The sequence below is a fragment of the Sulfurimonas sp. NW9 genome (assembly GCF_051132275.1).
GTDB lineage: Bacteria > Campylobacterota > Campylobacteria > Campylobacterales > Sulfurimonadaceae > Sulfurimonas > Sulfurimonas hydrogeniphila.
This window is the reverse complement of the sequence record NZ_CP093236.1, coordinates 623,932-681,602: the sequence shown is the minus strand read 5'-3', so window position 1 is coordinate 681,602 and position 57,671 is coordinate 623,932. Positions and strand designations below refer to the sequence as shown.

Sequence of the window (57,671 nt, the reverse complement as noted above, 5' to 3'; positions counted from 1 at the left end):
AAACTCTTCAAAACAGCTATCTTGATTACTCTATGAGTGTTATTGTCGGTCGTGCCTTGCCTGATGTAAGAGACGGGCTCAAACCTGTTCATAGAAGAATTCTTTATGCAATGGACAAACTCAATCTCTCATTTGGTGCAAAGTATAAAAAATCAGCACGTATCGTCGGTGATGTTATCGGTCAGTACCACCCTCACGGAGATACAGCTGTTTATGATGCACTCGTGCGAATGGCGCAGGATTTTTCCATGCGGATGGAACTTGTAGACGGACAGGGAAACTTTCGGTTCGGTTGACGGTGACTCAGCTGCTGCAATGCGTTATACGGAAGCCCGTATGACAAAATATGCAGGTGAACTTTTAAAAGATTTGGAAAAGAACACTGTCAATATGATAGACAACTATGACGGTACAACAAAAGAGCCGGATGTAATGCCGACACGTGTGCCGAACCTTTTAATAAACGGTTCTTCAGGGATTGCGGTCGGTATGGCAACAAACATTCCTCCCCACAACCCTACTGAAATTATGAACGGACTCAAAGCACTCCTGGAAAATCCCAATATTACACTTCCTGAAATCATGGAACATATCAAAGCGCCTGATTTTCCGACAGGCGGCATTATATTTGGGAAAAAAGGGATTATGGATGCCTATGAAACAGGGCGTGGCCGTATAAAAGTACGTGCAAAAACACATATTGAGAAAAAAGGAAACAAAGACGTCATTGTCATTGATGAACTTCCTTATCAGGTAAACAAAGCCCGTCTTATTGAAAACGTTGCCAATTTGGTTAAAGACAAGATGATAGACGGGGTAAGCGAAATCAGAGATGAGTCCGACCGGGACGGTATGCGCGTTGTCATTGAGCTCAAACGTGACACAATCAGTGAAATTGTTTTAAATAATTTATTTAAACAAACTGCAATGCAGACAACCTTCGGTATCATAATGCTCTCCATTTTAAATCAGGAACCAAGAATTTTTGGTCTTATTGACATACTCAAGCATTTTATCAACCACCGAAAAACTATTATTATCCGTCGTACAATTTTTGATTTGGAAAAAGCAAAAGCGCGTGCACATATTTTGGAAGGTTTGAAAAAAGCAATAGATATTATTGATAAAGTCATTCGCACTATCCGTGCTTCCACAAATGAAGAAGAAGCAAAAGAAAACCTGGTAACAGAGTTCGATTTTTCAGAAATCCAGGCTGCAAGCATTGTTGCAATGCGTCTTGGTCGTCTTACAGGACTTGAAATTGAAAAAATAGAAAATGAATTGGCAGAACTTATGAAACAAATTGAGTTTCTTGAGTCAATTCTACAAAGTGAAAAAGTGCTGCACGGTATAATAGGTGATGAATTTGATGAAATTTTACAAACATATACCACAAAACGAAGAACTGACATCGAAGATGACTATGATGATATAGACATAGAAGACCTGATTCCCAATGAACCGATGGTTGTTACAATTACACACAGAGGATACATCAAGCGTGTACCGCTTGCAAGCTATGAAAAGCAAAAACGCGGAGGCAAAGGAAAAACTGCTGTCACAACCTATGAAGATGACTTTATAGAAAACTTCTTTACATGTAATACGCACGATACGCTCCTTTTTGTGACAGACAGAGGACAACTCCACTGGCTGAAAGTCTATCGTATACCTGAAGGAAGTCGTACAGCCAAAGGAAAAGCTGTTGTCAATTTACTTAATTTAATGGCGGATGAGCAAATTCAGTCTATTATTCCGACAACTGATTTCAGCGAAGAGAAATCTTTGGTTTCTTTACAAAAAACGGAATTGTCAAACGAACAAATTTAAGCGAATTCAGCAATATCAGAAGCAACGGTGTCAGAGCAATTGTTCTTGATGATGATGATGCGCTCATTACAGCAAAAATTGCGGACAAAAGCATTAAATACCTCTTTATTGTGACAAAACTTGCACAGTGCATCAAATTTGAAATTGAAAAAACCCGGGAACAGGGACGCAGTACACGTGGAGTAAGAGGGATTAAGTTCAAGTACGAAGGTGATGAAGTCGTCGATGCAAACATTATAGCAAGTGATGATCAGGAGATTTTGATTGTCGCTGAAAAAGGGATAGGAAAACGTACGGATGCAGGAGAATACAGACTGACAAACCGTGGCGGTTCCGGTGTCATTGCCATGAAAATGACTGCAAAAACAGGCAAACATATTGTCGGCTGCCTAATGGTAGATGAGGGCATGGATATGATGGCGCTCACAAAAGCCGGTAAAATGATACGTGTTGATATGCAGACAATCTCCAAATCAAGCAGAAACACTTCCGGGGTCTATATAGTAAAAGGGGATGAAGTTGTCAGTATTTCACGCTGTCCGAAAGAAGAAAAAAGCGAAGAGGATGAGGAAGACACATCTCCTTCTTTAGACTTGGAATAGTAATTGCTGAAAGTCAAATACTACTTAATAAAGAGGAACTTAGCATGAAAAAAAATATCATTACAGGAAGTGTTATTGCTATCTTAGCATTAGGATTTTCAGCCTGTGCCTATAAACAACAGTGTGGCACTGACGAATGTGGTCATTCATATATAGATAGAACATACAGAAGTTACAACACTACTAAACAATGTAATGCACAAAAGCCGCCGATAGTGAAACAAAAAGTAAAAACTATTCAAACAGCAAAAAAAACATTACCGACACTACCTAAGAACACACAAGTTCTGCAGTGTAACAAACCGCTCAGAATCAGCGTTGTAGGGCAAGGTGTTGCACCATGCAATGGAGCATGTTCACCAGCACAAGCCTTAGCCTTAGCAAAAAGAGCTGCCATAGCAGATGCATATCGTCTTATTGCAGAAAAAGTAAAAGGTGTGTACGTAGAGGGAAATGATTATGTGAAGAATATGATGATTAAAAAATCAACAATTCGTACACATGTGGCAGCATGTTTAAGAAATACTAATATAGTAGAGACAAGCTTTAAAGATGGTCTATGTCAAGTAGAAATGGAAATAAAGCTTAAATATGCGGATATTATTCGTTAATTTTATTCTACTTTCTACTTTAGCATACGCTGACTTTTACTACATATCCTATAAATATGTGGTAAAAGATTTTCAACTTTATAATGAACAAATTCTTGTTTCAAAAGCAATGCAGTCCTGTTCTGGCAGCATCAGTCAATCTGTAATCTTTCAAAAAGAAAACAATAAAACATTTGAAAAGTTCATAAAAGAAAAAAAAGAAAAAATGATTGATTTTTTCCAGAAACTCGGACTACATGTAAAGAGTTATGACTCTTTTGATACAGTAAATTCACATACAAATACCACAATTACTTTTTTCACACAATGCTTCAAAGTCGATTTTAATGATAATTTTGTTAGAATATCAGCTTTAAAATAGCCGAATAAAAACAGGACTTTTTGTGAAAATAGCCATAGTCGAAGATGATATCAATATGCGTAAATCTCTTGAAATTGCTATGGGCGATTACAAAGAGTTTAGAGTAAAAACATTTAAAAATGCCAAAGATGCACTCAAAGTCCTTGATGACAGTTTTGATCTGGTCATTACCGATATCAATATGCCCGGAATGGACGGCATAGAATTTGTCAAAGAACTGGGCGGCAGATACGAAGTTATTATCATGACAGGGAATGCAACACTGAGTCGGGCTATCGAATCTATCCATCTAGGTGTCAAAGATTTTTTGCTCAAACCTTTTGATGTAGACACGCTTGTCGATGCGATTAAACGCGAGGCAGTTGTCCAAAAAGTAAAAAAATCGGCGCAAAAAAGCAAAAAAACGACGAATGATTTTTTAGGCTCGTCTGAAGCACTTACAAAAGTTTTAGGCATTGCCCAAAAGGCTTCCAAAACAGATGCAAGTATTTTGCTTTTGGGAGAAAGCGGTGTCGGCAAAGAAGTTTTTGCTTCTTATATACACAAAAACTCTCCAAGAGCAAAAAAACCCTTTATTGCTATCAATATGGCGGCAATTCCTGAGAACTTGATAGAGAGTGAGCTTTTTGGCTTTGAAAAGGGGGCATTTACCGATGCGACCGAAGCTAAAGCGGGACAGTTTGAACTGGCAAACGGAGGAACACTCTTTTTGGATGAGATAGGGGAAATGCCCTATGGTGTTCAGGCAAAGCTGCTTCGGGCCCTACAGGAAAAAGAGGTGCGCAGACTTGGCTCTGCAAAAGCCATTAAAATAGACATACGCGTCGTTTCGGCAACAAACGCAAATTTAAACGAGAAGATAAAAAAAGGAGAATTCAGAGAGGACCTGTATTACAGACTCAATACTATTCCTCTCCATATTCCACCTTTGAGAGAAAGAAAAGACGAAATATTGGAAATTGCACAAAAGATGATTGCACACAACTGTCAAAAGTATGGTTTTGATACAAAAAGCCTCTCTGCTGAGGCAGAAAGTGAGCTTTTATCATATACCTGGCCCGGAAATATTCGAGAGTTGCTTTCAGTAGTGGAGCGTTCTGTCATACTCAGTGAAACCAGTGAAATTCAAAAAGACGAACTTTTTTTAAATAACAGAAAATAGAACAGGAGAAAATTGAATGAAAAAATATAATGTAGCTGTTGTCGGTGCAAACGGTGCTGTCGGTGAAGAGATTTTAAGAGTATTGGAAGAAATTGATTTTCCTCTTAAAAAACTGGTACCGCTTGCAAGTGCAAGAAGCGTCGGCAAGCAGGTAGAGTTTAACAAGGAAAGCTTTGATATTATAGAACTGACACATGATGTCTTTGAAAAAGAAGAGGTGGATATTGCCCTCTTTAGTGCCGGAGGCAGTGTCAGCGCAGAATTTGCCCCTTCCGCAGTTGCAGCAGGTGCTGTTGTAATTGACAACACCTCTCACTTCAGAATGGATCCTAATGTTCCTCTTGTTGTCCCTGAGGTCAATCCTCAAGATATTGCGCAATGGAAAGAAACAGGTATTATTGCCAATCCAAACTGTTCCACTATCCAAATGGTACAGGCACTCAAACCTCTTGACGAAGCATATGATTTGGTTCGTGTTGATGTTGATACATACCAGGCAACCAGCGGTGCAGGAAAATCTGCCATGGAGGAACTTGTCAGTCAAATGCAGGCATTTTTTGCTTTTAAACTTGATGAAGCAGAGCACAAGGCATTCAACCATCAGATTGCACTCAATGTCATCCCTCAAATTGATGTATTTACAGACAACGGTTACACGAAAGAAGAGATGAAAATGGTGAACGAGACAACAAAAATCATGCACAAAGAAATTGCTCTGAGCGCTACCTGTGTTCGTGTACCTACTCTTCGCGGTCATGCAGAATCAATCACTATGACTTTTGATTCTAAAATAAATGCAAACGAAGCAAGAAAAATCCTAAAAAAAGCACCCAACATAGTGGTTTTGGACAATCCTGATGAAGCACTCTACCCTATGCCTGCTGCATGTATAGACAAAAATGAAACATTTGTCGGACGTATCAGAAATGACCTCTTTTCCAATAATATGCTGCATATGTTTGTCGTTGCAGACAATTTAAGAGTAGGCGCTGCTACAAATGCAGTAAGAATTGCCCAAAAATGGATAGAGATGGAAGAAGGATCGTAAATGATTGAAAAAATCTTTGAAAGCGGACTCTGGAGTTCGCGCTTTATGGTTTTAATGGCCGTTATTTTCGGTCTTATCGGAGCTGTAGCGCTTTTTATTGTTGCAAGTTTTGACATATATGATACAGCTAAACTTGTAATAAACACCTATGTGAACCATCATCATCCGGAGCACTTTCATGAACTGGTTGTCGGCGGAATTATAGGCGCCGTGGATTTATATCTTATCGGCGTTGTTATGCTGTTGTTTTCTTTCGGATTGTATGAATTGTTTATCTCGGATATTGATGCGGCAAGAGAAGATACTACAAGAGAAAATAAAATTTTGTCTATTCACTCGCTTGATCAACTCAAAGACAAAATATCCAAAGTAATTGTGATGGTTTTGGTTGTAGGCTTCTTTAAAAAAGTGGGACTTGCAAGCTACCAGACACCGTTAGAATTACTCTATTTGGCTTTATCTATTACTGCCGTTGCTGTCGGTTTGTATTTTTTAAGTAAAGTCGGACACAATCACTAAGGAAAAAAAATGGGAATAAAAAATAAAATATTTGTAGATGCATGTTTTGGGAAAGAGACACCATACACTCCTGTATGGATGATGAGACAGGCGGGGCGTTATCTGCCGGAGTATATGGCAGTACGTGCCAAAGCAGGAGATTTTTTAAATCTTTGTCACAATCCGGAAATGGCCTGTGAAGTCACTCTTCAGCCTGTAGATATAGTTGGTGTTGATGCGGCTATACTCTTTAGCGATATCCTTGTAATTCCTGATGAAATGGGTATGGATTTGTCATTTGTCAAAGGAGAAGGCCCGAAATTTTCTGACCCGATTAAAAACGAAGAAGATATAGACAGACTCACAGGCGGGGAAGAAGCTGCGAGCAAACTTACCTATGTGTATGACACCATCAAACTCATTAAAACAAAGCTTGCCCAAGACAAAGCACTTATTGGTTTTACAGGTTCACCGTGGACACTTGCAACATATATGATAGAAGGACAGGGAACAAAAACATACAATGTGTGCAAAAAAATGATGTATTCAAACCCTGAACTTCTGCACAAAATTCTTGCAAAAGTGACTGAGGTCGTAAAACTTTACATGCAAAAACAGATAGAAGCAGGCATAGATGTTGTACAGATTTTTGACTCATGGGCTGCTGCGATTGAGCCAAACAAATATGATGAGTTTTCCTGGAAATATATGGTAGAAATTGCCGAATATCTAAAAGAAAAATATCCCCATATTCCTGTAATTATGTTTCCCAAAGGCATTCCGGCATTTTTAGATAAAATATACGGCAATTTCGATGTTTTCGGTGTTGACTGGTCCACACCTATGGAACTGGCCAAAGAAAAACTCGGTGACAAATATGTTCTTCAGGGCAATATGGAACCATGCCGTCTGTACTCAAAAGAGGCAACGACTGAGGCGGTAGAAGAGATTCAAAAAACTATGCAGGGAAAACGCCATATATTCAACCTGGGTCACGGAATCCTTCCGGATGTTCCTGTTGAAAATGCAAAGCACTTCATACAAGAGTGCCACCGTGTCAGCAAAAAATAATATTATCTTCGGACCTGTCAACTCACGCCGTTTCGGTATGAGTTTGGGTGTGGATCTTTCACCATCAGCAAAACAGTGCAATTTTGACTGTCTTTACTGCGAACTGGCACCAAGCGCGACAGTAAAAGAACAGACACTTATCGTTTCAGTTGATGAAATTATCACTGAACTGCGTAAACACCTTCATGATAAAATAGATGTCATAACACTGACTGCCAACGGAGAACCTACACTCTACCCTCACCTTGACAGACTTATAGATGCCATAAATGAGATAAAAGAAGATACTCAAACATTGATACTGACAAACAGTGCTACACTTGTTCATGAAAAAGTTTTCAATTCCCTTTTAAAACTTGACCAGGTAAAACTTTCTCTTGATGCTGTAAGCCATGAAATATTTAAAAAGATAGACAGACCCCATCCTTCTATCAAGATAAAAAATGTTGTCCAAAAAGTTATAGATTTTTCTCAAGAATATAGAGGAAAACTTTTTATAGAGATTCTCTTTGTACATGGCTTGAATGATACAAAAGAGGAGATACAAAAACTAAATGAAGTTTTGCATAAAATAAAATGTCAGAGAGTAGATATCGGTACGATAGACAGACCTCCGGCCTACCCTGTGATAGGAATAAGCTACAAAGAGCTGCATACCATAGCCCTTATGTTTGATGCCGATTTACCCATCCATATAGCTTCACGACTCCATGCAGAGCCAAACAACTCCTATTATACAAAAGAAGATGTACTCAATACTTTAGACAAGCGTCCTTTGACTCCGGAGGATATTGCTCTGCTTTTTGATGAAAAAAGCAGAGAGAACCTGAACAATTTGCTTACATGTAATGCTGTCATGGTTAAAAAGGTCGGAAATTTAGAATTTTATGTTCCCGCCGACAATCTGAAAAGAAAGCGTCAACCTGGCAACGGACACTAGATGGAGCATTATAAGATTTGGATTGAAGCCTTTTCCGGTTTGGGACTTTTCCTCTTCGGAATGCTTTACCTTGAAGAACAAATCAAATCTTCCGCAGGGTATACTTTTAAGCGATTTGTCCAAAATGCAACAAAAACACATTTTAAAAGCCTGCTTACAGGAATCTTTTCCACAGCTGTATTTCAAAGCTCTTCCGTAGTGACACTTATGGCTCTTTCTCTTGTCGGAGCCCAGCTGATGAGTTTGCAAAGCAGTATAGCCATTATACTCGGAAGCAATATAGGAACAACTGTCACTGCATGGATTGTTGCTGTTATCGGCTTTAACATGGATATAAAACTGCTCTCCTATGCTGTTATAGGAATAGGAGGCATGGGACAGGTCTTAAGTTCTGACACATCCAAATGGAAAAACTATTTTGGTGTTTTGGTTGGTTTTGGTCTTATATTTTTAGGGCTTGAGGGAATGAAAGAGAGTTTTAGTGACAGTGCCCAAAACTTTGATATGACCGCATATCAGTTTTCGACACCCTACTGGTATGCTTTAATAGGACTCGTTTTAACCGCTGTCATACAATCAAGTTCAGCTTCCATAGCCATTGCACAAAGTGCGCTTTACACACATGTAATCGGTTTTGAAGCTGCAGCTGCTTTTGTAATTGGAACAAATATAGGAACAACCGTAACAGCTTTACTTGGCAGTATTGGCGGTATTGCGGATAAAAAAAGAGTGGCACTGGCCCATTTGCTTTTCAATGTCTCAACCGGAGTTATCAGTTTACTCTTTTTATATCAATTGATTAGTTTGGTAAATTTTGCATTTCCGCATACAGACGGCGTTATAAAAATTGCAATTTTTCATACCTTGTTTAACATACTGGGCGTTCTTATCTGGTATCCTTTTATATCATTTTTAACGGCATTTACACAAAAATACTTTCACCAGACACAGGACAAAGTTACAAAATTTATATGTAATGTATCTACAGAAGTTCCACAAATTGCTATAGAAGCACTCAAAAAAGAGATAGAGCATCTTTTGAAAAAAGTTCAGGAGTTTGCCCTGCTTGCCATCAATGTGCCTCCGTCAAAAGTTCTTGACGAGCATATGGCGATAGATAAAATTTTAGATAAATACACCCACAGTTTTAATGTAGAATTTGAAAAAGTATATGAAAAAATACGTCTTTTGGAAGGTGAAATATACCGTTATGCCTCTGAACTTTCTGCTGTCAATAATGATGAAGAGTACAATGACAAGCTAAACAGACTCATAAAAGAAGTCAATTATCTTGCCACTGCCGCTAAAGTCATAAAAGATATGCTCTATGATTTGGATTATTTTTATAATGCACATACAAAAGAAGAACAGCAGTTTTACAAAAACATACGCTATCAAATACTCAAAAATATTCAGGCTTTTAACAAAGCCATCCAGGGAGATGAAGATTCCATGAAAGAGATGGATGAAATTTACAAAAGAATTGCAGATGCTTACAGAAAAAGCACTCTTATAATAAAAGATATTGCAAGAAACCATAGTATCAAATCTGATGTGACGACTATGGCAATCAATGACATGCACTCAGTAAAGAGTTTTTCAAAGTCTATGTACAATATACTGAAATTAAACTAATTCTAAAATTTAAAAAAACAATCTAATTTTATTTCTTCAAATAAAAGCATACTTATAGATTCTTTTTTTTTATATACTGCGTGCAGGGGCATACTGACTGACTTTAGATCCTCTTTTTATATGAATGATTATCATAATTATTTAAATTCTTATAATATAATAAAATCTGATATATAATTATTTATAATCTCCGGTTTATTTTACTGTACTTAAATAATTAAATATTATTTAAGAAAAGATTTTCAGTCTTATTTGATAAGATTTTATACAAGCCATTTGAATCAGAAAGAATAACTTTTTATGATTATTATGTGCTCTTGACAATTAAGGAGAAGAGATGCCTAAATCAGCATTATCAATAGCTACAATTCAGTTGCCGAATTCAAGGTATGGAGAGATAAGTGTTGCTCATATTGAACAACCGTATGGTGACTTCAGCAGTCCCGTCGTTAGTATAGGAATTTCACTTGAAGGGGATGACGACCATGACTGGAAAGTACATTTGCCTTATGAAAAACTCGATGAAGTTATCAAAGCACTTGAAGAAGCCCGTGATATGAGTGATACTATGCCCCGAAATGACAAACATTATCTTGACCTGCATGCCGAAATTGGTGGTGGAGCGTAAGTACGCTTCACGGTTCAATACTCGCATATCCTGTTTCCGGTCTGATAGTTATAGTAACATTTTCATCACTGCCGTTTGCAAGTGTAAGATTACAATCAACTGTTAAAAGTGCACCATTATTACCCGGTACAGTATATGCAGCCGTTGTTGCGGCAAGACTTCCGACAAGCGGTCTGCCTAAATGATCGAAACTGATTATAGACTGATTGGCACAGCCGCCAGAAGTTGTAACTGAAGTTACCCCTTTTAAAACTACACTACTTATATTAGTGTCAGTTTGCGGATCTTTTGCAAATCTTGTGTTATTATCACTCACTATGGAAAACCTGTTGCCATTCAAAACAATTTGCCACCGGTCTTTGTACCAAGTATTATTTTGGGTAAACTTGTCATCTATGATTGCCAAATGCTGTGTATATCTGATTTGTGAAAGTAAATGAACAGCTGCTTCAGCAACCGGGTTTGTCTTTACTCTGGGGAGAATAACAGCAGCCAATATCCCAATCACAACTATTACAAATACCAGTTCCAGTAATGTAAATGCTTTTTTCATTAATACTCTCTCTTTTAGTCTGCCTGTAGATTCTATTTTTTTATTATATCAAAATAGTTGTGTTTAAGCACAACCACATCCACTGCCGCAGCTGCCGCCATTGGACTTCTGTGTTGATTCAAGAGACCAGTCATCGGTAGATTCACAGCCAACATCGCAACTCACACCTGTGCTGCAACCAGAAACCGCGGTAGTATTCAAAGCCACTCTTATTACAAACATATCGCCTTCGGCCAGTTGTGCATCAAAAGTGTGTTTCCCGCAGAACTCTTCATTCATAAGTTCAGCTACTATATTTGCATACTTATATGCTTCTTGCTGTGTTTGAAATGTAACATTGTTTTCGTATTCACTTTTTTTAAAACACTCACACTCTTTTTCCATTTGTACCGTATACATAAAATATTCCTTTGAATTATTAATTATCTCAGTATAGTATTTATTAGCAAAATAAGCATACTTTATAAAAAGTAATTTTTCTTTATAAATGTTTTTTTATTTTTTCGGATAATCAATAAATAGCAACTTGGCATTGTCACTATCTATATCTTTCCATTGTTTACATGTAAAAGCGATACTGACAATGCCGCAGGTTGGCAAATTTTCTGTATAACCGGCATAATGCTCTGCTAATTCATTCAGCCCCGGGTTGTGTCCTACCAAAAACACGGTATTGTATTTGTCGTCAATATCCATAAGAATATCTTCCAACGTACTCACGTCAGCTTCATAAATATTTTGGTCATAAACAATTTTCTTTTGATTATAGTGAACCTTCTTTGCAATACTCTCTGCCGTCATCTTCGCTCGTTTTGCAGGACTCGACAAAATAAGATCAGGCATAATCTTTTTTTTGCGAAGTCTTTCGCCCATCATTGGAGCATCATGCCTGCCTCTTTTGTTTAAAGGCCTGTCAAAATCATCCAAATCCATATTTTTCCAACTCGATTTAGCATGTCTTATTATATAAAGTGTTTTCATAATTATGATCCTTTGTTCTGTGTTATGCTAGCAGAAATTGATAAAAAACAGGCAAATACCGATGAGTCTTGAAAAAAATGCTGTGAGTAAACAAATTTGTTGGAAAGTTTGTATATAAGGGGTTATAATTGTTGTGGCTCCGGATACTGGATTCGAACCAGTGACCAAGTGATTAACAGTCACCTACTCTACCGCTGAGCTAATCCGGAATATGTAAAATTATCTTAAAAATGGTGTCAGAGGGGGGACTTGAACCCCCGACCCCCGGCTTATGAGACCAGTGCTCTAACCAGCTGAGCTACCCTGACATCGTTTAAGAGGGTGGAATTATACATATATTAAACTTTATTTTTACTAAAACAGGCTTTTAATTGAGTAATTTGGACACATACAGCAACTTGTCAAAGAACTTTACATGTAAGAATAAGGTAAGCTTAGTCAATATGACTAAAGGTATTGACATTTTTACTTTTTTCTTGTAATATTCTTCTCATAAATTAATCATATTTGTAAGGAGATATAATGAATTTTACACCTTTAGGAAAAAGAGTATTGGTTAAACGTGTTGAAGAGGCTAATACTACGAGTTCAGGTATTATTATCCCTGATAATGCAAAAGAGAAGCCTTCTCGCGGAAATTGTAGCAGTAAGTTCAGAGGTGAGTGAGCTAAAAAAAGGTGATGAAGTTATTTTTGGTAAATACTCCGGAAATGAGGTTACACTTGATGGTGATTTATATATAGTAATAGATGTTGATGATATTTTCGGAATCATTGGTTAAGTAAAAAAAATTAAAAAATATAAGGAGTTTAACAAATGGCAAAAGAGATAATATTTTCAGATAACGCAAGAAACAAACTGGCACGCGGAGTTGAAAAACTTACAGATGCGGTAAAAGTGACAATGGGACCTCGCGGTCGTAATGTTTTGATACAAAAAAGCTATGGTGCGCCTAGTATCACAAAAGACGGTGTATCTGTAGCCCGTGAAATTGAGCTACAGGACAACCTGGAAAACATGGGAGCACAACTTGTAAAAGAAGTTGCTTCAAACACTGCGGATGAAGCCGGAGACGGAACAACAACGGCAACAGTGCTTGCAAATGCGATTTTCAGCGAAGGGCTTAGAAACATCACGGCAGGTGCAAACCCTGTTGAAGTAAAACGCGGAATGGACAAAGCATGTGATTCAATTTTGGAGCACTTAAAAGCAGCTTCTAAATCTATTAAAGACAAAAATGAAATTGCACAGGTTGCAACTATTTCTGCAAACTCCGATGCAAAAATAGGAAACATGATAGCAGAAGCTATGGAAAAAGTCGGTCAGGACGGTGTAATTACTGTTGAAGAGGCAAAAGGTATCGTAGATGAGCTTGATGTTGTTGAAGGTATGCAGTTTGACCGTGGATATTTAAGCCCGTATTTCATTACAAATACTGAAAAAATGACAGCAGAAATCGAGAATCCGTATATCTTACTGGTTGACAGTAAAATTGCATCACTCAAAGATCTGCTGCCGGTTTTAGAACAGGTACAAAAGACAAACCGTCCTTTACTTATCATCGCTGAAGATGTAGAGGGTGAAGCACTTTCAACTCTTGTTGTGAACAAACTTCGCGGTGTACTCAACATTTCCGCTGTAAAAGCACCAGGCTTTGGAGACAGAAGAAAAGCAATGCTGCAAGATATTGCAACATTGACAGGCGGTACTGTAATTTCTGAAGAAACCGGTTATACTTTGGAGGGTGCAGAAATTTCTATGCTTGGCCAGGCATCACGTGTTGTCATAGACAAAGACAATACAGTCATCGTTGACGGTGCAGGAAGTGAAGAAGCTGTCAAAGCCCGTATATCTGAAATAAAAACACAGATTGAAGCAACTTCCAGCGAGTATGATAAAGAAAAACTGCAAGAACGCCTTGCAAAACTCAGCGGTGGTGTAGCCGTCATCAAAGTCGGTGCTGCAACTGAGACTGAAATGAAAGAGAAAAAAGACCGTGTTGATGATGCGCTTTCGGCTACAAAAGCAGCTGTTGAAGAAGGTATAGTCATCGGTGGTGGAGCGGCACTGGTTCATGCTGCTGCAAAAGTAAATATTGATAACCTTGAAGGCGATCAAAAAATCGGTGCTGAGATTATATTACGTGCCGTGAAAGCTCCTATAAAACAGATTGCACAAAATGCAGGATTTGACACAGGTGTTGTTGTCAATGCAATTCAAAATGCAGAAAATGAAAATATTGGTTTCAATGCGGCAACAGGTGAATATGTAGATATGTTTGAAGCGGGTATTATCGATCCGTTTAAAGTTGAACGTGTTGCGCTTACAAATGCGACTTCCGTTTCAAGCCTGCTCCTCACTACAGAAGCGGCAATTTTTGAAATTCCAAAAGAAGAAGCTCCTGCAGCAGATATGGGAGGAGGAATGCCTCCGCAAATGGGAATGCCGGGAATGATGTAAGAAGCAGTGAGTAAAAAAACTGTCTCCTTGGTTCTTGGAAGCGGTGGTGCCCGTGGTCTAGCCCACATTGGCATCATCAGATACCTCGAAGAAAACGATTACGAAATAAAATCTGTTTCAGGATGTTCTATCGGTGCACTTGTCGGTGGATTTTATGCAGCCGGAGTGCTGCATATTTATGAAGAGTGGCTCAAGCAGATAGATACTCTTGAAATGCTAAAACTGCTTGACTTTAAAGGTTCAGGAGGTCTTGTATCAGGAAGAAACTGATGCAAAAGCTTGAAAACCTTGTCGGCGACTGCCTCATCGAATCTTTAGATATAAAATTTACAGCTGTCTGTACAGATATAGAAGCTGAGAAAGAAGTATGGATTAATAGCGGTTCTTTATTAAGTGCCATTAGAGCGTCCATCTCTCTGCCTCTTTTTTTCACTCCTTTTATCACACCATCAGGAAAAAAACTTGTTGACGGCGGGGTACTCAATCCGGTACCTATTGCGCCTACATTCCATGATGATACAGACCTTACTATTTCGGTAAACCTGGGTGCTGAAGCTGTTCCTGATATGCCAATAAAAAAACGTAAAAAAACTGACACTCCAATACGGCAAAAACTGCAACACTATCTGAAGACTCTCTCATTACCCGATACATTTGTCAAAGAAGACAATATGTACAGCATTGCAAACAAATCTTTTGAAACACTCCAGGGAGCACTCGCCCGTATGAAACTTGCAGCTTATCCTTCTGATATAGAAATAGATATACCCAGAAACCTGTGCAACACTTTTGACTTTGACAAAGCAGAAGAATTGATTGCCTATGGTTACAATTTATGCAAAAAAAGAGCTGATTTATAATTTATTGTCTTATAATGACTACACTTATACATAACGAAAGGAAAACAGATGAGTAATAAAATTTTCATAATAACAGTCTTTATAGGAAATATTGCATTTGGTGGTGTTTTACCAAAAATAGATCTGCAGGGAACCATTCACACAAAAAGCACAAACAGTTTTAGAGCAAAAGTCAGCAAAAAACTTTTTGAACATGGTCTTGACAAAAAAATCGCAAAAGCCAACGTTGACAATGTACTTCTTCATGATGATGCTCTTAATGAGTTGATGACACAAAACATTCTCAAAAACATCCCTTTGCTCAAAGATGAAGATATATTAAACTTTATCACACACTCTGCCTTACGAAAAAAAACAGTCGATTTGAGTTCCTATGCCACACTGGTTTCTTTGGTGCAAAAACACGCAGCCACTTTCATAGATAAAGACTTAATCTCACAGATAGAACAGACAAGCATTGAAAATGAAAAATTAAAATCGATGAAGGTTTTTGTTTAGATGAAGATTGAAAACCCGTTTGAGTCTGGACATATAAAAAACTATATTTTACTTTATGCAAGTGTTGTCATAATAATGATTTTATTTTTCTTCGCTTCAACACTCTTTCAAGAAGATGCAAAAAAAATAGAAAAAAAGAGTTTTAATACAAAAGCACCTGAATTAAAAAAGCCACAGGCTGCAAACAAAAAAACATCTGTAAAAGAAAAAAAGTTTAAACTGCTGCAGACAAATTACTAAAGGGCACCTCTGAATGTAAAACTACTCTTTCGTAACTATATACAACTGTTCGTGTCCCAGTTTCTTTAAAATATCCATCACATTTACAAAGTCCTGAAACTTGGACTCTTTGTCACTTCGAAGCACTACCGTCTGGTCTTTGGAAACAGCAGAAAGTTTTTGTTGTAACTCTTTGAGGTTTACTTTCTCTTTGTCAAAAAATATCTCACTTTTTGCATTCACATAAACCGTCACCTCTTTTTTCGTATCTTCTTTTTCTGTTGCTTTTGCTTCTGGCAAATTCACGGGAATAACGCCCTGCTTTATAAAAGTAGCTGTTGTCAGCACCATGACAAGCAGAACAAGCATAATATCTATAAAAGGAATGACATTGATCTGGTCAAACTTTTTAAACTGTTTTTTACACTTCATGGGCCACATCAAACTTTGTTAAAATTCTTTCAACTTTACGAAGAAGAATTGTATAGGCTACAATAGCCGGCATAGCCACAACAAGTCCCATCGCCGTCGCTTTGAGTGCAAGAGCGAGTCCTATCATGATTTTTTTTGCATCTACTGCACCCAAATCACCCAAAGTATAAAAAGTGATCATAATACCGATGACTGTTCCAAGCAGACCCACATAGGGTGCATTTGTTCCTATTGCACTAATGACATTGATATTGTCCGTTAAGTCAAGTTCTAAATTGTCTCTGTGTTTATAATCTTCTATACGTACACTCTTGTAAAACATCATTCTCTCAATAAAAAGCCACAAAGTGACAATACTCATAAGAATCAAGGTTCCCATAACACCATAATCAAGGGCCTGTTCTGCATATGTCATTATATCATTTGTTATTTGCATTCATATTCCTGTTTAAATTTTAATTCTACTGTTGTTCCAATATTTTTTGATGACTGCAACAGTAATTCTATATTGTTTCTTTCGCAAAATCTTTTGACAAGATTTAATCCTATGCCAAAACCCTGCATATTTTTATTTGACTGGTAATAGTTGTCAAAAATACGAACAAGTTCAACCTCATCCATCCCTATTCCGTAATCTTTTATTTTTATACTGTTGTTTTTTACCTCAATATCTATATTTCTTGAAGTGCCTGAGTATTTTACCCCATTATCAATAATATTGTCAATTACTTTTCCCAAACCTTTTTGATCGCTCAATACAGGCATTTTTTCCAACACAAGATTAAATTTCATTTGAGGATATATTTTTTTTACAAAGCCAACTCTCTGTTTGACTAACTCATCAACAAAAAACTCCTCTTTTATCTTTTGATTTGTCTGCATCTTAATCAGATAATCCAATTCATTATAACGTTCTTTAAGCATCATACAGGCTGTATTTATACGTCCAATGCGTTTGAGTATTTTCTCATCATGGCAATTTTTACCTAAAAGCTGTGTCGTTGTTGTAATGGTGCTGATAGGCAGATTAAGCTCATGGAGGGTCTCTTTTGAAAGGTTTTGCAACTCTTGAACATACTCAGCCAAGGGATCAACTGCAAGTTTGGATATAAATACTCCTGAGAGTATAACAATACAAAGGACAATAAAAGCAAACATATAGAGATTCTCTACATGTAACACGTTGATAAAGTAGTATCCGAGCAGTAAAAAACCTGCTACAGTAAAAAAGTAATAAATAAAGATAATTATTCGAAGATTACGAAACAAGTTTGTATCCGATACCGCGAATATTTTCTATGCACATAGTAGGCAGTAATTGTTTGAGCCTGTTTATATAGACGCGTATAGCGCCATCACTTCCTCCTCCGTCAGCCGTTGTCCACAACTCTTCATATATCAGCTCTTTTGGTACAGGAGAGTTGACATGATTCATCAGCAATGCTAAAAGTTCATACTCTTTTTTTGAAAGTTCCAAAACCGTTTTATTATAATAAATACATTTATGCAGCTTGTCATGACACAGTTCACCGATACATTCCGCTTCTTTTATCCTGGTTCTTTTCATAAGCGCCTGTATGCGAAATAAAAGTTCTGCATTGTCAAAAGGTTTTGTTAAAAAGTCATCACAGCCGCTTATAAAACCACGATGAAGCATCTCTTTTTCTTTATGCGAAGTGAGAAAAATGGCAGGTGTTTCATCCTGGGCAGAGCGTAAATCACCGAGCAGAGAAACACCGTCTATAAGAGGCACATTGATATCCAAAAGATAAATATCAAACTTTGTATCATAGGTGGCATCAAGAGCATCCTGCCCGTTTGGATAATGAAGCACTTCATACCCCTCTTCCTCGAGTAAGTCCGCCAGGGTCTCCCCAAAAAGAAGGTCATCTTCAAGCAGCAGTATTTTAATCGACACTCTCTATAGCCCATCCTATCGTTTCACCCGCATACATAGGCACGACTCCTGCATAATTCTGGGGAACTACAAAGGGTCTTTTTTCAAGCGTCACTTCTTTAAACTCAGGACAGATTCCGTAAATATTTTGTGCATTGTCACTGACAAATGCCTGTAAATTATCCAACTTGTCAAACTGGTCAAATATTTCTGTCAGAAGCTGTAGTGAAATCGGTGCGGTAAAAATACCCGCCGCACAGCCACAGGACTCTTTTTTATGCTGAGGATGCGGCGCAGAATCTGATCCGAACATTACTTTTGGATGCGCTTCAAGCGCTACACTTAAAAGTGCATCCAAATCTTCCGGTCTTTTGGCAATCGGTTTGCAAAAAAGGTGCGGACGCATCAATCCGCCGATGACATCATCCAGCGTTAACAGCAGGTGATGTACAGTAATCGTCGCATACAAATTCGGATATTTGTCCAGCATAGCAACCGCTTCTTTGGTTGTAATATGCTCCATTATAATTTTCAAATCAGGAAAATTCTGTGCCAAAAGCTCATAAATACTCATAAACTCCGCTTCTCTGTCCATCACAAAACCATCCGTCTCACCGTGCACGCATAAAGGAATACCCAAACTGCTCATCGTCTCCAAAGTAGTACGCATCTCTTCTATATCAAAAGAGCTGACACCGCCCTCTGAATTTGTAGTAATTCCCGCAGGATAGAGTTTAATCGCTGTTATTTCATCTACTATGCTTTCTAAAAAAGCTTTATCATAATTTTTATAAAACAGTGTCATGTAGGGTTCAAAATAATCATTTGGCACAGCCGCCATAATCCGCTCTCTGTACGCCAAAAGATCTTCTCTTGTCTCAACAGGAGGCACAAGATTGGGCATCACTATGGCCCCGCTGTAACTGTATGCCGTCAAGGGCGCTACATTTTCAAGCATTACACCGTCACGAAGGTGCAGGTGCATATCCAGAGGCATCAAAAGTGTATGGGTTTTCATAAAAATTTCCTTAAGTTTATCAATGAAAACATTATAACAAATTCGTTGTTAAATGCCCCATAAATATATATCGGCAAACCAAAGAAGCATACCTATAGGTGCCAAAAACCTATATAAATGACTGAGCTTGACAAAAGGTTTTCCTTCTATAAAAACACCTACCTGGACAGCAGAAACCATGAGTGAAGCGAGAATAAGAAAAAGATAAGCGGCAAGTAAAACCGTGTACCATGTTTTATGGGTAAAACCGTACACAAGCAAAGCCACGATAGCAATAAAAACAAGAGTGTTTTGAATATTCATATTGAGATTGGATTTTTCTTCTTTTTTGTAAACGCGGGCAATTTTAAAGTAAAGAAAAGCAAGAAAAAGCATTGTATAGTAAAGCATTGGCAAAACTCCGTATTTTTTACAGGAATTCTACCTAATTAAGATTAACTAATCTTTATTATACATATAAATTATAAACTTTCTTTTGCCTGGGCTATTAAATCATTGATTGCATTTTCATAGCGTTTGGCTTCCTCTTTGTCTGTTGATTCAAATCGCGTCACTAAAACCGGTGTTGTGTTACTCGCCCGTACAAGCCCCCAGCCTTTTTCAAAGTTGATGCGTACACCGTCCACGTCTATCATATCTTTTATAACAGGAAAATCGGCAGGCGGATTTTTAAGCAGTTCTTTTACTTTTTCTATGATTTTAAATTTCTGTGCTTCTGTTGTTTCTACTTTAATTTCTTCGGTAGAATAGACTTGCGGGAGTTTGGCAAGTTCTGCATCTAAATCTATCCCCTCATGTACCAGTTCCAACATTCTGAGTGTTGCATAAATCGCATCATCATAGCCGAAATAACGGTTTTTAAAAAAGACATGCCCGCTCACCTCACATGCCAAATCAGCATTGATTTCTTTCATTTTCACTTTGAGGTTTGAATGTCCTGTTTTATACATCACAGCCTTGGCACCACGACGCTCCAACTCATCATACATCACCTGTGAGCATTTCACTTCTCCTACAACGGTCGGCTTGTCCATCTTCATGGCATATAAAAGTGCCATCATATCGCCTTTGATGTTGTTCTTATGTGTAAGCACCGCTATACGGTCTGCATCCCCGTCATACGCAAAAGCAATATCACCCTCTTTTTCAAGCAGGGCTTTGACATCTTTGAGATTTTCCTCTACCGAAGGATCAGGATGATGGTTTGGAAAAGTTCCGTCAGGCTCTACATATATTCCCTTTACATGTAATGCGAGTTTTTCAAAGATTTCAGGCAGCACAACACCTGCTACACCATTGCCGCAATCATAGACAATCTTTGTTTGCAACCCTTTAAGGTGTTGAAATTCATTGACCATAAAGTCTATATAACGCTCTTTCGCCTTGATTTTACTTACATCTCTTGGTACTTTTGGCGGCATTTGCATCGTCTCGCACTCACGCCCAAGCGCATAAATATCTTCCCCAAAAAAAGGCGCTTTGTCTACCGTAATCTTAAAACCGTTGTATTCACTCGGATTATGCGAACCTGTTATCATAACAGAAGCCGAAGGCACAATGCCATCCCACTCCTGATAATTTGTGAAGTAGTTTACCGGTGTCGGCACAAGCCCCATGTCAAGAACTTTTTTCCCACCTGCATTGAGCCCTGCCACCAGATACTCAAAAAGAATCGGCGAGTGGCTTCTGGCATCATAACCCACTGCCACATATTCGCCCTCTATTTTAGATGCAAGCCCATAGCCTATTTTTGTGACACTCTCTTTATTTAGCTCTTTTTCGTATATTCCTCGTATGTCGTACTCTCTGTAGATGCTCATATATAAACCTTGTAAAATAATTAGGTTAATTTTACACAAATCTTAATTAAATATTGCTTTTTTTTGTTTAAATCTTTAAATCAAGTTGTTTGTAACCCGTTTTTTCAAACATCTCCTTCAGCATTTTTTCACCACCCTCTTTTGACAACGCAGCTATTGATTTTTTACCGTCATAGCCCACACTTTGCAAAAAGCTTTGAAAATCCTGAAAATTGGAAATCAGTTTATTTATTGTCTCATCTGTACCGTTGGTCTGCTTGTTTGCTTCGTTTACATGTAAAGCAATTTGTTTCATATTTTGCGCTATCTCTTTTTTAATTGCTTTGACATCATCAGCAGAGAGTTTTTTTGTGTATAAATTTTTAATTGCACTGTTTGAAGATATGTCCATAAATATTGCCTTCTCAATGATTTTTTTCGGAATCGGTACTTTAGTGCCGACTGGTTGTTATAGAACTTTATGTATTATTATCGGTTTTATGCACAAAATCTTAACTTCTACAAAGAATTTATTTAAATTTACATATTTTCTTGGTAATTTAAAAAAAAGCTGATATACTGTTGCCAAGTGAAAGATGAGGCGTGAATTCATCTTTAGTGTGTTTTTTGATCTATGTGTTAAAACCTCCTAAAGACTCTCCCAATTTTTTGACAAAATAAATATACAAGGCTAGACAATGGCAGAATTACAAGACGGTAAAGTTAAATGGTTTAACGACGAAAAAGGTTATGGTTTCATAGAACAAGACAATGGTGGAAAAGATGTATTCGTACATTTCCGTCAAGTGAACAACAACGGTGGTGGACGTGTTTCACTTGAAGAAGGTCAAAGAGTAACTTTCGAAGTTGGTGAAGGTCAAAAAGGCCCACAGGCTGAGAACGTAACACCACTTTAACATCTCTTTAAACCCCTATTTTAAGGGGTTTGAACTCATTTAAAAACTCTTCATGTACAACATATATACAACAAACTTCTAAAACTTTCAACTATATTTACAAAATTACACACTCTTTTAAAGTAGCTATTAAATAATATAAAGAGCAGCACTCTTAATTATAATAATTGATTAATTTTATATATGTAAGTAAATTATGCAGCATCTTCAAAAGCTAAGAAATTTGCTACTTCTAAAATTGGGAAAATATATCTTGCTTTTTGGGAGTTTCCTATTCTTCTATATCTAATAGGTAAGGTATTATTTGTTATAAGTGTATCCAAAGAAGTCAGGGAAATTTCTAATACTTCAGCTACTTCTTTTCTTGTTAATTGCGTCTTATTATATTTTTTGTATAATAAATTCATATATTGTTCAGTATTAGTCATATGCCCTCCTTCTTTAAATTTTTTCTTTTCCGTTGTTTAGTTTTTTATGCATTTTCGATCGTGTTAATTATGTTGCTTGATAGTGCAAATTCATACAGTTCTTCTTCTTTCCAATCTTCCAAACAAAAATTTATATCTTTTAAATACTTTACGACATCTTCAATATGATCAAATCCATATTTATAAGGGATTTCTTCACCTTTACTATCAAACATTTCTGTATTGATTTGTGTTAAGTCTCCATTAATTCCATAACTATACCCTCCGTCTTCATAATTACTAAAAGTAATGAAAATAAATTTCTCTATATTTGAATCATATGCAACCTTTATAGAGCTATAAATTGAAGACTCTATTTCATATGCTTCTAATTCTTCAAACCATAATTGTTTTCTTTTTAATTTTTGGTCTATGCTGTAATCTGACTTTATAAGATCCTTAAAATCATTATAAGCTTTCAAGGCTTCCTTATATAATGTAGTTATTTTGATATCATAATCCTTATTACCTCTACCGTTATCAATCACAACATATACAGAGGCTCTTTTATTGTTTATATTTGTAATAGCACAAAGAGAAGCTCCATACAGTTCATCATCGTAAGCAAAATATTTTTTTTCACTTACTTTAAAAAACTTTTCTTCAAATTCAAATGAAGAATATTTATTTTTAATGCCTAAATAAGCTAACGTATTTAATTTTTCTTTACTATACATATCTATTTCCTTATATGAATTATTTCAAAATCTACTCCAAAAAAAGTAGATAGTTTTTCTTGAATGCTTTAACAACTTATTTGTTCAAGCTAAATCTCAACCACTGAATAACTATACAAACATTCTACGACTTATAAATCGTATATATTTCAATATTAAGATTATTCTAAATTTAAATCTAATTTAATTTGAGCTAAGTACTTTGCAATAGTTTTATGAGACATCCTCTTATCCAACACTTTTGATACTTGTACGATATGTCTGATAGAAAAATTAGGATTTGGTTCTCTCTCCACTATATGTTCAAGCACCTCTTTAAGTTTATTTTGTGCAGTTACAGATCTTTTTATATTAGCTTGTCCAGTCAGTTTTTTCCTTTCTTTTAATGGCATTGCTCTCTTTGTGACACCTGACTTATGACCACCATAAGCTTTCTTTTGTTTTATTATTTTTTCAAACATTGGAGAATCTTTATATGTATTTAGCATCTCCTGAAATACTCCAATCTCAAAAATATTTCCACTTAAATAGAAAATACCATCTAAAAAATTACTATATCTTTTTGTTTCATTGTACTTATCAACAGTTACATCCCAGTTTGCTTCCAAGCTATGAGTTAATGCTGTCCTGACATCTTTGAAGTAGTTATACTTTTTTAAACGTTTTATTTGTAATGTTGTTGGAGCATTTGGGAAAAAATAGCCTACAAGAACTTTATAATACTCTTCTATTGCTATGAGTGTAGGTTCTAAGCCTATCTCTGACTCAATATACTCTCTTGTATATCTTATGTTTTCATTTTCTGATAGATTGGTTTGTAAGTCAAACTCTAAAATTATCCAGCTTACTCTCTCTTTTGAGTTGAACTGAAAACTTGAAGCATCTACTCTGTAATTAGGTGTGCCTGCTTTTAAGAGAACTGCTAAGTACTCTTTTTGCATATCTGCACTGTTTTTAATTGATTCATCTATATGATTGAGTGTAAAAATATTTTTTACATTTTTGCTGTTAAAAACCTCTTTACCCATTTGAGATATATTAATAATTGAGTTATAAAAGTCTGTCACCCTTCTTTTGCTCATTTTCAAATTATTTATCTGCTGTTTAAGCGATATTTTTTCTTCTGTTGTATTCATACTATCCTCGTTAATCTAAATATATAGATTAGTTTTAAGGAAAACTTTTTGATTTTCATTTACTTTTGGTATTTGATGGAGATTTTTGACTTAAATCTTGTTGTATTTTTTAAGGATGACTTTTGATAGATGCAGTTATTATAGGGATATCTATATAAAATCTATCAAAATACATTTATGTATTTTTATCAAATATAATAATAACATTCATCTATCAAAAGTCATCCCTTGTAAAAGTAGATCTAATGAATAAAAAATAATAGATGAAAGAAATTTTATTTTCCATGTGTTCCACACATTGTTTACAATATGGTTTGCTTACTTCTTTTTTGTTCAAACTATCTTCTATATTTATCTTCATTTTTTGTATTTTTCATTTTATTTACATTTGTTGCTTAAAACTATAAAGGAACAAAGGATAATAAATATATGGAAAAGATAAGTTTATGTAAAAATGAAGAGAGTATATACTCAAAGGATTGGTTTACAAAAAGTATTGATAGTCAAGAAAAGTTGATTGAAATGGTAAAAAACTATGCATACTCAAATGCCTGTTTTAAAGATAATAGACGTTCACAAAAAAATATTCTTGGCTACCATCACCTGCTTATACTTGATATTGATAATGATGAAACTGATTTTACAATAGAAGATTGTCAAAAAGTATTAAACAGAAAAGGAATAAAGGCACTCATAGTTCCAAGTAAAAGTCATTTAAAAAATAAAAATGGATCAATCAAAGAGAGATACAGAGTGTTTTGCTATTTGGATCAGGTAATCCCAGCAGATATATCAAAAGAGATATATAAAGAGATGATGGCTCTGATTGTAAAAGATCTTGATATGAATGCATACATTGATACAAAGGCTCTCTTTGATCGGGCAAGATTTTACTACCCAACTCATAATTTAAAGGAAAAATATATCACCAGTATTTCAGGATCACTTGTTCCACTTGACAAATATCTTGATCAGGCAAAGAACAATATTCAAAACAATACACCAATAGTAAAAAAGAATAAAAAAACAAAAAAGAGCCACTCAGTGGATGCAAGTCTCAATCAAGAAAGTACTTATATAGCACCTTCTGTAAACTATACCATTGATAAAGGAATATATTCTTATGATATTGTTGCAATCTCCAAAGAATTGGACTATGAATCACTGATTTATGATTTGGAAGGTGTCTGCTTTACTGAATATGGCAATAAAGGTACTAAAATAAAAACAGATTTGAGCAATACTTATCAACATTTCAGTGAATCCGGAGTTATCTATGATTTCAAAAAGGATGTCAGTTATCATTTTGTCAGTTACATTCAGGAGATAAAAGGTTGCTCTCACACTGAGATACTTGAACTTCTAAAAGATTATGTTGATATTGAACAGTTTAAAAGTGTCTCTTCAAGGTGGCAGAATGCTTTACTTGAAGCATTAAAAGTTGCAAAAAACAGAGAAGAATTTTTACATGAGCTTATAAAAAATGTAAATTTTTCCTGTATTAACATTCACAGAGATAAAGAGGACTTAATCTATGTTGCCGGTAAGAAGTATCATATTTCAGATTTTTCACTGCAAAATTATAAAAGCAAGCAGGATATTGTCAAACAATTTCAACGAAACAGATCAAAAAATAAAAAAGAAGTAAGCAAACCATATTCTATACAACAGCGGTAGCCCTTTGTTATCTCTATTGTATTTTACAATAACACTAAAATAGAGTATAATATTAACAATGAAATTAGCTACTAAATACACAGGATAATAAAATGGTTAAATATGCACAAAATGAACTATTCTCCATTACAGACTTTACAAAACAGATAGGCAGTGCAGTTAGCAGCATTAAAGAACATTCTCTTGAAAAGATAGGAATCCTTAAAAACAACAAGCTTGAAGCTGTTGTTATCTCAACAGATGAATATGAAAGGCTCAAAGCTCTTGAAGAAGCAATGGAACTTGCCGAGCAGAGTGAAATCTATAATATGATTGAGCAAAGAAAAGAGACACCTCTCTCAGAGTATATATCTGAAGATGAAATGGCTGCCAAATTTGGTATCAGCAAAAGTCAGCTATAAAGATGTACAAGATTATCTACCACCCTCTTGTCGAAGAGGATCTCAAAAAACTCAATAACTCCATTCGTCTTGAAGTCTTTAAAAAATTAGAGAAGATAAAAGTCTCACCAGAACTTGGCCAACTTCTTGGCAACAAGAACAATATGAATCTCTCAGGTTTGAGGAAAGTCTATGTTGCCAAAAAGCAGGTTCGTATAGTTTATGAAATTGTTGATGATATTTTAGTTGTCAAGGTTATAGCTATTGGCAAAAGAGAGGGAATGAAAGTATACACTGAAGCTCAAAAAAGAAGAGAATAATATATAAATATGTGCCTATAACAAGGCACATAGTAAATATTTTATAACTTTTAAAATCCATTGAAATTTATCTGAAGATATACCAGATTTAGTTGGTATCTCTTTAGACATAAATTTCAATCACTAAAATTTTAAAAAGTTGTCGAATGGTATCAGGTACCAAGTCCCTACTATAAAAATATTTACCTTTACGGAGGCTTAAATCTCCTTTTTATGCTTGATAAAATAATAAGTACATTTGTTCTATAAAGCATACTATGCAACCAATGGAGTTTCAAACTGCTCACCAGAGGAGCTTTTATTACTTCTTTTTGGAAGTTTTGTCATGCAAACTTCAACAGCCTTGGTTCTATCTTTTAAAACACCATTGGCATATGTTCTGATATTTTTACTATATCTATAGGAGTATCTTGTTGCAAAATTTTCAATTAATGGATTATGATTGTTGTAATAGATAAAGTCTGCCTGTATATTTTTCATTTTATTCAGCAGCTCTTTATGGTTAAAGTCTATTCCATAGGTAAAAGAGGAGCTGTTATTTGATGCTTTTTCAGAATATTCAATATAGGGAGGATCTATAAGTAGTAAAGCATCTGAACTGTTTTTATATTTTTTCAATAGTGTTTGATACTGTACAGACTTAAATGTAATCTTTGTGCTTGTTAGTATCTTATGATAAAGAGCTACTTTGTTAATCAGTAGTTCTATATTGATAATTTTATAGGATGTCTCAAAAAAACAGGTTTTTGTTTTCATATCATAATCCAGCATGGCTCCGGTAGACTTGTGAATCAAAAAAAGGAATAAAGCTGCTCTTCTAGGTGACATTTTCTTTTGTATTTCAAGTTCTTTGAACTCTTTTTCTATACTTACATGTAATGCACGAGCCTCTGTTCTGCTTACAGGTGCAAATTTTCCATATTTTTTATAGTAGTCAAGAGGGATTGAAGCTAAATGACGTTGTACTTGTTTTGGTTTCCTCTGTATTTGTCTGTAAACATTGATAATGGACTTGTTGATATCATTGATTACAACTTCTTCAATACTGTTTTGCAGTAAAACAGGCAACACATTGTATGTAGCACCCATACCCCCTGCAAATACATCTATAAATTTTGTATATTTTTTCTCTTTGAATGCATTGATAGCTAATTGCTGCATATCTGTCTTATTTACACCTTGCTTGCCACCGGCATAAGGAAAAAGAACACATTTTTTTGTATTACTATTGTCAGAAAAACTATCATAGTTCACAATATCAAGATCTCTTTTTTTGAGAAATGTATGCAATTCTCTTTGATTCATTCTCTCCAGGGAATCAAACAGATCTTTGTTCTTTGAGTAGTTAAGAAGTGCCTGGTTAACATACATATTTTGTGAAACAAAAGGTTTATGAATACTTTTTACAATAATTTTGGAAGTTCTTTCTACTACCTGCTTACGTCTTTTCCTAATTCCTGTTGTCATCAGATTAATTGAGGTATTGCCAGTACTTTTTAAAGCTTGTAGAAGACTTTTAGTTTTTTGCTCTGTTTTTCTTGATGAACTTTTGGGAGATGTCGGCTTTATGTGCAAAAGCAGATTTTCGATTATTGCTTCAAGTACAGAAATTGTAATAGAGTTACCAATTTGTTTTTTCTTCTGAGCATTTGAGACAGGAAATACAAAATCAGATGGAAATCCCTGGATTGCTGCCATCTCTTCGAGTGTCAGATATCGGAACAGTTTGTTTTTTGTATCATAGAACTTTGTCTTTGCAGATGAAGCAACTATACAAGGAGCTATTCCATTAGTAGAGCATATACGCTTATCTGCAGAGTATTTAATATGAGGTAGTTCCCAGAGTTTTATTATGTCAGTATCTCTTTTAGTGGGAAATGGAACTTTTTTTGAAGCATCAAAAGTATGAGCTGAATAATCTACACCAGTTTTTATGTAAGAATTAACGGATTTAATAGTCTCATTAATTTCTGGAAAATCATATCCGTGCTTTATATCCTTTCTAATGCCTATAAGAAAAAGACGTTCTCTATTTTGAGCAGAACCAAAATACTTTGAGTTTAATACTTTGTGATAGATTTTGTAATCAAGTTCTTCAAATGCAGCCTTAATCACTTCAAAAGTATTACCCTTATCATGATTGATTATGCCTTTGACATTTTCAAAGATAATATATTTAGGCTTGGTCTCTTTAACAACTTTTAAGGCATCAAATGTTAATGTGCCTCTTGTATCATCAAAACCCGCTCTTTTGCCCTGCATACTGAATGATTGGCATGGTAATGAGAGCACCAGCAAATCAACATAAGGCATTTTTGTAGAATCTAACTGCGTTAAATCCTTATAAGTGTGTTCAACAGTATGATTTGCCTCAAAAGTCTTGCGAGCAAATTTGTCTATCTCTACCATATATTTATTTATATGTGTAATACCTATATTTTTTAATGCCTGTTCAAATGCACCAATACCACTGCATATAGAGCCACAAGTGAGTATATTAGACTCATTAAGACTATTCTTGTATGAAGATAATCCTTTTATTGGATTTGGGTTAGTTTTTTTGATAAGATTTTTCATCTGATCTCCTTTTGTTATTGATAAAAAGGGTTATGACATTCATATACGACTCATAAGTCGTATATGAAAAAATAGACTAGGAAATAATTTAAAAAAGAAGCTCTATATGAAGAAAAAAAAGTTTGATAAATTAGCAAAGAAAAATATTGAACAGAATCTGGAACTATGTGGAAGTGATGAAGTCTATTATCAGGAGTTAGAAAGGATATGTACAGAATATTCTGAGGCTGATGAACAAAAAATTGAACAATATGTACAAACACTAATAAAAGAATCTGATGAAAATAAAGCACCATATAGAGCAGGTATTCAAAATGTAAATTTTGCAATAGTTGCTGTATTAGATAGGCTTATTAACGAAACTAACTACCCAATTAAAACAACAGATATCTATAAAATCAATACAGAGGAAATACATAAAATTGTTGAGACTCACATACAGCTACTTCAAACAATAAATGCTAAAAAAAGGAAAAATCTACAAGAAGAACTGCAAGCTTTACAAAGAGAAGATCCTCTAAAACACAAAGAAAAAATAAACTCATTGTCTAAGCATATTGAAAGGCTAAAAGACAGTAAAAAAAAGATAAAAATTTCAGTTTTTGCAAATGATGATTCAACATACAAACCAAAAAGGGATGCTATAGAAAAAGCATTGAAATTTTTATCTGTATACAACGTTATCACATATGTTTCTCCTAATGCTTATAAACTAAATATGCAACATTGGTTCAACTACCAGAGATTTTCACTTAATAATACATATCTTTTGGTAGATCTCTTACCGCTGCTTGCTGCCTTTTTAAAATATAATGCACCTAATCGAGTTGACAATTTTTTAAGCCATATAGACAAGATAGTAGGTTTCACCCTGCAAGCTCCTAAAAATCATGCTGCTTTTGCCAATATAGAAAACTATATTATTAGAATACTTAGCGATGATACCTCCACTCTGAGTTTTAAACTTAATAAAACGAACAGTTCACTTAATAACAAGGTAGAATTTGAAAATGTTGACACCTTACAAATTCTATTTGAACAAGATAGAAAAAAGTATCTAAAATTTGAAGAGCATAACAAAAAATATCAAGTACGAATTGAAGATATTTTATATTTAAAAGTTCCAGATAAGACAGAAACTTCGGTATATTGGAAAGATACAAAGTGTTTCGTGATATTTAATGATATGTATGAACATAATCATAAGATATATCAAGACAGGAAAAAAGAGAAAATAAATGAAGGAAGTACTCATTACTACAAAGAAGATATTGAGGTTATTTTTGAAGCCAATACAAACATGAAAGATTTGTTTGATTTACATGTTTTAAAAAATACAGTGATGTATATAGAAGAAGCAGAAAAAGAGAGCTTTACAGCTGAAATCAAAGACAAAATTGATCTATCTAAAGATATAGACTTTCGAAATAAAATTTATATTACTGGAAAAGGATGTAAAGATGATATCTTAAGCTATGCTCAACGAAGTGGAACAGATATCAAGTTGTTATATCCCAAATATTTGGTTGCAGAGTTAAAAAAAATAATAAGAGAATGTGAATTGATGTATGAATGAGAATAAAATTGTAATGCTTTTACACAGATGAAGAAATTGTTGGCTGTTGTTCCTTAAAATAGAGTCTAAAAAGGAACATTTATGAAAACAATTATTAAAAGCGAATTTATACATGACAATATGTATGACAAAGCATATGTAGCAAAACTTTCTATAGAAAAAAGTACAGGTAAACTCTCAAGAGTTTTTATACACAAAAAGAATATCCAAAGTAAACCGTACAGTTTTTATTTTCAATGGGCCTTAACACAAGGTGGAATCTATGAAAAAAAAGAACAACATCATTATCAAGGTCAAATAACAAGTTATTTTGCTGTTAATTATAATGGTGACATTATTAAACTGCGCAATAGAAAAATTGCACAGATTCTTTTAAAAAAAGGGATTAGAAGTTGGGGAAGAAAATCCTCACTAAGAATACAAATGTATAATTTGATGGCTAGAAAATCTTAAGATGCCATATCTAAAACTTTTATACCATAATCTCTAAGTTCACCCGTAGGTCCAACATATCGATATAGTGTTGGCCTGGTAATTCCAAGTTCTTTGCAAAGTTCAGAAACTGAAGTATCTCTATTTTTCATAGCCACCTGAGCAAGTCTCACTTGTGACTTGGTAAGTTGAAATTTTCGACCACCTGTACGACCACGGGCACGGGCAGATTTGATTCCTGCAACAGTGCGTTCACGGATAATTGATCTTTCATACTCTGCCAAAGCTCCAAAAATTGAAAAAATCATTTTTCCTGCAGGATTAGTAGTATCAATATTTACACCTGTACCTGATATGACCTTAAAGCCAATTCCTCTTGAAGTCAGATTATCGATTGTTTCGATTAAATGTTTTAAATTTCTACCAAGGCGATCAAGCTTCCATACAACCAGTACATCATCTTTGCGTAATGCTTTTAAACATGCTTCAAGCCCAGGTCTCTCATTTTTTGATCCTGAGATTTTATCAGTATAGATATTTTCTTTGTTAACTCCGGATTCAACTAAAGCATCAATCTGTAAATCCAAGACCTGACTTCCATCTGATTTTGAAACTCTTGCATAACCTATCAACATTAAAATCCTTTAAAATCAAGGTGTAAATTAAACCTTCGTTTGTGAAACACATCTCCCAGAGATCGTATTACAGGCCTTTTTTGTCAATTAACCCGTTTCACAATCTAAGTTTAGCGAACCCCTATTAGATCTAGATTAATTTACACATTTTTCATCAAATTTAACAGATATAAATATTTTAGAAAAACTATTGCTTAAAATAGATTTAAAACAACAAGGATGAAAAATGAGAAAAGAACAGACAGAAATAGAAAATGAAACAATAGAGTTGATAGTATCAGATATGAATAAACTTTCCAGTCACCAAAAATTCAGTATTGCACAGGTATTTGACGGTAAAAGCGAAATACTTTTACAAACACTTATAGATGATAATTGTACACTCAATATTCCTAATGCTAATGGAAAATTACAACAAGTCAGTATTTTGGCAGTGCTGCTGGAGAACAAAAGTATCGTCGGTATTTTAAGAGACAAACTGATTCAAGCCTGTGAACATAGTCAGGATGAAGAGGTAAAAATCAGATTGGCAAAAGACCCAAAGACACCTCTCTCTATTCAAGAAAAATTAGCACTCGATCCAAATGGTGATATACGTGTTGAGTTGGTTTGGAGAGACAAACCGGAAGCATCTATTTTAAAAAATCTTGCACAAGATGAAAACTGGGCAGTCAGAAGAGAAGTAGCCAAATCAAAATATGCAACACCTGAAATCTTAGAACTTTTTATCAACGAAAAAGATGATGATGTTGTTTTGGAAGTTTTGCAAAATCCCAACTCAACAACTGATATAATCAACAAGTTTGCAGAAAAGTTTATTGAGCAGGATGGTTGGATTGGAGAGGATGGAGATAAATTTGATACAGTTTGGAATCATAAATTTCTTACTTTAGCCGTTGAGAAAATACTTGATAGTGATGAATTTATAAGCGACCATCCACTTTTACACTATATTGCTGATCATGATGAAGAGATGTACAGAGTTATATTGGCAAAAAGAGAAGATGTTCCTGTACCAATTTACAATAAACTTTACAGGGAAAGTGATGAAATAATATTTCCCTATTTGGCATTATCAAATTTATCCAATGAAGAGATGCTTCTTACAATGGCAGACAGTAAGAGTGCTCAACCTATGCTTCTTATGAGTCTTACTGACAGTTGGTATGATAAAGTAAAACTCCATGTCATAAAACATCCAAATACACCGGAAATAGCCCTGAAAAAGCTCTCTTTCGATAAATCAAAAGAGGTGAGGAAATCTTCAAAAAATGCCCTTTCTGAACGGAAACAGCAAGCAAAAGCTCAAAATAATAACACTGATATTGAAAGTAGATAAAAGCCAATCTAAGCACTAACTTCAAACTGCTCTATAAGATTATTTACTCTATTTTTACCTAGATACGGATAGTTTTTTAGAGCAGTCAAAGAGTGATAGTGTTAAAAATTCCGTGTCAACAGAACCTGTAAAATAAAACTTTTTGTGCCACAAGTTCTACTTTTATATTCTCAGAAAGCATCTATCACTCTATCAACCTTGCAACACTGCCGGAACACTTTTCACATTTACCAGTTAGAATCAACTCCTCTCCATCCATCTTTGCTTCAAACAATAGCTTTGCAGTGAGAGCAATATACATTTGAGAGTATTTTAGGTTTAACTTCATCAGGTATTTCATTGAATTTTTGCATCGCTTTTTTATCGAACTTTATCATGTAACATCCTAAGTATTTAATCTGTTGTTTATACCATATCTTCTATGTAATTTTCAATTTTCTCATTCCAGTATCGAACATAAGATTCATATTGTTCTTTGTTTAAAAGATAGTTTGCTAACTGCTCACCTGAAATCTGATAAGAGTTTATATATGTTCGTCCATCATCAAGTGCTTTTTTCATACGATGATTGCCATCAATTATCTCATACCTATTGATTCTCATCTCTGCTTGAATAACTGGTGTACTTAAATCTACTGACTTTAAATGTTTTTTATTGATTACACTAAAATCAGCTGAATGCTCTTCAAACCACTGTTTTAGATAAATTCTTTTCTGTTGAGCAATGAGTTTTTTAGATGAAATATCACTAATAATAGCAGAAATATTGAACTGTAAGAAACCTCCATAAACTTCTTCTGCTGGAATTGGTGAAGGTTCAAAATTTTTATTGAGTTTCAAGATTCTACTTTTTACCACCATTAAACTTTCAACATCTTTTTACGAAGTTGATGAAGAAATACTTTGAGCCTAATATAGTAGATATCTAAAAATTTCAAACTCTTCTCCTGATAGTAATTATGCATAATTATACTCCGTAAAGATTAAATACCTGATTTTATTTTACGAACAATAAAAGCCTTAACTTCAAAAATTTCAGCTATTGTAGTTATTGGTCCACTGGAATTATATATGTTCATATAGAGTGTTTCAGCATTGAGACCAAAAGGATCTTCCTTAACTGTTTTTTCAAGCTCTTTCTTTAAAGCATCATCCAAATCTTCAAACTTTTTCATATCTTCAAGTCCCCAAATTTAGTTGGTGTAAAATATAAATCTCTTTCAACATGCAGCCCCATATGTCCTCTGACCTGTTCAAGTTCATCTAAACTCACATATCCAAGTTCCTGATCCAAACCATCAACAAGAGCAAAAAAACTATTACTCTCTTGATCATACTCTAAAATGTACCAAGTCCAGTTTGCATCAGCTAAAAAAAACTTGGCATATACCATTTTCTCTTCTAATTCAACATCCTCACTACTGTAAAAAGGTGGAATAATTTCTCTTAGTTTATCTGTTAATAACTGCATATTTATTCTCCGTTTAGATTAAGTCCATATCTGTTATCTCATTTGAGACTGACTCTTGTGAAAGTTTTATGTTGGTGTATAAAGCTTTAAATTTGGCAAAGCTGAAATATCTACTGCTTCTTTCACCATCAATTCCCAGCACTTTTAAAATTCTACGATGCACATTCTCCAAATCATTTGCATCTATCAAGTGAGCATTTCTTCTAACTGCTGCTTCTATTTTTTGATTATTAAAAATATATATCGGTGTACAGGCTTCATCAAGTCTCCTGTCAATACTGTCATTCATTTTGCACATCCAAAAATTCACTGATCTCTCGTTCTCTTTTTTCTATGTAACTCATAAGTGAAGGTCTTGAAGTAACATTTTGTTTTCTGAGTTTTACAGAGTAGTTCTTAATTATTGTATCTATCATCTGTTTTGCATTCAGCTCTATATCTGCATCTCTTAGTTTCATAACAGTTATATCTCCCTCTTTTGATTTAAGTTCAATAAGATTTTGCTGATAGAGATAGGGATTAAAGTGCACTATCTTGTGTTGATCTTCTTTTGGAATACCAAGGTAATCGTAAAGTTTATTGATTTTGCAGTATTTTAAAACCGCTTCAAATACTGCATCATGATCAAGGAAGAATGGTTTTGCAATATATTTTCTATCACTCTTTTTATGATAGTACTCAAATGTTTCCAGGTTGGATGTCTCAAAATCCTGGAAGTCCAGAGAATTTGCAAACACATATGCAGAAGAGAGATTTTGAATAAGGGCATAAAACTGATCTGAACCAAGTTTGTTAATCATTAATTGATGGTTTTGAAAAGCCAGAAAAAGTTCAACTTTGGACTCACGCAGTACATCTGAATGCAGCGATCCAAAATCTTTATTTAAAACCCTCTGCGCTTCATCTATAAATATACTGACACCTCTAATCTCTTTTTGCTGAACTCTTTTTGAGAGTTCCTGAAGTATTGAAGAAGTCAATGTGGCAAGAGCAATATCCGGAAATTCTTGAGCATTGAGTATGACCACTTTACCTTGACTCAGACTATTTGCAATTTCAATACCGTTATAATCATTTATACTTTTATTGTTGGCAACAGATGCAAACGTTGTACTCATTGACAAAAGAATTGTCTGAATTGTTGTTGTCTGATTGGAAGCATTTTTGGAGTCTGTAAATATCTGCAAAGATTTCTTCTGCTCGTTCAGAATATTTTTAAAAGCTATGTTTTTTGAGACCACTCCAAGATAACTCTCTTGTATACTCAAAGAGTCAACTTTCATAACAAGTTCGTGAATATTAGCTTCTATTATCGTACTAAAACGTTCATAAATTTTTTTTGTATTGCTTATAAAACGAACAATATTTTCATGAGAAGAGAGAACTTCTGCAATATCTGCAAAAGTCACCCTTGCAGGAAGTCTAAATCTTGCAACTGCACTGTACAAGTTCCCCTGAATATTATAATCTTCAGTTGCACTGATAACATCAATATATGCTTTTATAATCTTCCATACAGAAATAACAAGATTCGAAGCTGTGGTTGACCAGTAAGCATCTTTTTCATTCAGATTCATAATTCCTGTAACAAAATTGCCAAGCTCTTTTTCATTAAAATATTGAATGAGATTGCAACTCTTACCCCATGGAATACCAAGTTCAATAATATCCTCTAATCTATTATGCTTTTCTGCTAAATATTTAACACTTGCATGCTCTTTGCCTTTATAGTCAAAGATTAAAACTCCATGACCTTTTGATAGTCTATCATCAAGATTTGGATAGATAAAAGAGGATGTTTTTCCACAGCCTGTTTGACCGACACAATAAGAATGTCTAAATGTATCATCAACAATCAGTGTGTCATTTTCTCTTTGTTTAGTGGATGTTTTGTTCTGTAAAAAGCCCATTGTTGCCATGAAAATACCTTTGAATAAAGTTACTGTGACAACAAAAACATTGTTTTATCACAGAATTTTTTGAAGTCTTGTAAGAGAAAACACCGCCTTATTTTATATGAAGATTGTAGAAAAAAGACTGCTCTTAGTGAAGATAAACTGTTGCTTTTTTTGGATGCAATATTGTAGCGGAAGCATCCTCTACAGGGGCTTAGATCATCTTTTTTTTCAAAAGAATTTTATGGTTTAAAGAGCAAAAACATCTTTGGATTTTAGATGTAAAATGTTCCAATTTGTGTAAAAATCACCATAAAAAAAGATGAAGAGTCTCAGAAAAAATCTTATCCTTTTTTACATTTTTCAAGCATTTTTTGAGTTGCTTATTCCGGTAAAAAACAAGAGAGATTTTCTGATTCTCAACTTAAAAAATGATGTAAAAAACAGAGAACAGGAGTCATTTTTTGAATGAAAAACAGTCAATAATGGCTCATTTTTTGATGCAAATAAACTGCTAAAGAACTCATTTTTCATCTAAAAGTTCCTATATTTTTTGCTCAATAAACTCAAACAACAGTAAAAAAAATAGAGATAAATTACAATAGAAAAAAGTAAAAAAAGAAGTAAGCAAACCCTATTTTACAGAGTTTCGGAGAAAGAAGTACAAAATATTCTCTTTTTAAGTTGCAAAAAAACCATCTCATTTCATCTAAAAAAACAATTGTTTTACACTCAAATAAGATCAAAAAATGAATCCTGTTTACAGATGATTTTTGGATGAAAGTTCAAAATTTTTTTTGATGTAATGTTAGATCTTTTTTTGATACAGATTACAGATGAAAACTGATGCTTATTTAGTCCTTTTTACTCTAAAAAATGATCTTGAGTCCAGATATAAAAATGGAGTTATTTAAAAAGTTGAAAATTTCCTATAGATAATATAGTAATATATGACTATTTTTAGAGTTCCTGTTTTTAAGATGAGAGCTTTTAAACAAAAAAAATGTTTGACAACCTTTATTATGAAGCAAAAGCATCTGTACATTTACTAATATTTTTTACAGAGAGTACAAATAACACTTTCAATATTTTCCGTCTTTAAGAGAGAAGAAAATATAACACTCTTTTGAAACTATTGAAGATATTTAAAAAGATGTCGATGAAAGTTTTAATATAGGTGTGGGAGATGAAAAAACATAAAACACATCGACTGTGCTTTATGTATATGCTTGGACTAAGACTCTAAAAAATCTAACAGATCTGCCCGAATATTTTTTTTAGAAAGCAAACTGATCTCTTTTGAGATTTTTGCCGTCAGTTTTTTAAAAGGTAGAAGTGCACCTGTTTTATCAAGAGGGTTGATTTCATTTATAAAACACTCTCCCTTAATTGCATACTCCAATTTTTTTCTTGTAGCACTGTCAACTTTTGTAAGAGGCTTTTTACCTTCAAGTAAAGCCAGAATCTGATTTCTAACCGGTGAGAAAATTTTTGGGTACTCTTCACCTTCACTCAAAAGCTTTAATAGTTTTTCATCATCTTGATAACCGATAATCTTTACCTCTGCATCGAGAACTTGATCTTTTAGTTCTTTTAGCTGTTTGATTTTTGTTTGTATTTCTTTGTAACTCATGTAAATATCCTTTTTATTTACATGATGATTTTAAGTTAAAATTGATATAATTTATGGATTGAAGAAATAGTCTTTAACAAGAATGCTTAAGCAACAAAATTATACTAAAAAATGACTATCTATAGGCTTTACCTTTCGACTTAAATTTGTGGATTTGATGAAATTTATGTGCGAAAATTGAGTATTCTCTTTTACTATCATCATAATATAAGCTATTTTTGTGGTCTAAAAGCTCCAGTTTACTAATGCTTTAATAAGTCTTTATTAATGTTTCAAGGATAAACGACATAAATTTTTATGCAACAGTTCTTCTGTTAAATTTTATCATAGAAGCTTTTTATAATACTTTTTTATGGTTACTTTTGTTAGTTTTAGAGATTGAAGCTCTTATTACATCTTCATTTAGTGCCAAATGCTTTTCAACAATTTTGCTATCTTTATTAACTGAAAGTGCCATCATCAACTCCTCTGTTATTTAAAACCATAACATAATATTAGTTTCTAGTATTTTGGCTTGTATACTCTTTATCCGACTAATATTTTTTGTAAAATGCATTCTAATAAATGTATAATTTCCTGTATATAAGAAAGAATTTCCTGCATATAAGGGAGAATTGCATTCCAACAACATATAAATAATAAAGGTATTATACTCATTATAAGAATGCTAAAACTTATTGCTTTTTGTGATTTTGATTTATATTTGTACCACATGACTGAACTATATATAAAAACTACTACTACTGGTATTATGCTGATAATTTTAATATAGTTGAAAGATTGATATTTACAAATAAATAAATATAGTTTTACTGCTGTAAACATCATTAACATAAAAAGAGGTAATATTATTATATTAGATGCTGTTCCAATGGCTGTAGGCTGATTATTATCAAATTTTTCTCGTTCAACAGAAAAATTAGAATAAGCAATACAATTAGAGTTGTAAATATAATAAAAAATCCATTAGCTACATAAGAAATATTTATTAGTTTAAGATTATTTACAATACAAGCTTCAAAGTTATTTTCAATAAATGTTAGTAATAGAAAAACTGTCCATAGAAAGGTAATAAACTTTGTATTCAAGTATAGACCTAATCCTATTTTATAAATTTTTGAATTTTCTTTAGGTAATTTATTTTCTATTGAATACAATATGCTCTGTAGAATAGACATTTCTTTTTTCTAGGAAAATCTTGTAGTATTTTGGGTTGCACCGATGCTTCGGTTAAGTTTTTTGGACTCATCTTCAATTTTTGTATAAACTTGTTGGACGATTTTTTGTGTTGTTTCATGATAAGAGATTAAATCATAAGTCTTTTGTGCTACTAATTCCATTGTATGAGCAGCACCTCGATCCAGACTGGAATGATATTGCTGCATTTGTTCGAGAATGACTTCTGTCGCTTTGTTCGAGTTTTCTCCTAGTTGTACAAATACATTTGAAGTTGCATTATATCCTTTTATATACTCTTGCATAAACTCTGTGACATTAATATCAATAATTTTAATGACATCTAACATATCTTCTGATTTTTGATTCATTTCTATTTTATACTCATGTAGTTCTTCTCTTAATGCAACTGTTTCTTTTTGTATTGATTGAATTGATTCAAGCAATACCTTTTGCATAGCAATAATTTCTTCTAATTTTTTTTCCATTATTTTCTTCCTCCAATATTTACTTCCTAAGCATGGACTAAGCTGTAAAATTATCATATTTTACTGTTTTAAAAACAATAAACTCAAAGTAGTGCCCTAGCTTTTAAGAAAAGCCCTATATTCTAGGCTTTTGGCTTAAAAAAAGAGGTAGGGATTAACAAATATTGCTATGATTAATACAATAAATAATATCTTTAATATTGTAATAAATCTACTCCTATTCAGCGCTGATTTTTCTTTTAATTCGTTACATTGTGGAGCTGGAGAAGGTATACACTCCTCTAATTTTGCTAATCTTTTACAAGATTGTGAAGAAAGAGAAATAGGATTGTCCTCTATTCTTAATTTGCGGAGACTATTAGGTAGATTTGTTATGTTCGGTATTTGATTACGACTTAGATATACAATCTCAAGACTTTTAGACAAATTCTGCATGTATTTTATTTGATTATCACTTAAATCTACACTTCTAAGTCTCTTAGGTAAATTCTGTATTTTTTTTATTTGATTATCACTTAAATTTAGACTATTAAGACTATTGGGTAAATTCTCTATTTGTGTTATTTGATTGCCACTTAAATTTAGGCTATTAAGACTATTGGGTAAATTTTCTATTTGTGTTATTTGATTGCTACTTAAATATACATTCCTAAGACTATTGGGTAAATTTTCTATTTGTGCTATTTGATTGCCGCTTAAATTTAGGCTCTCAAGACTATTTGGTAAATTTTCTATTTGTGTTATTTGATTACTACTTAAATATACACTCCTAAGACTATTGGGTAAATTCTCTATTTTTGTTATTTGATTATCACTTAAATATACACTCTCTAGACTATTTGGCAAATTCTCTATTTTTGTTATTTGATTACCGCTTAAATCTACATTCCTAAGACTATTAGGTAAATTCTCTATAATTTTTATTCCGCAATTGTTGAAATTACAAGAATGTAAAGAGTCAGAAGATATATTGAGTATTTTTATCTGTTGATGTTTTAAATTCAATTCTTTTAATTCTAATTTTAATTTCATATAGTCTATTTTTGTACTGACAAAATTAATATTACTAAGCTCAACACAATCTACATCCACAGTCATACTAGTAAATTTGCGTAAGGTACAATTTTGAAGTTTTTTTGCATTTATAAATAAGTTACTAATCTTTGTTTCATCTAAATTGATATCTTCAATGTTTAGACATTTAATATCTATATTTTGAATTTCACATTCTTCTACAATTAAGCTTTGAAGTTTTTCTGCACTCACAAGAAAGTTGTTAATCTTTGTTCTATTTAAATAAATATCATTAATATTTGGAGATTTAATATCTATACTTTGAATGTCACATTCTTTTACAATTAAGCTTTGAAATTGATCTATAGTACTAAAAAGTTTCTTTATTTTTATATTAGTCAAAGATAATTTTTTTATCGCTCCACTAATAGTAATTTCTTTAATATCACTGTTTGTTATAATTATTTCTTCTATATCTTTAGGGATAAACTCAAGATTTTGCAATGAAGCATTTGTGATTGTTATTTTTTTAGTTTTTTTAGAATAAAATGTATTGCAAAAGCATGAATGATTCTCATTCTTTAATTCTCTAAAAATCTCATATAAATCTTCATTAAGAAACTTAATATTAGCATGCTGTAGCAATATTGTTTTTAAAGAGGAGGGAAGATTATCTAAATATGTTAGTTTGATATAACTTAAATCTAACTCTATAAGTTTATTTGGAAAATGTATCTCTGTTAATTGGTTATGACTCAAATTTAAAATTTCAACACTGTTTGGTATATTTTCAATGACTTGAAAACTATTGTGTTCTAAATTCAATTCTCTCAGGTCCTCCGGAAGAGCCGGCACAGTTGATATTTGGTTATGACCTAAATTTAAAATTTCAACACTGTTTGGTATATTTTCAATAGATTGAAAACTATTATGTTCTAAATTTAATTCTCTCAGTTCCTCCGGAAGAGCTGATATTGTTAATAATTGGTTGTAACCCAAATTCAGAGTCTTTATAGTTTTTGGTAAATTTTCAATAGTCTTAAGGGAACAATTATACAAAGTTAATTCATTCAAATTTTCTAATTGTAAGTTAGCCTTAGTTATTTTTTCATCAAGTATTTTACTATTTCTTAACTCGAGTACTCTTAGGTTGATAGATTTAATTTTTATATTTTTAATTTCACAATCACATAAGCTTAAACCAGCTAAATAATCTGCTTTTATATCGATATTTTCAATTTTATTGTTTTCTAAATTTAAATCTTTCAATGTATCAGATATAATCTTTAAGGCTGTTATCTGATTATTTTGAAGATACAGCTCTTTTAACCTGTTTAACGATATATCAACTTCTGTAAGTTGATTATTGTCCATATGTATGATTTCAATATTTTCTGGTAAATTTTCAATGGTTGTAAGTTGATTACTGTCAATGTATATCTTTTTTAAACTACTGGGTAAATTTTCAATGGTTGTAATTTTATTGTTACTAAGGTTTAGTACCTGTAGTTTGCCAGGTAAATTTTCAATAGTTGTGATTTCGTTGTTGCTAAGATCCAGTACCTCCAAGTTGGCAGGTAAATTTTCAATAGTTCTAATTTGGTTATTACTAAGATTAAGTATTTTAAGTTTCTTTGATGTTATTGGAATATCTACTATTTTGTTATGACTTAAGTCCAATTCACTTAAAGTAGTCGGACAATTTCTTATAGTTGTTATTCTGTTGTTGCTGAGATCTATTTTTTCCAATTTATCTGATTCAAGATCAGCTATAACAATCTCATTATGGTTTAATGTCAACTCTTTGAGTTTAGGTGGTAAATTTTCAATAAGAAATATTTTATTATTGCTAAGATCTATATCTCGCAAATTATCAGGTAGGTTCTCAATGGTAACAATTTCATTGTGACTCAAATCCAAACTTCTAATGTTGTCAGGAATATTTTCTATAGAAGTTAATTGTTGATGTGAAAAGTCGGCTACATTCTCTTCCCCAAAACCTACATCCAAATCTAGATCTAAATTTAAGTCTACTGTTCCTGTTTCTTCTGTATCACTACTTTCAGTAGAAAAATCATAAGCACCAACAGAAGAAATTGGTTCTACACTATCAATTTCTTCTGTATCTTTTAAAGTAGTATTATATTTTGATGTCTTAATTTTCATGCAGCCAACTATCCTTTTTGAAAATTATACAATTTTTTTTTAATTTAGGACTTAATGAGACTTCTTGCATAACCAAAAAAGGTCTAAAAATTGCTTTTCATGATTTATGAAGAATTATAAAAAATTAAAGCAACTAAAACCAGAACTATTTAAAAGATTAACAGGTGTAAAACCTGATACTTTTGAAGCTATGTTAAAGGTATGTCAAGAGTATCATAAAGAAAAAAAATCTAAAGGTGGAAAGCCAAATAAACTTAGTGTATCAACTCAAATATTACTAATGCTTGAATATTATAGAGAATATCGTTCAATGGCTCATATGGCATTTGATTACGAAGTGAGTGAATCAACAGTGTCAAGAACCATCAAGGAAATAGAGAGTGTGCTGCTGCAATCTGGTAAATTTTCTCTACCAAGTAAAAAAGCTCTGTATGAAGATGATGGTATTGAATTGGAGTATATTTTGATAGATGCTACGGAATGCCCAGTTGAGCGACCAAAAAAAAGCAAAGAAAATGCTACAGTGGAAAAAAGAAACAACATACTGTAAAAGGTCAAGTGGTTTTAGATTCCAATTTAAGGATTGTTTGTATAGCAGTTGCTATGACAAATACACATGATTTTAAACTCTTTAAAGAATCTAAACTTCCTGTCAAAAAAAAGACTATATTTTGTGTAGATACTGGGTATTTAGGTTTGTCAAAATTACATACAAATACTGAGATGCCAAAGAAAAAAAGAAAACTCAATCCTCTTTCAAAAGAGGATAAAATAGAGAACAAAAATAAGTCATCTAAACGAATTCCTATTGAGCATATAAATATATTATACTCAATTGGTACTTTTGAATGGCTTTAAAATACCTGTAAATAGGGGTTTGTTGGCAGTTTAAAAGAATACTTTTAAAGTGTGTTTTTAAAAAAACGAATCAATTTCTTTAGCTCTTTTTATTGCTTAACTTAATGGTGTTGCCCCCCGTTTTTTTAATTAAGTCAATTTTGCTAAAAATTGAAGAAAATGTGTGCAAGCATCCCTATTTTAAGCTATTTTATTGAAAAATACGAGTTATTAAGTAATCGTAATAGATACAAACTTTATCTTAGCCACCTAATCTTCCAAAAAATCATTTACAAAACTGGACACATCATCTTTTGCGGTGGATGGAGCTAACTGAGAATATATTTCAGTTGTCCTTGTGGATGCATGATCTAAAACTTGAGCGATATGAGCGATAGATGTGCCATTCATTGCTAAATGAGATGCAACAGTATTTCTAAATTCTTTAATTGTCAAATAATTTAAATATGATCTATTGCAATTGACCGTATAATCTAAAACTTCCTTCATCTTTGGAGGAAATGCAGTTATTGCTACACCTGAAGAACCTTCAAACAAAAATCTACTAGACTCTCTATTATTTATCACCCTAATCAATTCAGCTTTAATCACTGGACTTGCTATTGAACTTGTAAAATTATGTTCAGTTTTAAAATTCCGTAATTGTATATTATTGTTCTCTAAGTCTATATCTTCTATCTTAATATTTAAAATAGTATCTCTTCTGGCAGCTGTCGATAATGCAAGAAGTGATATTAAATAGAGATAATTATGTACTTCAGGATTATCATACGTAACCTTTTTGACTTCTTTCAAATAGCTTTTGATCTCTTCTTTAGTTAAATATCTAGGTTTTACATTATTAACACTAATGTAGTTTTTATTACCTCTAAGTATATGAAACTGATTAAATATATTTAAATGTTTATGAGTATTTGCATATGTAATTATCGTACTGGCCATAAGCAATAACTCTTTAATGGACTTCCTTGATAAAATTCCGAGTAGAGCATTTAATTCATCAATTCCTAAAGTCTTGTCTTTTAAAAGCTTTTTTCTTGCTTCTGGAGAAAATCTATATTCAAGAACTCTATTTCTTTCTTTCAATACTTTAATCTTATTCTCTTCTCTCCAGCCACCATTTTTAGATTCAAGTTCTTTGATTTTAACAAGATTATTTTCATATTCCTCTTTTTCTCTCTCTTCAAGAGATAAATCGAGAGCTTTAAATTTTCTTTTTCTTTTTGGAAGAAAACCTTGCTCATGCAACTTAGTCACATTACTTGAGTTTGATCGACGGTTATCTGCTCTTTGTTTGCTTTTTCTTAGTATAAAATCTTCTATATCATTCTCTGTAACTAAGTGTATATTTTTATTTGCAAAAGCTTCGTCTGAAAAATGATAATTGTATTTATTCTGCATAGCTCGTTTAGTTTTGCTCTTGTTTTCATTAAAATAATATTCAGCAAGATCATTGAGTGTATAAACCTGTTTATCAATTTTTTTTCTAAGAATCTTAGGAATTGGCAAGTTTGGATTTTTAGTTAATTCTTTTTGTGCTCTAATTTCTTTTTTTCTTTCGAATAAAATTTGAAGAGCCTTTACTTTAGTCATTTCAGGAGAATTGCCTATCTTTTTTCTTATTACTTTTGAATCTATATCTCTATAAGATATATAAAATGTTATAGATCCATTTTTAGATTTTCTTGTTACAATTCCAGAGTATTTACCACCTAAAGAAACATACCCCATCTTACCACCCCTATTTTTAGACTAAAACAAATAAATATATCTATATTTTTATACAACAATTATACAACAACAGCTTAATATATACAACAAATAGATATCTTATACAACATTTTTCTATTTTATTTTAAGTTATTTTTGTTTACTTGGGTGTTCTTCAAACCCCTAAAAATAGGTATTTAAATAGAGAAACCCCTAAAAATAGACATTCTGAAAAATAGTCTAAGAAAGAGAACGTAACTCCTCTTTAGTAGTTAACCTCACACCCCTTTTATGCAGGCTTTTATGCCTGTATGATTTTTCTATCTTTTTAAAACTTCCAAACACTCGTTTACTATTTGCAACTCTTCATCTGTTTTTATCACTAATGATTTTATATTTTTAAGTATTTTATTATTCATAACCGCTTCTCGAACATATGCAGAATTTTCGCCTATACCGCCGCTGAATATTATGGCATCCACATCCTCAAGCAACACCATATATGCACCTATATACTTTTGAATCCGTCGCACCATAATGTCGAGTGCCAGTTTTGCCGCATCATCTTTGCGGTTTTGTATCTTTCGTACATCATTTTCGCCGCACAAACCAAGCAGTCCTGACTTTTTATTGAGCATTTCATCTATTTCATTCGGCTTTACATGTAAAGACTCTTGCAGATATAAAACAATAGCCGGGTCAATGTCACCGCTCCTTGTTCCCATCACAAGCCCTTCAAGCGGAGTAAATCCCATAGAAGTATCGCAGCTTTTCCCGTTTTTAACAGCACAGGCACTTGCTCCGTTTCCAAGATGCAAGCTTATAATGTTTGTATCTTCTGCTTTTTTTCCAAGCAATAATGCCGCTTGTTGCAGTAAATAGGCATGAGACGTCCCGTGAAAACCATAACGGCGGATTTGATGTTTTTCATACAGCTCATGGGGAAGTGCATATAAAAATGCCTCTTTTTTCAGTGTTGCATGAAAAGCCGTATCAAAAACAGCTATTTGAGGGATGTTTGGCGCATAGTGACGAACGACTTTTATACCTTCAAGATTTGCCGGATTATGCAAAGGTGCCAAAGGAATTAAATCATTTATAGCCTGCATAACCTCATCATCTATAAGAACAGAAGCTCTAAACTGCTCACCGCCGTGAACTACTCTGTGCCCTACTGCATCAATCTCTGCAAAGTTTACATGTAAAGACTCTATCGCCTCAAAATGGTTTGCTACAGGCGAATTTGGCTCACCTATATGTTCTACAAGCTCGCTTTGCAAAACTTTTGCACCCGGCATTGCAAAAAGTTTGAATTTTAAGGAAGAACTTCCGGCATTGATTACTGCAACTCTCATTGGTTTTCCCTTGCTTGAATAGCCGTAATAGCTACCGTATTGACAATATCCTCCACCAGACAGCCTCGGCTCAAATCATTTACCGGCTTGTTGAGTCCCTGCAAAACCGGTCCTATGGCAATCGCTCCGCTTGAGCGTTGTACGGCTTTATAGGTATTGTTGCCTGTGTTTAAATCAGGAAATACAAATACCGTCGCCTTCCCTGCCACTTTTGAGTTCGGCAGTTTGATTTTTGCCACCTCTTTGTCAATTGCCGCATCATACTGAATAGGCCCTTCTACAAGTAAATCCGGTCGCTTTTGGCGTACAATTTTTGTGGCAGTTCTTACTTTGTCAACATCAGAGCCGTGCCCGCTCTCTCCCGTCGAGTATGAAAGCATGGCAATTTTTGGCTCAATACCGAACATTTTTGCACTTTGCGCCGATGCAATGGCGATTTCTGCGAGCGTTTGCGCGTCCGGGTCCTGATTGATTGCACAGTCACCGTACACAAGCACCTTTGTTTTAAGACACATAAAAAAGACACTTGAAACAACAGAAAACTCCGGTTTTGTTTTTATAATCTGCAAAGCGGGACGAATGGTATCTGCCGTTGCATGAATAGCACCACTGACCATACCGTCGGCATAACCGAGTTGTACCATCATTGTGGCAAAATAGTTCACATGCAACATTGCATCTTTGGCTGCCTCTTTTGTGATGCCCTTGTGTTTTCTCAGCTCGTAAAAAACATCCGTAAACTTTTCTATCAATGGGGATGAGAGATGATTGACTACAGTTGTCGCGGATAAATCAAGCCCCAAACGCAGATAACGCCCTTTGAGTTCTTCTTCATCACCTATAAAAATAATCTCTGCGACCCCTCTTCTTAAAATTATTTCTGCTGCCCTTAAAATGCGTTCATCACTTGATTCGGGCAACACGATTCTTTTTTTATTTTGCGACGCCATGTAAAAAAGTTTGTATTCAAACATCTGCGGTGTCATAATATCACTGTAGGCTGTTGCTATCTTTTCTTCTATGCTTTTTATATCCACACTGCTGTTAAAAAGTCCCAAAGCAAGTGCGATTTTTCTCTCAGAATGAGCACGCAGTCTTGAGTGCACTTTCATGACATCTCTTGCTGTTTCAAAAGTATCGGTATCGACACAGAGTATAGGCACTTTGAAGCTGTTTAGCCCTTCTATGAGCTTTTGAATATTTTTATTAAGCTTCATACTGAAAGGAAAAATAATCGCAGCAATATTCGGATAACCTGAAGAGTGCAAGGCCCCAAAAAGCCCTAAAATAATGTCAGATCTGTCAGCCGGAACAATGACCAAATCTTCTTCTTCGATATGTTCTAAAAAATTATCGAGTGTCAATGCTGCAACTTTGACATTTCTTATCACTCTGGTATGGTCATAGCTCTCAAGCAGTATCTTTTTTGCGCCAAGCGTCTCTATCACATCTTCAATAGTAGGCAAGTTCAATTCCTCTACCTCTTTTAAAAGATAAATTGTATAAGGCACTTTTTCAAACATTTTTTGCAGCTGCTTGTACTTTTCATCATTGACACGGTTCACAAAAGTGGCAAAATGGGTACATCCCTCAGAAGTCAGATACTCATTTTCAATCAAAACATTTTCATATATCTCTTTTGTTGTGGCACTGTCGGCTTTAATGACGCTTATCACGGGTGCAGCAAAATTTTGGGCGATTTTGACATTTAAATCATAACTGATGGTCGAGGTTAAAAAAGAACGCCGAATCCCTTCACACAGTACAAAATCATACTCACGTTCAAGCTTTTTGAATTTGTCTATAAGACGGGTTATCAGAAGATTGTCCTCTTTTTTAGAAATCATCTCTTCGACTTCTTTAATGTCAAAACCATAACATGCTGCATAGTCCATATCGAGATTATAACGCTGTAAAATGAAGTCTATATCACCGTCACGTATGTTTTTGTCAAAGATTATCGGGCGAAAAAAAGCGACACGATGCAGTTTACGCTTGAGTATTTCCATCATGCCCATAGAGACAAAAAGTGTCCCTGCATTTTTTTCCTGTGCGGCAATATAGAGTGATTTTATTTTCATGTTTTTACCTTTTTGCTTACGAACAAGTTTATAAGCTTTCAATCCATGCCAGCCCAGACTGAAGTCTGGGTTCCTTTGTATTTCGGAATCGGTACTTTCTATGCTAAAGCATGACTTGTGAAAAAAACTAAATTTTTTTCTGCAGTGCCGACTGCTGTTACTTCCCTGTCACTCTCGCCCGCACTTAAGTACGGGTTCCGAACAAGATTATAAGCTTGCAGTCTGGGTCCCGTTGTATCTCGGAATCGGTACTTTAGTGCCGACTCTCAAGGCTATAAAAGTCTGAGTTCTGAAATGGTTCAATATACAGTATAATTCTATCTAAAAAACGGAACCTTATGACACCAAAAGAGTTAATGATAAGCAGATATGAGGCATTTGTAAAAAAAGACTGGGAATATTTGGCACACACTTCTGTTTCACAGACAGTTGAAGATTTGCGACATACGCCTGCATTAGAGTGGCTGAGGCTTGATGTGTTACAGGTAACGGCAGATACGGTCGAGTTTAAAGCCTATTACAAAGAAAACGATACCTTACATGTACTGCATGAAAAAAGTTTTTTTGTGCAGGAAGATGGCCAATGGAAATATAAAGACGGAACACTTTACAACTCCAAAATAGAGCGAAATATCAGCTGTCCCTGCGGAAGCGGCAAAAAATACAAAAAGTGCTGTGGCTGAATATTTGTTTGTTATGCAGGTTTTACACAGTTAAGACACAAAGTCGGCACTGCAGAAAAAATTTAGTTTTTTTCACAAGTCATGCTTTAGCATAGAAAGTACCGATTCCGAGACACAACGGAACCCATCCTTCAGGGTGGGCTGAGAGTGGCAGGAAAGCAACAAACAGTCGGCACTGCAGAAAAAAACCAAATTTTTACACTTGAATAACATTTTTTCCTTGCCATTTGAAGGAGAGTACAAGTTTTTCGCAGGCGGCAGTTTTGGCATAATCCTGCAGATACTCCAGCATCATTTTAGCATAACCTTTTTCACGATATTTTTCATCCGTGACCAAATCAAAAACATAGAGATGTCTTTTATGGCAGAGGCTTGTCTGCACCGCTGCACCTCCGTAGCATACCAGTTCACCGCGTTCCAGAATACCGAACATCTTATATTCCATGTGTCGCATATCGTATATAAGGTCTTCAAATTCATCGTAGCTCAGCTCTGTGTAAAGCTGTTTTACCAGGTCATACACGGGATAAAGTTCTTTGAATGTCATTTCTCTTATTTGCATAATGTTATTGTAGCACATAATAAGAAGCTAAAGAAACCCGTACTTTTAATGCTCAAATGTGTATTTAAGAAAGTACAAAAGTTTTCTGTTCTATAATGAAAAGAAAACGGGAAGAATATGAAATTTATACAGCTTTTTTTACTCTTTGGGATATTTTTATACGCTTCGGTAAAAACACCTTCTGATGTCTATTCTCAGTCTATTGTGCTCAAACAGATGGTTGAAGAACTGCGCAAAGAAAACGGCATCACAAAACCACTTAAAGAGGTTGAACAGCAACATAACAAACTGCCGCGGCATGTTATTCAAAAAACACTTGAGGTGTTGACAAAAGTAAACAAATACAGAGAAATACACAACTTTGGTCCTATTGCCATTCCGCCTGTTCCTCCAAGAAAAATTACCCCGCAGGATGTATATAACAATGTCATACGACTCAAAGAAGAGATTCACTACCTGCTCAAAAACCAAAAAAAGTACTTTGCTTACAAACAGTACAAAGACAAAACACCGAGTGATGTTTACCAGGTACTCTGGACAGTTTCTCTTGGTTTTGATGAGTTGCTGGGACAGGGATTTACCCCAAGTGATGTCTATATCCAGTCACAGCAGATTCTTGAGCGTATTGAATTTTTACGCTCTTCACAAAGAGAGTACAGTGATGTAAAAATGCCGCCAAAACGACCAAACCTTCATCCGAATCATGCACTCTATGCCTCAATAGATTTGATAAAAAAGATAAGTGAAGTTGAAAAAAAACTCTGGATGACGCCCGTACCTGTACCAAAAGCCAAGCACAAAGTCATCTCTCCCACAGAAGTATATGACTCTCTGCAAACCGTCAAAGCAGAGCTTAACAGACTCTCTCGCCGTTTGGGAATAGAAAGAAGCTTTCCACCAAAAAAACTCCAAACAAAAAAGACACCTTCGGATGTCGTCCAAAATCTTGAGTATGCAAAAGCACTTCTGCCTGCTTTTGATTTTTCTCATCCGCTCAATCAGTATCCACAAAAATCACTTACCAAAACACCTAATGAAGTATATGCACTCAGCGAATATATTTTGCATAAAATTATGCGAATCAAAGAGAGAAGAGGCATCCAACTCAAAGCGAAAAAAGTACCGTATGTCTATGGACTTGAGCCTATTTATGTCTATGTTAAAGGACTTGAAGATTTGGAAAAAACAGCGAAACTAAAATCACTCGAAGGATTTTACCCCTCACAAATCCCTGATGCACCAAATACAAAAATAACACCAAGCGAGGTATATGAACTCATTTTACGACTTGATGATGAAATCAACCTTGTTTACAATACAAAAAAATATAATTATAATTTTATCTCCTACAGAAACTACCTCGAGAAAAAAATATACCAGGACAAAACACCTTCTGATGTTTATAATCTCTTATGGAAAATATCGTATGAGCTTGATACAATTTTAAACCAGGAATATACTCCGAATGAGACCTATATTCTTGCTGTCAAACTCTACAAAAACATCCAGACTGTCAGTTATCATTTGACGCAAAAACAGATACTTGTTCCTTTGCTAAAGTATGAATCAAAAGCTCCCTCTGATGTCTTTATGCAAAGTCTGCAACTCATGCAGACACTTACAAAAATCAAAAAAAGAGGCAATCTCAACTCAGCAACACTTACTATTCCGCGTGACAAAATCATCACACCAAACTCTGTATATAATGCCTTGCGCCTCATCAGCGGGACTGTTTCAGAACTGCGCGTTTACTATAATATACAAGAGCATACAACTGCGCTCTCACAAAAAACACCAAAGAACAAAACACCTTCAGATGTTTTTAGTGTCTTAGAGGCAACAAACAAACTCGCACAACAAATTCTCAAAGACAGTACCTATGCGCATTAGTCTCTCAACAAAGGTTGCCATCGGCACTTTTATTATTGCCACGGTCGGAATACTTGTGATTGTCTTTTTATCTTTTTCTCTTATGATGCAGTATTCAAAAGAGAATTCCCTTGAACATCTCAACTTTGAGCTCAAACAAAACAAAGAAAGTATTCACAATGACATCCAACAGGTTATTTATGATGCAAAAGTTCTCTCAAAAAATGAAGATGTTGCAGCATATTCGCGGGCATTTTACAATCCTTACAATTATGATAAAAAAACAAACAGAACTTTAGAAGGAATAGAGTCTTCTCTTGAAAAAAACTTTATCGCTCTTTTATCGCACAACGATGCCTATTTCAACATCCGTCTTTTATATAAAACCGGTTGGGAACTCCTTGTCACATATAAAGACAAACAGGGAGTACATATTCAGAAAAAGCGTCTTTTGCAAGACAAAGCAGCAAAAAAATACTTTCAAGAAACAATAAAACTCCATCCGGAAGAGGTTTCTGTCTCAGATATAACACTCAATGAAGAGTATGGACAGCTTTCCTATCCGCTTACGCCGACTATTCGCATCTCTTTACCAATATATATTGACAAAAAACTCTTTGGTATGCTCATCATCAATGCAAATATCAATAAACTTTTTCGGGTGATTAAACAATATGATGACAAAAACAGCCCTAAAAACATCTATCTTGCAGACAAAAACAAATACTATATTTACAATAAGGACCAAAGCAAAACATTCGGATATGTGTTTGGGCACAAAGACTACAGGCTTGATTATGATTTTGATCTGAGTAAACAGAGTTATTATAAAGACGATATATTGTTTACCTATACAACACTTCACTATACAAAAGATAAATTCATATACATTGCACTGACATCTACAAGCAGTTTTTTACAAAAAGACTATGAAAATTTTATTCGCTCGCTTGCTCTTTACAGTTTGTTAGTCTCCCTGCTTATTGCTTTGATCTCACTTATACTTGTCCGCCGGCTTATTACACCACTCAGTAAAATCACCCAGGCTGCAAAAGCCATTGCCGATGATACGTCAAAAAACAACATTGACTTCAATACTATTCATACGCATGATGAAATCGAAGAGTTGGCAAATTCTCTGCAGATTATGCTTCAAAAGTTAGAAGAGTCAAAAAAAGATGTCGAGAAAAAAGTCAAAGAACGCACAGAAGAACTTAACAAACTCAATGAAACACTCGAACAACTGGTGAAAGAAAAAACAAATGAAAATATCAAACAGCTTGAAACACTCCAACAGCAGAGTAAACTTGCCTCCATGGGAGAAATGATAGGCGCCATTGCCCATCAGTGGAGGCAACCGCTTAACGAGATAAGCATAGCCGTTCAAAATCTCAAATATGATTATGAAGACGGATTAATTACAAAAGAGTACCTTGATGACTTCATAAAATCAACAAAAAAAGTAATTCAGTTTATGTCCGATACCATTGACGATTTTAGAAATTTCTACCGGGTTGACAAAACTCAGGAACGCTTCAGTGTAAAAGAAGCGGTACAAAGAGTTCTCTCTATTCAAACAGCGCAACTGCAAAACAACAATATCAAAGTTACGCTGCTTGGTGAAGATTTTGAAATAGTCGGGTACAAAAATGAACTGCAGCAGGTTATTTTAAACCTTATAAACAATGCAAAAGATGTTTTGCTTGAAAGAAATATCAGTGACGCTAAAATTACAATTATTTTAAAGAATCATACAGTAATAGTACGTGATAATGGTGGCGGAATCACTCCAGAGGTTATAGACAGGGTTTTTGAGCCCTACTTTACGACAAAAGAACAGGGCAAAGGAACAGGAATGGGTCTGTATATGTCTAAAATGATGATTGAAGAAAATATGAACGCAAAACTGAGCGTAAAAAACACCAGCGAAGGTGCAGAATTTAGGATAGACTTTGATGAGTAAGAATGATATTGCTATATTGTATGTGGAAGATGAAGTACATGTAAGAGAGATGCTCTCACGCTTTTTGCAGCGTTTTTGCACTAAGCTTTATATTGCAAAAGATGGAGAAGAGGGGCTGTCTTTGTACAAAAAGCACCATCCGGATATTGTTATTTCAGATATCCGTATGCCAAAAATGAGTGGACTCGAGATGGCTGAAGCCATCAAAAAAATCAATCCTTCCCAACTTATTATACTTATAACAGCCCACAATGACAGTGAATTTTTACACAAAGCCATTAACCTTGGAATAGACGGCTACATTCTCAAACCGGTAGATTTGGATGCTGTGAATGAAAAATTAAAAACTCTTATACAACGCATACAAAATGAAAGAGCGGCACAGCAGCTCAAAGAGAGCGAAGAGAAACTAAAGCTTCTTTCACAGGCTGTGGAACAGATGCATGAAATGGTACAGATTACAGATGTTGACGGAAAAATCATTTATGTAAATCCTGCGGCAACCGAGAATACGCAATATGAAGAGAATGAACTTATAGGAAAAAGCAACCGTATACTCAAATCAGGAGAACATTCAAAAAAGTTTTATGATAATTTATGGAAAACTGTTTTGGACGGGAAAACCTACCAGAATACTTTAATCAACAGAAGAAAAGACGGAAGTCTGTACTATGATGAAAAAATCATCTCTCCCATAAAAGACAAAGATGGAAAAGTGCGCTACTTTGTCTCCACAAGCCGTGATATAACACAACGGGTTGCCCTGGAAAAAGAACTTCAAAAACTTGCAACCAAAGATGCGCTTACAGGTCTGTATAATCGATATAAAATGTCAACACTTATAGAAGATGAAATAAAAAGAACAAAACGCTACGGTGAAGTTTTCAGCCTTCTTATGCTTGACATAGACAAATTTAAGAATGTCAATGACACCTATGGACATGATGTGGGCGATTATATTTTGCAGGAGTTGAGTCGTATTGTTTTGCAAACCATAAGAAAAACGGACAGTTTCGGACGATGGGGCGGTGAAGAGTTTATGCTGCTGGCCCCCCATACAAATACACAACAGGCTATGGAACTTGCCCAAAAAATACGTAAAAGTGTAGAAGAACATCCTTTTGAACATGTAGAAAAAATCACAGTAAGTATTGGCGTTACAGAGTACATAAACGGAGAAAAGGAAACATCACTCTTAAAACGCGTTGATCAGGCTTTATACGAGGCAAAAGCTTCCGGGCGCAACCAGGTAGTCTTTTTTTAACCATATTTTAGATATAATCGCGAAAAATATTAACTAGGCTAAACAATATGGTAACAGTACAAAACTTAACAATGCGCTTTGGAAACAGAGTGCTTTTTCAAGACATAAACTTAAAACTAGACCGTCACAAAAGATACGGTCTTATCGGAGCAAACGGAGCCGGTAAAACAACATTTTTGAAAATTCTTTCAGGTCAAATCAATGAATATGACGGGGAAGTCATCATTCCAAAACAAAACAAAGTCGGCGTTTTGGGACAAAACCAGTATGCTTATGAAGACTTTACAATTATGGATGCTGTTTTATACGGAACAGACGCTTGTATGATGCTATCAAAGAAAAAGAAGAAATTTATATGTCCGGTGATTTTGAAGACGATGCTGTCAACAACCGTCTTGCTGAACTTGAAACTATCTGTGTGGAAGAAGACCCGACCTATGAATACGATGTAAACATTGCAAAAATCCTGGAAAATGTCGGAATTGCGGCTGAAAAGCACAATGAACTGATGAGCACACTTGACTCTGCTGACAAATTCAAAGTTCTTTTGGCGCAGGTTTTATATCCAAAGCCTGATGTATTGTTTTTGGATGAACCGACCAACAACCTTGATATTGAAACAATCAGTTGGCTTGAAAACGAACTCAAAAGACATGAGGGAACAATGGTTGTCATCTCGCATGACAGACATTTTCTCAATGCAGTAGTCACAAACATTCTTGATGTTGATTACCAGAAAATCCGAGAGTTTACCGGCACCTATGACGACTGGTATATTGCGGCAAATGTTATGGCAAAACAGATGGAACTCGACAATGCAAAAAAACTCAAAGAAAAAGAGCAGTTAGAAGCTTTTGTTCGTCGATTCAGCGCCAATGCATCAAAAGCAAAACAGGCAACTTCAAGACAAAAACAGCTTGAAAAATTAAATATAGAAGAGATTAAACCGTCATCCCGCCGTGATCCTTCTATCGTTTTCAAACCAAAAAGAGTCATGGGAGATGAAGCCTTAAATGTTGAGCATATCTGTCATTCATACGGAGACAATGAAGTCTTAAAAGATGTTACTTTTAAAGTAAATCCGGGGGAAAAAATCGCCATTATCGGTGGCAACGGTGTAGGAAAAACAACACTTGTAAAAATAATTATGGAAGAGCTCAAACCAAGCTGTGGCGGTACTGTAACCTGGGGAGCAACAATTGAATCTTCCTATTTTCCACAGGATACAGCGGACATTATCAAAGGCGACGGCACACTTTATGACTGGCTGCGTGCCTTTGATCCTAAACGGGAAATATCAGAAATCAGAAACTGTCTCGGAAGAATGCTTTTTAACGGAGAGCAGCAGGAGAAAAATGTCGAAGCGATTTCGGGGGGAGAAAAACACCGAATGATGCTTAGCAAGATGATGCTTGAGGGTGGGAACTTCCTGGTGCTTGATGAACCGACCAACCACCTTGATCTTGAAGCGATTGTTGCCCTTGGTGAAGCACTGCATGAGTTTAAGGGCAATGTTATCTGTGTCTCGCATGACCGTGAACTTCTTGACGCTTTTGCCACACGCATCATAGAACTGCATGATGATCATACCTATACCGACTTTCAGGGAAGCTATGAAGAGTTTGCTGCTGCCAAAGAAGCCGGAACACTCTGAAAATGAAAAAATACGAAGAGTATTTGGGTCTTGGAATCGCCGGCAATTTTGCCCTGCACCTTGCCCAGGCCGGAGAACTTGAAGAGTTCAAAAATATTGTAACAGAGGATGAAGCCGCGCCAAAAGGGCTTTTTCCTTTCTACCTGCCCTGTGAAAAAAAGAAAGAGACTTCTCGTCCGAGTGAGATACTTTTCACCTATCCGCTTTCTTCTACACTGATACAACTGCCAAAAGAAGATGTCAATGTCCAGGCAGAACCCGAAGTAGGACTTTTGTGTGAACTGACCTATCAAAACGGACAAATCACGGCTATTGAACCAAAATATTTCGGTGCATATAACGACTGCTCTATTCGTGTCAGCGGTGCCAAAAAAATCAGTGACAAAAAAAACTGGGGACAAAACTCCAAGGGATTTGCTTCGCAACTCATTTCAATTGACAAATTTGAAGAGGGCGGCGTAATGGATGACTTCAGCATCTGCAGTTTTTTACGTCGCAATGATGCCTTGCATCCCTATGGCGAAAATGTAGCACTTAGCGGTTACAGCTACTTTTATGAAAAACTCACACAATGGATATGCAAACAGATAAAT

Annotated in this window: 56 protein-coding genes, 2 tRNA genes and 3 pseudogenes (2 of these 61 only partly in view); 30 read left to right on the top strand and 31 right to left on the bottom strand. The window is 34.5% G+C overall.

The genetic code is table 11. From position 1 onward, the window contains the following. The 9 genes and pseudogenes from gyrA to MLC44_RS04025 all read left to right on the top strand — a co-directional run. Window positions 1-2,432, top strand: a pseudogene (gene gyrA, locus MLC44_RS04065) (DNA gyrase subunit A); it begins 49 nt to the left of the window's first position. Window positions 2,433-2,476: 44 nt separating this feature from the next. Next, window positions 2,477-3,043 carry an LPP20 family lipoprotein gene (locus MLC44_RS04060; RefSeq protein WP_151900820.1) on the top strand — a complete coding sequence of 189 codons (567 nt, stop codon included), beginning with the start codon at window positions 2,477-2,479 and terminating at the stop codon, window positions 3,041-3,043. 383 nt (window positions 3,044-3,426) lie between these two features. Beyond that, on the top strand, window positions 3,427-4,566 hold the full coding sequence (locus tag MLC44_RS04055) for a sigma-54-dependent transcriptional regulator (RefSeq protein ID WP_418641149.1): 1,140 nt from the start codon (window positions 3,427-3,429) through the stop codon (window positions 4,564-4,566). A 16-nt stretch (window positions 4,567-4,582) separates the two neighbouring features. After that, a complete protein-coding gene (locus MLC44_RS04050) occupies window positions 4,583-5,614 on the top strand; it encodes an aspartate-semialdehyde dehydrogenase (RefSeq protein WP_434658576.1) in 1,032 nt (343 codons plus the stop codon). Further along, window positions 5,615-6,133 (top strand): YqhA family protein, encoded by a 519-nt coding sequence (locus MLC44_RS04045; protein ID WP_346389531.1) that lies wholly within the window; start codon window positions 5,615-5,617, stop codon window positions 6,131-6,133. 9 nt (window positions 6,134-6,142) lie between these two features. Continuing rightward, on the top strand, window positions 6,143-7,183 hold the full coding sequence (gene hemE, locus MLC44_RS04040; protein WP_151900823.1) for a uroporphyrinogen decarboxylase: 1,041 nt from the start codon (window positions 6,143-6,145) through the stop codon (window positions 7,181-7,183). Further along, the gene (locus MLC44_RS04035) at window positions 7,167-8,123 is read left to right on the top strand and encodes a radical SAM protein (RefSeq protein WP_434658574.1); all 957 of its coding nucleotides are present in this window, start codon (window positions 7,167-7,169) and stop codon (window positions 8,121-8,123) included. Before hemE ends, MLC44_RS04035 begins: the two co-directional genes overlap by 17 nt. Continuing rightward, window positions 8,124-9,758: a Na/Pi cotransporter family protein gene (locus MLC44_RS04030; RefSeq protein WP_346389528.1), complete on the top strand. Its 1,635-nt coding sequence runs from the start codon at window positions 8,124-8,126 to the stop codon at window positions 9,756-9,758. Between the two features lie 337 nt (window positions 9,759-10,095). After that, the gene (locus tag MLC44_RS04025; RefSeq protein WP_151900825.1) at window positions 10,096-10,386 is read left to right on the top strand and encodes a hypothetical protein; all 291 of its coding nucleotides are present in this window, start codon (window positions 10,096-10,098) and stop codon (window positions 10,384-10,386) included. Between the two features lie 7 nt (window positions 10,387-10,393). Here MLC44_RS04025 and MLC44_RS04020 read toward each other — a convergent pair whose 3' ends face one another. The 5 genes from MLC44_RS04020 to MLC44_RS04000 form a co-directional block, all read right to left on the bottom strand. After that, complete coding sequence (locus tag MLC44_RS04020) at window positions 10,394-10,939, bottom strand: type II secretion system protein (RefSeq protein WP_434581310.1); 546 nt, start codon at window positions 10,937-10,939, stop codon at window positions 10,394-10,396. Between the two features lie 63 nt (window positions 10,940-11,002). Beyond that, window positions 11,003-11,338 carry a hypothetical protein gene (locus MLC44_RS04015; protein ID WP_346389526.1) on the bottom strand — a complete coding sequence of 112 codons (336 nt, stop codon included), beginning with the start codon at window positions 11,336-11,338 and terminating at the stop codon, window positions 11,003-11,005. A gap of 96 nt (window positions 11,339-11,434) precedes the next feature. Then, the gene (locus MLC44_RS04010; protein WP_346389525.1) at window positions 11,435-11,920 is read right to left on the bottom strand and encodes a SixA phosphatase family protein; all 486 of its coding nucleotides are present in this window, start codon (window positions 11,918-11,920) and stop codon (window positions 11,435-11,437) included. Between the two features lie 134 nt (window positions 11,921-12,054). Then, window positions 12,055-12,129, bottom strand: a tRNA-Asn gene (locus tag MLC44_RS04005). A gap of 22 nt (window positions 12,130-12,151) precedes the next feature. Next, window positions 12,152-12,228 (bottom strand) — tRNA-Met (locus MLC44_RS04000). Window positions 12,229-12,442: 214 nt separating this feature from the next. Between MLC44_RS04000 and groES the strand changes: the two are divergent. From groES to MLC44_RS03970, 6 genes and pseudogenes are all read left to right on the top strand, one after another. Next, a pseudogene (groES, locus tag MLC44_RS03995) lies at window positions 12,443-12,701 on the top strand (co-chaperone GroES). A 35-nt stretch (window positions 12,702-12,736) separates the two neighbouring features. Next, window positions 12,737-14,380: a chaperonin GroEL gene (gene groL, locus MLC44_RS03990; protein WP_151900830.1), complete on the top strand. Its 1,644-nt coding sequence runs from the start codon at window positions 12,737-12,739 to the stop codon at window positions 14,378-14,380. 6 nt (window positions 14,381-14,386) lie between these two features. After that, entirely contained in the window at window positions 14,387-14,650 is a 264-nt protein-coding gene (locus MLC44_RS03985; protein ID WP_434658573.1) for a patatin-like phospholipase family protein, read from the top strand. Further along, complete coding sequence (locus tag MLC44_RS03980; RefSeq protein WP_434658572.1) at window positions 14,650-15,240, top strand: patatin-like phospholipase family protein; 591 nt, start codon at window positions 14,650-14,652, stop codon at window positions 15,238-15,240. Before MLC44_RS03985 ends, MLC44_RS03980 begins: the two co-directional genes overlap by 1 nt. A gap of 48 nt (window positions 15,241-15,288) precedes the next feature. Then, the gene (locus MLC44_RS03975) at window positions 15,289-15,738 is read left to right on the top strand and encodes a hypothetical protein (protein ID WP_434658571.1); all 450 of its coding nucleotides are present in this window, start codon (window positions 15,289-15,291) and stop codon (window positions 15,736-15,738) included. Next, window positions 15,739-15,978: a hypothetical protein gene (locus tag MLC44_RS03970; protein ID WP_151900833.1), complete on the top strand. Its 240-nt coding sequence runs from the start codon at window positions 15,739-15,741 to the stop codon at window positions 15,976-15,978. Between the two features lie 21 nt (window positions 15,979-15,999). Here MLC44_RS03970 and exbD read toward each other — a convergent pair whose 3' ends face one another. The 8 genes from exbD to MLC44_RS03930 all read right to left on the bottom strand — a co-directional run bounded on the left by exbD (window position 16,000) and on the right by MLC44_RS03930 (window position 21,515). Continuing rightward, window positions 16,000-16,389 carry a TonB system transport protein ExbD gene (exbD, locus tag MLC44_RS03965; RefSeq protein ID WP_151900834.1) on the bottom strand — a complete coding sequence of 130 codons (390 nt, stop codon included), beginning with the start codon at window positions 16,387-16,389 and terminating at the stop codon, window positions 16,000-16,002. Then, the gene (gene exbB / locus MLC44_RS03960; RefSeq protein ID WP_188109973.1) at window positions 16,379-16,825 is read right to left on the bottom strand and encodes a TonB-system energizer ExbB; all 447 of its coding nucleotides are present in this window, start codon (window positions 16,823-16,825) and stop codon (window positions 16,379-16,381) included. The genes exbD and exbB overlap by 11 nt, the downstream gene beginning before the upstream one ends. After that, a complete protein-coding gene (locus MLC44_RS03955; RefSeq protein WP_434658570.1) occupies window positions 16,816-17,658 on the bottom strand; it encodes a sensor histidine kinase in 843 nt (280 codons plus the stop codon). Before MLC44_RS03955 ends, exbB begins: the two co-directional genes overlap by 10 nt. Continuing rightward, the gene (locus MLC44_RS03950) at window positions 17,648-18,307 is read right to left on the bottom strand and encodes a response regulator transcription factor (protein WP_434658569.1); all 660 of its coding nucleotides are present in this window, start codon (window positions 18,305-18,307) and stop codon (window positions 17,648-17,650) included. The genes MLC44_RS03955 and MLC44_RS03950 overlap by 11 nt, the downstream gene beginning before the upstream one ends. Then, on the bottom strand, window positions 18,297-19,304 hold the full coding sequence (gene pyrC / locus MLC44_RS03945; protein ID WP_151900837.1) for a dihydroorotase: 1,008 nt from the start codon (window positions 19,302-19,304) through the stop codon (window positions 18,297-18,299). The genes MLC44_RS03950 and pyrC overlap by 11 nt, the downstream gene beginning before the upstream one ends. Window positions 19,305-19,352: 48 nt before the next feature. Continuing rightward, complete coding sequence (locus MLC44_RS03940; protein ID WP_151900838.1) at window positions 19,353-19,694, bottom strand: hypothetical protein; 342 nt, start codon at window positions 19,692-19,694, stop codon at window positions 19,353-19,355. 71 nt (window positions 19,695-19,765) lie between these two features. Further along, window positions 19,766-21,124 (bottom strand): phosphomannomutase/phosphoglucomutase, encoded by a 1,359-nt coding sequence (locus MLC44_RS03935; protein WP_434581296.1) that lies wholly within the window; start codon window positions 21,122-21,124, stop codon window positions 19,766-19,768. Between the two features lie 67 nt (window positions 21,125-21,191). After that, window positions 21,192-21,515: a hypothetical protein gene (locus MLC44_RS03930; RefSeq protein ID WP_151900840.1), complete on the bottom strand. Its 324-nt coding sequence runs from the start codon at window positions 21,513-21,515 to the stop codon at window positions 21,192-21,194. 286 nt (window positions 21,516-21,801) lie between these two features. On the opposite strand from MLC44_RS03930, the gene MLC44_RS03925 reads away from it, so the two are divergent. After that, complete coding sequence (locus MLC44_RS03925) at window positions 21,802-22,020, top strand: cold-shock protein (protein WP_151900841.1); 219 nt, start codon at window positions 21,802-21,804, stop codon at window positions 22,018-22,020. A 194-nt stretch (window positions 22,021-22,214) separates the two neighbouring features. On the opposite strand, the gene MLC44_RS03920 is transcribed toward MLC44_RS03925, so the two are convergent. The 3 genes from MLC44_RS03920 to MLC44_RS03910 form a co-directional block, all read right to left on the bottom strand. Continuing rightward, window positions 22,215-22,448, bottom strand: a complete 234-nt coding sequence (locus tag MLC44_RS03920; RefSeq protein ID WP_434658568.1) for a pyocin activator PrtN family protein — start codon at window positions 22,446-22,448, stop codon at window positions 22,215-22,217. A gap of 44 nt (window positions 22,449-22,492) precedes the next feature. Next, window positions 22,493-23,164 (bottom strand): hypothetical protein, encoded by a 672-nt coding sequence (locus MLC44_RS03915; protein WP_434658567.1) that lies wholly within the window; start codon window positions 23,162-23,164, stop codon window positions 22,493-22,495. A 161-nt stretch (window positions 23,165-23,325) separates the two neighbouring features. Further along, complete coding sequence (locus MLC44_RS03910) at window positions 23,326-24,300, bottom strand: hypothetical protein (RefSeq protein ID WP_434658566.1); 975 nt, start codon at window positions 24,298-24,300, stop codon at window positions 23,326-23,328. Between the two features lie 429 nt (window positions 24,301-24,729). Between MLC44_RS03910 and MLC44_RS03905 the strand changes: the two genes are divergently transcribed. The 3 genes from MLC44_RS03905 to MLC44_RS03895 all read left to right on the top strand — a co-directional run bounded on the left by MLC44_RS03905 (window position 24,730) and on the right by MLC44_RS03895 (window position 26,677). Continuing rightward, window positions 24,730-25,977, top strand: coding sequence for a hypothetical protein (locus MLC44_RS03905; RefSeq protein WP_434658564.1), 1,248 nt, complete (start codon window positions 24,730-24,732; stop codon window positions 25,975-25,977). A gap of 92 nt (window positions 25,978-26,069) precedes the next feature. Then, a complete protein-coding gene (locus tag MLC44_RS03900; protein WP_434658562.1) occupies window positions 26,070-26,378 on the top strand; it encodes a hypothetical protein in 309 nt (102 codons plus the stop codon). Between the two features lie 2 nt (window positions 26,379-26,380). Further along, the gene (locus MLC44_RS03895; protein WP_434658560.1) at window positions 26,381-26,677 is read left to right on the top strand and encodes a type II toxin-antitoxin system RelE family toxin; all 297 of its coding nucleotides are present in this window, start codon (window positions 26,381-26,383) and stop codon (window positions 26,675-26,677) included. A 255-nt stretch (window positions 26,678-26,932) separates the two neighbouring features. Here the strand turns inward: MLC44_RS03895 and dcm are convergent, their stop codons facing one another. After that, on the bottom strand, window positions 26,933-29,254 hold the full coding sequence (dcm, locus tag MLC44_RS03890) for a DNA (cytosine-5-)-methyltransferase (RefSeq protein WP_434658559.1): 2,322 nt from the start codon (window positions 29,252-29,254) through the stop codon (window positions 26,933-26,935). 106 nt (window positions 29,255-29,360) lie between these two features. On the opposite strand from dcm, the gene MLC44_RS03885 reads away from it, so the two are divergent. Beyond that, complete coding sequence (locus MLC44_RS03885; protein WP_434658558.1) at window positions 29,361-30,830, top strand: hypothetical protein; 1,470 nt, start codon at window positions 29,361-29,363, stop codon at window positions 30,828-30,830. 81 nt (window positions 30,831-30,911) lie between these two features. Further along, on the top strand, window positions 30,912-31,283 hold the full coding sequence (locus MLC44_RS03880) for a hypothetical protein (protein ID WP_434658557.1): 372 nt from the start codon (window positions 30,912-30,914) through the stop codon (window positions 31,281-31,283). Here MLC44_RS03880 and MLC44_RS03875 read toward each other — a convergent pair. Then, the gene (locus MLC44_RS03875) at window positions 31,280-31,897 is read right to left on the bottom strand and encodes a recombinase family protein (protein ID WP_418640617.1); all 618 of its coding nucleotides are present in this window, start codon (window positions 31,895-31,897) and stop codon (window positions 31,280-31,282) included. The two genes, MLC44_RS03880 and MLC44_RS03875, sit on opposite strands and share 4 nt — an antisense overlap. Window positions 31,898-32,123: 226 nt before the next feature. Between MLC44_RS03875 and MLC44_RS03870 the strand changes: the two genes are divergently transcribed. Then, complete coding sequence (locus tag MLC44_RS03870) at window positions 32,124-33,236, top strand: HEAT repeat domain-containing protein (RefSeq protein WP_434658555.1); 1,113 nt, start codon at window positions 32,124-32,126, stop codon at window positions 33,234-33,236. A gap of 184 nt (window positions 33,237-33,420) precedes the next feature. On the opposite strand, the gene MLC44_RS03865 is transcribed toward MLC44_RS03870, so the two are convergent. The 9 genes from MLC44_RS03865 to MLC44_RS03825 all read right to left on the bottom strand — a co-directional run bounded on the left by MLC44_RS03865 (window position 33,421) and on the right by MLC44_RS03825 (window position 43,079). Further along, complete coding sequence (locus MLC44_RS03865) at window positions 33,421-33,564, bottom strand: hypothetical protein (RefSeq protein WP_434658554.1); 144 nt, start codon at window positions 33,562-33,564, stop codon at window positions 33,421-33,423. A 77-nt stretch (window positions 33,565-33,641) separates the two neighbouring features. Then, window positions 33,642-34,076 (bottom strand): hypothetical protein, encoded by a 435-nt coding sequence (locus MLC44_RS03860; protein ID WP_434658553.1) that lies wholly within the window; start codon window positions 34,074-34,076, stop codon window positions 33,642-33,644. Between the two features lie 143 nt (window positions 34,077-34,219). After that, window positions 34,220-34,411 (bottom strand): hypothetical protein, encoded by a 192-nt coding sequence (locus MLC44_RS03855; protein ID WP_346389506.1) that lies wholly within the window; start codon window positions 34,409-34,411, stop codon window positions 34,220-34,222. Beyond that, the gene (locus tag MLC44_RS03850) at window positions 34,408-34,707 is read right to left on the bottom strand and encodes a DUF2958 domain-containing protein (RefSeq protein ID WP_434658552.1); all 300 of its coding nucleotides are present in this window, start codon (window positions 34,705-34,707) and stop codon (window positions 34,408-34,410) included. The genes MLC44_RS03855 and MLC44_RS03850 overlap by 4 nt, the downstream gene beginning before the upstream one ends. Before the next feature lie 13 nt (window positions 34,708-34,720). Further along, complete coding sequence (locus MLC44_RS03845) at window positions 34,721-34,996, bottom strand: hypothetical protein (protein ID WP_434658550.1); 276 nt, start codon at window positions 34,994-34,996, stop codon at window positions 34,721-34,723. Continuing rightward, the gene (locus MLC44_RS03840; protein ID WP_434658549.1) at window positions 34,989-36,626 is read right to left on the bottom strand and encodes a hypothetical protein; all 1,638 of its coding nucleotides are present in this window, start codon (window positions 36,624-36,626) and stop codon (window positions 34,989-34,991) included. The genes MLC44_RS03845 and MLC44_RS03840 overlap by 8 nt, the downstream gene beginning before the upstream one ends. 1,210 nt (window positions 36,627-37,836) lie before the next feature. Next, on the bottom strand, window positions 37,837-38,235 hold the full coding sequence (locus tag MLC44_RS03835; protein ID WP_434658548.1) for a hypothetical protein: 399 nt from the start codon (window positions 38,233-38,235) through the stop codon (window positions 37,837-37,839). Window positions 38,236-39,422: 1,187 nt separating this feature from the next. Beyond that, window positions 39,423-39,899 carry a hypothetical protein gene (locus MLC44_RS03830; RefSeq protein WP_434658547.1) on the bottom strand — a complete coding sequence of 159 codons (477 nt, stop codon included), beginning with the start codon at window positions 39,897-39,899 and terminating at the stop codon, window positions 39,423-39,425. A 135-nt stretch (window positions 39,900-40,034) separates the two neighbouring features. Beyond that, window positions 40,035-43,079, bottom strand: coding sequence for a leucine-rich repeat domain-containing protein (locus MLC44_RS03825; protein ID WP_434658546.1), 3,045 nt, complete (start codon window positions 43,077-43,079; stop codon window positions 40,035-40,037). A 106-nt stretch (window positions 43,080-43,185) separates the two neighbouring features. On the opposite strand from MLC44_RS03825, the gene MLC44_RS03820 reads away from it, so the two are divergent. Continuing rightward, on the top strand, window positions 43,186-43,629 hold the full coding sequence (locus MLC44_RS03820) for a helix-turn-helix domain-containing protein (RefSeq protein ID WP_434658545.1): 444 nt from the start codon (window positions 43,186-43,188) through the stop codon (window positions 43,627-43,629). An 8-nt stretch (window positions 43,630-43,637) separates the two neighbouring features. Continuing rightward, on the top strand, window positions 43,638-43,937 hold the full coding sequence (locus MLC44_RS03815; protein ID WP_434658544.1) for a transposase family protein: 300 nt from the start codon (window positions 43,638-43,640) through the stop codon (window positions 43,935-43,937). A gap of 249 nt (window positions 43,938-44,186) precedes the next feature. Here MLC44_RS03815 and MLC44_RS03810 read toward each other — a convergent pair whose 3' ends face one another. The 3 genes from MLC44_RS03810 to pta form a co-directional block, all read right to left on the bottom strand. Next, window positions 44,187-45,668, bottom strand: a complete 1,482-nt coding sequence (locus tag MLC44_RS03810) for a tyrosine-type recombinase/integrase (RefSeq protein ID WP_434658542.1) — start codon at window positions 45,666-45,668, stop codon at window positions 44,187-44,189. Window positions 45,669-45,967: 299 nt separating this feature from the next. After that, complete coding sequence (locus MLC44_RS03805; RefSeq protein WP_434658541.1) at window positions 45,968-47,002, bottom strand: acetate/propionate family kinase; 1,035 nt, start codon at window positions 47,000-47,002, stop codon at window positions 45,968-45,970. Then, window positions 46,999-49,083, bottom strand: a complete 2,085-nt coding sequence (gene pta, locus MLC44_RS03800; protein ID WP_434658539.1) for a phosphate acetyltransferase — start codon at window positions 49,081-49,083, stop codon at window positions 46,999-47,001. Before pta ends, MLC44_RS03805 begins: the two co-directional genes overlap by 4 nt. A 338-nt stretch (window positions 49,084-49,421) precedes the next feature. On the opposite strand from pta, the gene MLC44_RS03795 reads away from it, so the two are divergent. After that, entirely contained in the window at window positions 49,422-49,766 is a 345-nt protein-coding gene (locus tag MLC44_RS03795) for a YchJ family protein (protein ID WP_434658538.1), read from the top strand. Window positions 49,767-49,962: 196 nt separating this feature from the next. Here MLC44_RS03795 and MLC44_RS03790 read toward each other — a convergent pair whose 3' ends face one another. Continuing rightward, entirely contained in the window at window positions 49,963-50,328 is a 366-nt protein-coding gene (locus MLC44_RS03790; RefSeq protein WP_151900845.1) for a GNAT family N-acetyltransferase, read from the bottom strand. A 117-nt stretch (window positions 50,329-50,445) separates the two neighbouring features. Between MLC44_RS03790 and MLC44_RS03785 the strand changes: the two genes are divergently transcribed. From MLC44_RS03785 to MLC44_RS03765, 5 genes and pseudogenes are all read left to right on the top strand, one after another. Continuing rightward, a complete protein-coding gene (locus MLC44_RS03785; RefSeq protein WP_346389489.1) occupies window positions 50,446-52,218 on the top strand; it encodes a hypothetical protein in 1,773 nt (590 codons plus the stop codon). Further along, window positions 52,208-54,160, top strand: a complete 1,953-nt coding sequence (locus tag MLC44_RS03780; RefSeq protein WP_434658537.1) for an ATP-binding protein — start codon at window positions 52,208-52,210, stop codon at window positions 54,158-54,160. The genes MLC44_RS03785 and MLC44_RS03780 overlap by 11 nt, the downstream gene beginning before the upstream one ends. Further along, complete coding sequence (locus MLC44_RS03775; protein ID WP_434658536.1) at window positions 54,153-55,424, top strand: diguanylate cyclase; 1,272 nt, start codon at window positions 54,153-54,155, stop codon at window positions 55,422-55,424. Before MLC44_RS03780 ends, MLC44_RS03775 begins: the two co-directional genes overlap by 8 nt. Before the next feature lie 47 nt (window positions 55,425-55,471). Beyond that, a pseudogene (locus MLC44_RS03770) lies at window positions 55,472-57,078 on the top strand (ABC-F family ATP-binding cassette domain-containing protein). Between the two features lie 2 nt (window positions 57,079-57,080). After that, window positions 57,081-57,671, top strand: the 5' portion of a protein-coding gene (locus MLC44_RS03765) for a DUF5718 family protein (protein ID WP_434658535.1). It continues 258 nt past the right edge of the window; 591 of the gene's 849 nt are visible here — the first part of the coding sequence; the start codon lies at window positions 57,081-57,083; its stop codon lies off the right edge, out of view.

What these genes read in the sequence shown, in the direction of transcription:
- MLC44_RS04060 (WP_151900820.1), top strand. Translation starts at nt 2,477, where the DNA reads ATGAAAAAAAATATCATTACAGGAAGTGTTATTGCTATCTTAGCATTA.
- MLC44_RS04050 (WP_434658576.1), top strand. Translation starts at nt 4,583, where the DNA reads ATGAAAAAATATAATGTAGCTGTTGTCGGTGCAAACGGTGCTGTCGGT.
- MLC44_RS04045 (WP_346389531.1), top strand. Translation starts at nt 5,615, where the DNA reads ATGATTGAAAAAATCTTTGAAAGCGGACTCTGGAGTTCGCGCTTTATG.
- hemE (WP_151900823.1), top strand. Translation starts at nt 6,143, where the DNA reads ATGGGAATAAAAAATAAAATATTTGTAGATGCATGTTTTGGGAAAGAG.
- MLC44_RS04030 (WP_346389528.1), top strand. Translation starts at nt 8,124, where the DNA reads ATGGAGCATTATAAGATTTGGATTGAAGCCTTTTCCGGTTTGGGACTT.
- MLC44_RS04025 (WP_151900825.1), top strand. Translation starts at nt 10,096, where the DNA reads ATGCCTAAATCAGCATTATCAATAGCTACAATTCAGTTGCCGAATTCA.
- MLC44_RS04020 (WP_434581310.1), bottom strand. Translation starts at nt 10,939, where the DNA reads ATGAAAAAAGCATTTACATTACTGGAACTGGTATTTGTAATAGTTGTG.
- MLC44_RS04015 (WP_346389526.1), bottom strand. Translation starts at nt 11,338, where the DNA reads ATGTATACGGTACAAATGGAAAAAGAGTGTGAGTGTTTTAAAAAAAGT.
- MLC44_RS04010 (WP_346389525.1), bottom strand. Translation starts at nt 11,920, where the DNA reads ATGAAAACACTTTATATAATAAGACATGCTAAATCGAGTTGGAAAAAT.
- groL (WP_151900830.1), top strand. Translation starts at nt 12,737, where the DNA reads ATGGCAAAAGAGATAATATTTTCAGATAACGCAAGAAACAAACTGGCA.
- MLC44_RS03980 (WP_434658572.1), top strand. Translation starts at nt 14,650, where the DNA reads ATGCAAAAGCTTGAAAACCTTGTCGGCGACTGCCTCATCGAATCTTTA.
- MLC44_RS03975 (WP_434658571.1), top strand. Translation starts at nt 15,289, where the DNA reads ATGAGTAATAAAATTTTCATAATAACAGTCTTTATAGGAAATATTGCA.
- MLC44_RS03970 (WP_151900833.1), top strand. Translation starts at nt 15,739, where the DNA reads ATGAAGATTGAAAACCCGTTTGAGTCTGGACATATAAAAAACTATATT.
- exbD (WP_151900834.1), bottom strand. Translation starts at nt 16,389, where the DNA reads ATGAAGTGTAAAAAACAGTTTAAAAAGTTTGACCAGATCAATGTCATT.
- exbB (WP_188109973.1), bottom strand. Translation starts at nt 16,825, where the DNA reads ATGCAAATAACAAATGATATAATGACATATGCAGAACAGGCCCTTGAT.
- pyrC (WP_151900837.1), bottom strand. Translation starts at nt 19,304, where the DNA reads ATGAAAACCCATACACTTTTGATGCCTCTGGATATGCACCTGCACCTT.
- MLC44_RS03940 (WP_151900838.1), bottom strand. Translation starts at nt 19,694, where the DNA reads ATGCTTTACTATACAATGCTTTTTCTTGCTTTTCTTTACTTTAAAATT.
- MLC44_RS03935 (WP_434581296.1), bottom strand. Translation starts at nt 21,124, where the DNA reads ATGAGCATCTACAGAGAGTACGACATACGAGGAATATACGAAAAAGAG.
- MLC44_RS03930 (WP_151900840.1), bottom strand. Translation starts at nt 21,515, where the DNA reads ATGGACATATCTTCAAACAGTGCAATTAAAAATTTATACACAAAAAAA.
- MLC44_RS03925 (WP_151900841.1), top strand. Translation starts at nt 21,802, where the DNA reads ATGGCAGAATTACAAGACGGTAAAGTTAAATGGTTTAACGACGAAAAA.
- MLC44_RS03920 (WP_434658568.1), bottom strand. Translation starts at nt 22,448, where the DNA reads ATGACTAATACTGAACAATATATGAATTTATTATACAAAAAATATAAT.
- MLC44_RS03915 (WP_434658567.1), bottom strand. Translation starts at nt 23,164, where the DNA reads ATGTATAGTAAAGAAAAATTAAATACGTTAGCTTATTTAGGCATTAAA.
- MLC44_RS03910 (WP_434658566.1), bottom strand. Translation starts at nt 24,300, where the DNA reads ATGAATACAACAGAAGAAAAAATATCGCTTAAACAGCAGATAAATAAT.
- MLC44_RS03905 (WP_434658564.1), top strand. Translation starts at nt 24,730, where the DNA reads ATGGAAAAGATAAGTTTATGTAAAAATGAAGAGAGTATATACTCAAAG.
- MLC44_RS03900 (WP_434658562.1), top strand. Translation starts at nt 26,070, where the DNA reads ATGGTTAAATATGCACAAAATGAACTATTCTCCATTACAGACTTTACA.
- MLC44_RS03895 (WP_434658560.1), top strand. Translation starts at nt 26,381, where the DNA reads ATGTACAAGATTATCTACCACCCTCTTGTCGAAGAGGATCTCAAAAAA.
- dcm (WP_434658559.1), bottom strand. Translation starts at nt 29,254, where the DNA reads ATGAAAAATCTTATCAAAAAAACTAACCCAAATCCAATAAAAGGATTA.
- MLC44_RS03885 (WP_434658558.1), top strand. Translation starts at nt 29,361, where the DNA reads ATGAAGAAAAAAAAGTTTGATAAATTAGCAAAGAAAAATATTGAACAG.
- MLC44_RS03880 (WP_434658557.1), top strand. Translation starts at nt 30,912, where the DNA reads ATGAAAACAATTATTAAAAGCGAATTTATACATGACAATATGTATGAC.
- MLC44_RS03875 (WP_418640617.1), bottom strand. Translation starts at nt 31,897, where the DNA reads ATGTTGATAGGTTATGCAAGAGTTTCAAAATCAGATGGAAGTCAGGTC.
- MLC44_RS03870 (WP_434658555.1), top strand. Translation starts at nt 32,124, where the DNA reads ATGAGAAAAGAACAGACAGAAATAGAAAATGAAACAATAGAGTTGATA.
- MLC44_RS03865 (WP_434658554.1), bottom strand. Translation starts at nt 33,564, where the DNA reads ATGAAGTTAAACCTAAAATACTCTCAAATGTATATTGCTCTCACTGCA.
- MLC44_RS03855 (WP_346389506.1), bottom strand. Translation starts at nt 34,411, where the DNA reads ATGAAAAAGTTTGAAGATTTGGATGATGCTTTAAAGAAAGAGCTTGAA.
- MLC44_RS03850 (WP_434658552.1), bottom strand. Translation starts at nt 34,707, where the DNA reads ATGCAGTTATTAACAGATAAACTAAGAGAAATTATTCCACCTTTTTAC.
- MLC44_RS03845 (WP_434658550.1), bottom strand. Translation starts at nt 34,996, where the DNA reads ATGAATGACAGTATTGACAGGAGACTTGATGAAGCCTGTACACCGATA.
- MLC44_RS03840 (WP_434658549.1), bottom strand. Translation starts at nt 36,626, where the DNA reads ATGGCAACAATGGGCTTTTTACAGAACAAAACATCCACTAAACAAAGA.
- MLC44_RS03835 (WP_434658548.1), bottom strand. Translation starts at nt 38,235, where the DNA reads ATGAGTTACAAAGAAATACAAACAAAAATCAAACAGCTAAAAGAACTA.
- MLC44_RS03830 (WP_434658547.1), bottom strand. Translation starts at nt 39,899, where the DNA reads ATGGAAAAAAAATTAGAAGAAATTATTGCTATGCAAAAGGTATTGCTT.
- MLC44_RS03825 (WP_434658546.1), bottom strand. Translation starts at nt 43,079, where the DNA reads ATGAAAATTAAGACATCAAAATATAATACTACTTTAAAAGATACAGAA.
- MLC44_RS03820 (WP_434658545.1), top strand. Translation starts at nt 43,186, where the DNA reads ATGAAGAATTATAAAAAATTAAAGCAACTAAAACCAGAACTATTTAAA.
- MLC44_RS03810 (WP_434658542.1), bottom strand. Translation starts at nt 45,668, where the DNA reads ATGGGGTATGTTTCTTTAGGTGGTAAATACTCTGGAATTGTAACAAGA.
- MLC44_RS03805 (WP_434658541.1), bottom strand. Translation starts at nt 47,002, where the DNA reads ATGAGAGTTGCAGTAATCAATGCCGGAAGTTCTTCCTTAAAATTCAAA.
- pta (WP_434658539.1), bottom strand. Translation starts at nt 49,083, where the DNA reads ATGAAAATAAAATCACTCTATATTGCCGCACAGGAAAAAAATGCAGGG.
- MLC44_RS03795 (WP_434658538.1), top strand. Translation starts at nt 49,422, where the DNA reads ATGACACCAAAAGAGTTAATGATAAGCAGATATGAGGCATTTGTAAAA.
- MLC44_RS03790 (WP_151900845.1), bottom strand. Translation starts at nt 50,328, where the DNA reads ATGCAAATAAGAGAAATGACATTCAAAGAACTTTATCCCGTGTATGAC.
- MLC44_RS03785 (WP_346389489.1), top strand. Translation starts at nt 50,446, where the DNA reads ATGAAATTTATACAGCTTTTTTTACTCTTTGGGATATTTTTATACGCT.
- MLC44_RS03780 (WP_434658537.1), top strand. Translation starts at nt 52,208, where the DNA reads ATGCGCATTAGTCTCTCAACAAAGGTTGCCATCGGCACTTTTATTATT.
- MLC44_RS03775 (WP_434658536.1), top strand. Translation starts at nt 54,153, where the DNA reads ATGAGTAAGAATGATATTGCTATATTGTATGTGGAAGATGAAGTACAT.